51 protein-coding genes, 2 tRNA genes and 10 pseudogenes (2 of these 63 running past the window's edge) are annotated in these 57,671 nt (G+C 34.2%); 32 read left to right on the top strand and 31 right to left on the bottom strand.

What is annotated here, in order from left to right; genetic code table 11:
• The 3 genes in view from AAGD89_RS06720 to AAGD89_RS06710 are tightly spaced (at most 59 nt apart) and all read left to right on the top strand, a layout consistent with a single transcriptional unit that may run on beyond the window.
• Nucleotides 1-308, top strand: partial view of a hypothetical protein gene (locus AAGD89_RS06720; protein ID WP_341808251.1) — the 3' portion only. It extends 40 nt beyond the left edge of the window; the window shows 308 of its 348 coding nt (coding positions 41-348); the start codon falls outside the window, past its left edge; its stop codon occupies nucleotides 306-308.
• Nucleotides 287-616: a hypothetical protein gene (locus AAGD89_RS06715; protein ID WP_341808250.1), complete on the top strand. Its 330-nt coding sequence runs from the start codon at nucleotides 287-289 to the stop codon at nucleotides 614-616. The genes AAGD89_RS06720 and AAGD89_RS06715 overlap by 22 nt, the downstream gene beginning before the upstream one ends.
• 59 nt (nucleotides 617-675) lie before the next feature.
• Nucleotides 676-1,479: an enoyl-ACP reductase gene (locus AAGD89_RS06710; protein WP_341808249.1), complete on the top strand. Its 804-nt coding sequence runs from the start codon at nucleotides 676-678 to the stop codon at nucleotides 1,477-1,479.
• A gap of 611 nt (nucleotides 1,480-2,090) precedes the next feature.
• Here AAGD89_RS06710 and ltrA read toward each other — a convergent pair.
• Nucleotides 2,091-3,782: a group II intron reverse transcriptase/maturase gene (gene ltrA, locus AAGD89_RS06705; RefSeq protein WP_341808248.1), complete on the bottom strand. Its 1,692-nt coding sequence runs from the start codon at nucleotides 3,780-3,782 to the stop codon at nucleotides 2,091-2,093.
• A 1,094-nt stretch (nucleotides 3,783-4,876) separates the two neighbouring features.
• Here ltrA and AAGD89_RS06700 point away from each other — a divergent pair.
• From AAGD89_RS06700 to AAGD89_RS06690, 3 genes are all read left to right on the top strand, one after another.
• Nucleotides 4,877-5,821 (top strand): IS110 family transposase, encoded by a 945-nt coding sequence (locus AAGD89_RS06700; protein ID WP_341808247.1) that lies wholly within the window; start codon nucleotides 4,877-4,879, stop codon nucleotides 5,819-5,821.
• A gap of 370 nt (nucleotides 5,822-6,191) precedes the next feature.
• A complete protein-coding gene (locus AAGD89_RS06695) occupies nucleotides 6,192-8,165 on the top strand; it encodes an ankyrin repeat domain-containing protein (protein WP_341808246.1) in 1,974 nt (657 codons plus the stop codon).
• Between the two features lie 141 nt (nucleotides 8,166-8,306).
• Entirely contained in the window at nucleotides 8,307-8,729 is a 423-nt protein-coding gene (locus AAGD89_RS06690) for a helix-turn-helix transcriptional regulator (RefSeq protein ID WP_341808245.1), read from the top strand.
• 209 nt (nucleotides 8,730-8,938) lie between these two features.
• Here AAGD89_RS06690 and AAGD89_RS06685 read toward each other — a convergent pair whose 3' ends face one another.
• From AAGD89_RS06685 to AAGD89_RS06645, 9 genes are all read right to left on the bottom strand, one after another.
• Nucleotides 8,939-9,436 carry a hypothetical protein gene (locus AAGD89_RS06685; RefSeq protein ID WP_341808244.1) on the bottom strand — a complete coding sequence of 166 codons (498 nt, stop codon included), beginning with the start codon at nucleotides 9,434-9,436 and terminating at the stop codon, nucleotides 8,939-8,941.
• Between the two features lie 305 nt (nucleotides 9,437-9,741).
• A complete protein-coding gene (locus tag AAGD89_RS06680; RefSeq protein ID WP_341808243.1) occupies nucleotides 9,742-9,912 on the bottom strand; it encodes a hypothetical protein in 171 nt (56 codons plus the stop codon).
• Nucleotides 9,913-10,251: 339 nt separating this feature from the next.
• Nucleotides 10,252-10,326 (bottom strand) — tRNA-Gln (locus tag AAGD89_RS06675).
• Nucleotides 10,327-10,330: 4 nt separating this feature from the next.
• Nucleotides 10,331-10,660, bottom strand: coding sequence for a divalent-cation tolerance protein CutA (gene cutA, locus AAGD89_RS06670; protein WP_341808242.1), 330 nt, complete (start codon nucleotides 10,658-10,660; stop codon nucleotides 10,331-10,333).
• Nucleotides 10,661-10,911: 251 nt separating this feature from the next.
• The gene (locus AAGD89_RS06665; protein ID WP_341808241.1) at nucleotides 10,912-12,024 is read right to left on the bottom strand and encodes a hypothetical protein; all 1,113 of its coding nucleotides are present in this window, start codon (nucleotides 12,022-12,024) and stop codon (nucleotides 10,912-10,914) included.
• Nucleotides 12,025-12,164: 140 nt separating this feature from the next.
• Nucleotides 12,165-12,671 carry a Smr/MutS family protein gene (locus AAGD89_RS06660; RefSeq protein ID WP_341808240.1) on the bottom strand — a complete coding sequence of 169 codons (507 nt, stop codon included), beginning with the start codon at nucleotides 12,669-12,671 and terminating at the stop codon, nucleotides 12,165-12,167.
• A gap of 98 nt (nucleotides 12,672-12,769) precedes the next feature.
• Nucleotides 12,770-14,521, bottom strand: a complete 1,752-nt coding sequence (dnaG, locus tag AAGD89_RS06655) for a DNA primase (RefSeq protein WP_341808239.1) — start codon at nucleotides 14,519-14,521, stop codon at nucleotides 12,770-12,772.
• A gap of 171 nt (nucleotides 14,522-14,692) precedes the next feature.
• Complete coding sequence (locus AAGD89_RS06650) at nucleotides 14,693-15,718, bottom strand: hypothetical protein (protein ID WP_341808238.1); 1,026 nt, start codon at nucleotides 15,716-15,718, stop codon at nucleotides 14,693-14,695.
• Nucleotides 15,719-15,859: 141 nt separating this feature from the next.
• Nucleotides 15,860-16,891: an extracellular solute-binding protein gene (locus tag AAGD89_RS06645; protein ID WP_341808943.1), complete on the bottom strand. Its 1,032-nt coding sequence runs from the start codon at nucleotides 16,889-16,891 to the stop codon at nucleotides 15,860-15,862.
• Between the two features lie 187 nt (nucleotides 16,892-17,078).
• Here AAGD89_RS06645 and mnmG point away from each other — a divergent pair, with 187 nt between their 5' ends.
• The 4 genes and pseudogenes from mnmG to AAGD89_RS06625 all read left to right on the top strand — a co-directional run.
• Nucleotides 17,079-18,953, top strand: a complete 1,875-nt coding sequence (mnmG, locus tag AAGD89_RS06640) for a tRNA uridine-5-carboxymethylaminomethyl(34) synthesis enzyme MnmG (protein WP_341808237.1) — start codon at nucleotides 17,079-17,081, stop codon at nucleotides 18,951-18,953.
• Between the two features lie 138 nt (nucleotides 18,954-19,091).
• The gene (locus tag AAGD89_RS06635; protein ID WP_341808236.1) at nucleotides 19,092-20,792 is read left to right on the top strand and encodes an aminopeptidase P family protein; all 1,701 of its coding nucleotides are present in this window, start codon (nucleotides 19,092-19,094) and stop codon (nucleotides 20,790-20,792) included.
• 806 nt (nucleotides 20,793-21,598) lie between these two features.
• The gene (locus tag AAGD89_RS06630; protein ID WP_341808235.1) at nucleotides 21,599-22,618 is read left to right on the top strand and encodes an IS110 family transposase; all 1,020 of its coding nucleotides are present in this window, start codon (nucleotides 21,599-21,601) and stop codon (nucleotides 22,616-22,618) included.
• Between the two features lie 505 nt (nucleotides 22,619-23,123).
• A pseudogene (locus AAGD89_RS06625) lies at nucleotides 23,124-23,516 on the top strand (transposase family protein); the annotation flags it as partial.
• On the opposite strand, the gene AAGD89_RS06620 reads toward AAGD89_RS06625, so the two are convergent.
• Genes AAGD89_RS06620 through AAGD89_RS06610 form a run of 3 tightly spaced genes read right to left on the bottom strand, consistent with a single transcriptional unit; the run spans nucleotide 23,466 to nucleotide 25,119 of the window.
• Nucleotides 23,466-24,284, bottom strand: a complete 819-nt coding sequence (locus AAGD89_RS06620) for a hypothetical protein (protein WP_341808234.1) — start codon at nucleotides 24,282-24,284, stop codon at nucleotides 23,466-23,468. The pseudogene AAGD89_RS06625 and the gene AAGD89_RS06620 overlap by 51 nt on opposite strands.
• A gap of 60 nt (nucleotides 24,285-24,344) precedes the next feature.
• A complete protein-coding gene (locus AAGD89_RS06615) occupies nucleotides 24,345-24,734 on the bottom strand; it encodes a phage tail tube protein (RefSeq protein ID WP_341808233.1) in 390 nt (129 codons plus the stop codon).
• A complete protein-coding gene (locus AAGD89_RS06610; RefSeq protein ID WP_341808942.1) occupies nucleotides 24,727-25,119 on the bottom strand; it encodes a DUF3168 domain-containing protein in 393 nt (130 codons plus the stop codon). Before AAGD89_RS06610 ends, AAGD89_RS06615 begins: the two co-directional genes overlap by 8 nt.
• A gap of 117 nt (nucleotides 25,120-25,236) precedes the next feature.
• Between AAGD89_RS06610 and AAGD89_RS06605 the strand changes: the two genes are divergently transcribed.
• Together AAGD89_RS06605 and AAGD89_RS06600 are read left to right on the top strand one after the other, a co-directional pair.
• Nucleotides 25,237-25,479 (top strand): hypothetical protein, encoded by a 243-nt coding sequence (locus tag AAGD89_RS06605; protein WP_341808232.1) that lies wholly within the window; start codon nucleotides 25,237-25,239, stop codon nucleotides 25,477-25,479.
• A gap of 327 nt (nucleotides 25,480-25,806) precedes the next feature.
• The gene (locus AAGD89_RS06600) at nucleotides 25,807-26,070 is read left to right on the top strand and encodes a hypothetical protein (protein WP_341808231.1); all 264 of its coding nucleotides are present in this window, start codon (nucleotides 25,807-25,809) and stop codon (nucleotides 26,068-26,070) included.
• Between the two features lie 107 nt (nucleotides 26,071-26,177).
• Here the strand turns inward: AAGD89_RS06600 and AAGD89_RS06595 are convergent, their stop codons facing one another.
• Together AAGD89_RS06595 and AAGD89_RS06590 are read right to left on the bottom strand one after the other, a co-directional pair.
• On the bottom strand, nucleotides 26,178-26,504 hold the full coding sequence (locus AAGD89_RS06595) for a head-tail connector protein (RefSeq protein WP_341808230.1): 327 nt from the start codon (nucleotides 26,502-26,504) through the stop codon (nucleotides 26,178-26,180).
• A 43-nt stretch (nucleotides 26,505-26,547) separates the two neighbouring features.
• Nucleotides 26,548-27,381, bottom strand: a pseudogene (locus AAGD89_RS06590) (transposase).
• A gap of 113 nt (nucleotides 27,382-27,494) precedes the next feature.
• Between AAGD89_RS06590 and AAGD89_RS07375 the strand changes: the two are divergent.
• The 3 genes from AAGD89_RS07375 to AAGD89_RS06580 all read left to right on the top strand — a co-directional run bounded on the left by AAGD89_RS07375 (nucleotide 27,495) and on the right by AAGD89_RS06580 (nucleotide 30,230).
• Complete coding sequence (locus tag AAGD89_RS07375) at nucleotides 27,495-27,770, top strand: ankyrin repeat domain-containing protein (protein ID WP_410541877.1); 276 nt, start codon at nucleotides 27,495-27,497, stop codon at nucleotides 27,768-27,770.
• Nucleotides 27,748-28,764, top strand: a complete 1,017-nt coding sequence (locus tag AAGD89_RS06585) for an ankyrin repeat domain-containing protein (RefSeq protein WP_341808229.1) — start codon at nucleotides 27,748-27,750, stop codon at nucleotides 28,762-28,764. Before AAGD89_RS07375 ends, AAGD89_RS06585 begins: the two co-directional genes overlap by 23 nt.
• 131 nt (nucleotides 28,765-28,895) lie before the next feature.
• Nucleotides 28,896-30,230, top strand: a complete 1,335-nt coding sequence (locus AAGD89_RS06580; RefSeq protein ID WP_341808228.1) for a hypothetical protein — start codon at nucleotides 28,896-28,898, stop codon at nucleotides 30,228-30,230.
• Between the two features lie 10 nt (nucleotides 30,231-30,240).
• Here AAGD89_RS06580 and AAGD89_RS06575 read toward each other — a convergent pair whose 3' ends face one another.
• The gene (locus AAGD89_RS06575) at nucleotides 30,241-31,125 is read right to left on the bottom strand and encodes a zinc ABC transporter substrate-binding protein (RefSeq protein WP_341808227.1); all 885 of its coding nucleotides are present in this window, start codon (nucleotides 31,123-31,125) and stop codon (nucleotides 30,241-30,243) included.
• Between AAGD89_RS06575 and AAGD89_RS06570 the strand changes: the two genes are divergently transcribed.
• Together AAGD89_RS06570 and ubiB are read left to right on the top strand one after the other, a co-directional pair.
• The gene (locus AAGD89_RS06570; protein WP_341808226.1) at nucleotides 31,117-31,857 is read left to right on the top strand and encodes a metal ABC transporter ATP-binding protein; all 741 of its coding nucleotides are present in this window, start codon (nucleotides 31,117-31,119) and stop codon (nucleotides 31,855-31,857) included. The genes AAGD89_RS06575 and AAGD89_RS06570 overlap by 9 nt on opposite strands.
• Entirely contained in the window at nucleotides 31,854-33,281 is a 1,428-nt protein-coding gene (gene ubiB, locus AAGD89_RS06565) for a 2-polyprenylphenol 6-hydroxylase (protein WP_341808225.1), read from the top strand. Before AAGD89_RS06570 ends, ubiB begins: the two co-directional genes overlap by 4 nt.
• Before the next feature lie 22 nt (nucleotides 33,282-33,303).
• Here the strand turns inward: ubiB and AAGD89_RS06560 are convergent.
• Together AAGD89_RS06560 and glyA are read right to left on the bottom strand one after the other, a co-directional pair.
• A tRNA-Glu gene (locus tag AAGD89_RS06560) sits at nucleotides 33,304-33,375 on the bottom strand.
• A 191-nt stretch (nucleotides 33,376-33,566) separates the two neighbouring features.
• Complete coding sequence (gene glyA / locus AAGD89_RS06555) at nucleotides 33,567-34,850, bottom strand: serine hydroxymethyltransferase (RefSeq protein ID WP_341808941.1); 1,284 nt, start codon at nucleotides 34,848-34,850, stop codon at nucleotides 33,567-33,569.
• Between the two features lie 158 nt (nucleotides 34,851-35,008).
• Here glyA and AAGD89_RS06550 point away from each other — a divergent pair, with 158 nt between their 5' ends.
• Nucleotides 35,009-35,959, top strand: coding sequence for an ankyrin repeat domain-containing protein (locus AAGD89_RS06550; RefSeq protein WP_341808224.1), 951 nt, complete (start codon nucleotides 35,009-35,011; stop codon nucleotides 35,957-35,959).
• Nucleotides 35,935-36,387 (top strand): ankyrin repeat domain-containing protein, encoded by a 453-nt coding sequence (locus tag AAGD89_RS06545; RefSeq protein ID WP_341808223.1) that lies wholly within the window; start codon nucleotides 35,935-35,937, stop codon nucleotides 36,385-36,387. The genes AAGD89_RS06550 and AAGD89_RS06545 overlap by 25 nt, the downstream gene beginning before the upstream one ends.
• Nucleotides 36,388-36,752: 365 nt before the next feature.
• On the opposite strand, the pseudogene AAGD89_RS06540 reads toward AAGD89_RS06545, so the two are convergent.
• The 3 genes and pseudogenes from AAGD89_RS06540 to AAGD89_RS06530 form a co-directional block, all read right to left on the bottom strand.
• Nucleotides 36,753-37,161 (bottom strand): annotated as a pseudogene (locus AAGD89_RS06540) (transposase family protein); the annotation flags it as partial.
• A gap of 76 nt (nucleotides 37,162-37,237) precedes the next feature.
• Nucleotides 37,238-37,462, bottom strand: a pseudogene (locus AAGD89_RS06535) (IS4 family transposase); the annotation flags it as partial.
• Between the two features lie 131 nt (nucleotides 37,463-37,593).
• Nucleotides 37,594-38,022 carry a zinc-ribbon domain-containing protein gene (locus AAGD89_RS06530; protein WP_341808222.1) on the bottom strand — a complete coding sequence of 143 codons (429 nt, stop codon included), beginning with the start codon at nucleotides 38,020-38,022 and terminating at the stop codon, nucleotides 37,594-37,596.
• Nucleotides 38,023-38,085: 63 nt separating this feature from the next.
• Here AAGD89_RS06530 and dapD point away from each other — a divergent pair, with 63 nt between their 5' ends.
• From dapD to AAGD89_RS06510, 4 genes and pseudogenes are all read left to right on the top strand, one after another.
• Complete coding sequence (dapD, locus tag AAGD89_RS06525) at nucleotides 38,086-38,916, top strand: 2,3,4,5-tetrahydropyridine-2,6-dicarboxylate N-succinyltransferase (RefSeq protein ID WP_341808221.1); 831 nt, start codon at nucleotides 38,086-38,088, stop codon at nucleotides 38,914-38,916.
• A 259-nt stretch (nucleotides 38,917-39,175) separates the two neighbouring features.
• Nucleotides 39,176-39,846 (top strand): annotated as a pseudogene (locus AAGD89_RS06520) (transposase family protein); the annotation flags it as partial.
• Nucleotides 39,847-40,068: 222 nt separating this feature from the next.
• Nucleotides 40,069-40,950, top strand: coding sequence for a CPBP family intramembrane glutamic endopeptidase (locus AAGD89_RS06515; protein WP_341808220.1), 882 nt, complete (start codon nucleotides 40,069-40,071; stop codon nucleotides 40,948-40,950).
• A gap of 135 nt (nucleotides 40,951-41,085) precedes the next feature.
• Nucleotides 41,086-42,279 (top strand): pyridoxal phosphate-dependent aminotransferase, encoded by a 1,194-nt coding sequence (locus AAGD89_RS06510; RefSeq protein WP_341808219.1) that lies wholly within the window; start codon nucleotides 41,086-41,088, stop codon nucleotides 42,277-42,279.
• Nucleotides 42,280-42,305: 26 nt separating this feature from the next.
• Here the strand turns inward: AAGD89_RS06510 and AAGD89_RS06505 are convergent, their stop codons facing one another.
• Nucleotides 42,306-42,494 (bottom strand): hypothetical protein, encoded by a 189-nt coding sequence (locus tag AAGD89_RS06505; RefSeq protein WP_341808218.1) that lies wholly within the window; start codon nucleotides 42,492-42,494, stop codon nucleotides 42,306-42,308.
• A 150-nt stretch (nucleotides 42,495-42,644) separates the two neighbouring features.
• On the opposite strand from AAGD89_RS06505, the gene AAGD89_RS06500 reads away from it, so the two are divergent.
• Nucleotides 42,645-43,817 carry an NADH-quinone oxidoreductase subunit D gene (locus tag AAGD89_RS06500; protein ID WP_341808217.1) on the top strand — a complete coding sequence of 391 codons (1,173 nt, stop codon included), beginning with the start codon at nucleotides 42,645-42,647 and terminating at the stop codon, nucleotides 43,815-43,817.
• A 92-nt stretch (nucleotides 43,818-43,909) separates the two neighbouring features.
• Here the strand turns inward: AAGD89_RS06500 and AAGD89_RS06495 are convergent, their stop codons facing one another.
• Nucleotides 43,910-45,763, bottom strand: a complete 1,854-nt coding sequence (locus AAGD89_RS06495; RefSeq protein ID WP_341808216.1) for an ankyrin repeat domain-containing protein — start codon at nucleotides 45,761-45,763, stop codon at nucleotides 43,910-43,912.
• 141 nt (nucleotides 45,764-45,904) lie between these two features.
• On the opposite strand from AAGD89_RS06495, the gene trpS reads away from it, so the two are divergent.
• Nucleotides 45,905-46,912, top strand: coding sequence for a tryptophan--tRNA ligase (trpS, locus tag AAGD89_RS06490; protein WP_341808215.1), 1,008 nt, complete (start codon nucleotides 45,905-45,907; stop codon nucleotides 46,910-46,912).
• A 153-nt stretch (nucleotides 46,913-47,065) separates the two neighbouring features.
• Here the strand turns inward: trpS and AAGD89_RS07370 are convergent.
• The 3 pseudogenes from AAGD89_RS07370 to AAGD89_RS06480 all read right to left on the bottom strand — a co-directional run.
• A pseudogene (locus tag AAGD89_RS07370) lies at nucleotides 47,066-47,183 on the bottom strand (IS630 family transposase); the annotation flags it as partial.
• Nucleotides 47,178-47,306, bottom strand: a pseudogene (locus AAGD89_RS06485) (IS5/IS1182 family transposase); the annotation flags it as partial. The pseudogenes AAGD89_RS07370 and AAGD89_RS06485, both read right to left, overlap by 6 nt.
• A pseudogene (locus AAGD89_RS06480) lies at nucleotides 47,285-47,719 on the bottom strand (IS630 family transposase); the annotation flags it as partial. The pseudogenes AAGD89_RS06485 and AAGD89_RS06480, both read right to left, overlap by 22 nt.
• Nucleotides 47,720-49,044: 1,325 nt before the next feature.
• Here AAGD89_RS06480 and AAGD89_RS06475 point away from each other — a divergent pair.
• Nucleotides 49,045-49,302 (top strand): hypothetical protein, encoded by a 258-nt coding sequence (locus AAGD89_RS06475; protein WP_341808213.1) that lies wholly within the window; start codon nucleotides 49,045-49,047, stop codon nucleotides 49,300-49,302.
• Nucleotides 49,303-49,694: 392 nt separating this feature from the next.
• A pseudogene (locus AAGD89_RS06470) lies at nucleotides 49,695-50,220 on the top strand (transposase family protein); the annotation flags it as partial.
• 69 nt (nucleotides 50,221-50,289) lie between these two features.
• Here the strand turns inward: AAGD89_RS06470 and AAGD89_RS06465 are convergent.
• The 3 genes and pseudogenes from AAGD89_RS06465 to hslV form a co-directional block, all read right to left on the bottom strand.
• Nucleotides 50,290-50,492 (bottom strand): annotated as a pseudogene (locus tag AAGD89_RS06465) (transposase family protein); the annotation flags it as partial.
• A gap of 107 nt (nucleotides 50,493-50,599) precedes the next feature.
• Nucleotides 50,600-52,099, bottom strand: coding sequence for an ATP-dependent protease ATPase subunit HslU (gene hslU / locus AAGD89_RS06460; RefSeq protein ID WP_341808212.1), 1,500 nt, complete (start codon nucleotides 52,097-52,099; stop codon nucleotides 50,600-50,602).
• 7 nt (nucleotides 52,100-52,106) lie between these two features.
• Nucleotides 52,107-52,655: an ATP-dependent protease subunit HslV gene (gene hslV, locus AAGD89_RS06455; RefSeq protein ID WP_341808211.1), complete on the bottom strand. Its 549-nt coding sequence runs from the start codon at nucleotides 52,653-52,655 to the stop codon at nucleotides 52,107-52,109.
• 384 nt (nucleotides 52,656-53,039) lie between these two features.
• Between hslV and AAGD89_RS06450 the strand changes: the two genes are divergently transcribed.
• Nucleotides 53,040-53,444 (top strand): hypothetical protein, encoded by a 405-nt coding sequence (locus AAGD89_RS06450; RefSeq protein WP_341808210.1) that lies wholly within the window; start codon nucleotides 53,040-53,042, stop codon nucleotides 53,442-53,444.
• Nucleotides 53,445-53,487: 43 nt separating this feature from the next.
• Nucleotides 53,488-53,706 carry a hypothetical protein gene (locus tag AAGD89_RS06445; RefSeq protein WP_341808209.1) on the top strand — a complete coding sequence of 73 codons (219 nt, stop codon included), beginning with the start codon at nucleotides 53,488-53,490 and terminating at the stop codon, nucleotides 53,704-53,706.
• Nucleotides 53,707-53,736: 30 nt separating this feature from the next.
• Here AAGD89_RS06445 and AAGD89_RS06440 read toward each other — a convergent pair whose 3' ends face one another.
• Both AAGD89_RS06440 and AAGD89_RS06435 read right to left on the bottom strand, forming a co-directional pair.
• Nucleotides 53,737-54,450: a hypothetical protein gene (locus AAGD89_RS06440; RefSeq protein WP_341808208.1), complete on the bottom strand. Its 714-nt coding sequence runs from the start codon at nucleotides 54,448-54,450 to the stop codon at nucleotides 53,737-53,739.
• A 3-nt stretch (nucleotides 54,451-54,453) separates the two neighbouring features.
• On the bottom strand, nucleotides 54,454-54,915 hold the full coding sequence (locus tag AAGD89_RS06435; protein WP_341808207.1) for a hypothetical protein: 462 nt from the start codon (nucleotides 54,913-54,915) through the stop codon (nucleotides 54,454-54,456).
• Nucleotides 54,916-55,177: 262 nt separating this feature from the next.
• Here AAGD89_RS06435 and AAGD89_RS06430 point away from each other — a divergent pair, with 262 nt between their 5' ends.
• From AAGD89_RS06430 to AAGD89_RS06420, 3 genes are all read left to right on the top strand, one after another.
• Nucleotides 55,178-56,977, top strand: a complete 1,800-nt coding sequence (locus tag AAGD89_RS06430; protein ID WP_341808206.1) for a peptidylprolyl isomerase — start codon at nucleotides 55,178-55,180, stop codon at nucleotides 56,975-56,977.
• A gap of 135 nt (nucleotides 56,978-57,112) precedes the next feature.
• Nucleotides 57,113-57,418: a 30S ribosomal protein S16 gene (gene rpsP / locus AAGD89_RS06425; RefSeq protein WP_341808205.1), complete on the top strand. Its 306-nt coding sequence runs from the start codon at nucleotides 57,113-57,115 to the stop codon at nucleotides 57,416-57,418.
• Between the two features lie 10 nt (nucleotides 57,419-57,428).
• Nucleotides 57,429-57,671 carry the 5' end (the start) of a polyprenyl synthetase family protein gene (locus tag AAGD89_RS06420; RefSeq protein WP_341808204.1) on the top strand. 744 nt of this gene lie beyond the right edge of the window, so the window shows 243 of its 987 coding nt (coding positions 1-243); its start codon is at nucleotides 57,429-57,431; the stop codon falls past the right edge of the window.

Genomic DNA, 57,671 nt, shown 5'->3' with positions numbered 1-57,671 from the left:
TGTTATCGGGGCGTCTGCTTCATGACTTTGCTAACTCTATGAATGGAATAATTTTCGGCTTAGAAGAGTTTGAAACAGGTGATGAGGATGATGCTGATGCCCAAAAGGACGCATTGTCATTACTTAAAGAAAGTTTCGATGATTTAATGTCTAAATATAAAGTAATGAAACAGGCATATTCTTCTTCAGCAGATAATAGTAGCTTTGGACAGACTAAATCAAATATCGAAAATTATTTACTAAAAAAAAAATACAACTCACATGGAATACAAACACCTCATATTCTATGGATCTGGACAATGATCTAATCGAAAAGATAAATAAAATAATTTCTAGTATGGTGCTAACCATATCTAGCGCTGTGGCGGAAGTTGAACAAGTGTCTGTTTTATTGAGACAAATGGAAACTCAAACACTAGTTACTATAAAAATTTCTAATGAACATAAGCAACTCAGTAGGTCGTTAGTAGATAAATTAACGAAAAAAATTGCAATCGACTTAGATACAAAAAATATTAATATTTATATGACCTTCTTATTGTTAGAACATTATAATGCTAAAATGGATTGTATTTGTGAAAATAATTTTCTGAAAATAGCTTTAGCTATAACTTGAAGTCACTTGACTTTATCCGGTTCATATCTCAAATTATATTCAATAACGTAGATAATCCTATGATAACAAATCTATTGCAAGGCAAAAAAGGATTAATAACTGGACTAATAAATAAGAGGTCAATAGCGTACGGCATAGCGAAAACTCTCTCAGAGTATGGAGCAAAATTTGCTATTACTTATCAGAATGAAACAATAAAAGAAAAATTATTACCTATAGCAGATGAGCTTCAAGTTGACGAAAAGCTTCTACTCAAGTGTAATGTTTCAAATGAAGAAACAATAGATGAAGCTTTTAATACAATAAAAAAAGAATGGGGCACTATCGACTTTTTAGTGCATGCAATAGCATTTTCTGACAAGGAAGAATTAAAGGGCAAATATGTTAACACTTCACTAAATAATTTCCTAAATGCAATGCATATATCATGCTATTCTTTTACCGCTTTAGCACAAAGAGCTGAAAAGATTATGCCAAATGGCGGTAGTCTGCTTACTTTATCTTACTATGGTGCTGAAAAAGTTATACCAAACTATAATGTTATGGGTCTCTGTAAAGCTGCACTTGAAGCAAGTGTAAAATATTTAGCATGCGACTTAGGACCACAAAATATCAGAGTAAATGCCATTTCTGCTGGTCCTATCAGAACATTAGCATCCTCCGGCATAAGTGATTTTCACTTCATCTCAGAGTGGAATAGAAACAACTCTCCCTTGAGACGCAATACAACAATTGAAGATGTAGGAAAAGCAGCTCTATATCTACTAAGCGACTTAAGCAGTGGCACTACCGGGGAAATTTTACACGTCGACTCAGGATATAATGTTGTTGGGATGAAGGTTGTTGATCAAGGTGTGCCATAGAGACACAAAGAATGTTCTGAAAAGAGCAAACTAAGTGCAAAAGCTACGCAATAGATGAGGGTGGGCCCCTCGAAGCCGGTTTACAAGGGCAGGCTTCAAACAACCATAAGCTGCTTTGGTAAAGAGCCAAGGTAGTGAGCATTATGGAAAAGGCGTAATTATGCGTCATGTATGGAATAGAAAGATGAACGAAAGTGAACCACTGATGAAGTGTCGAAAACAATTAGGTGGCGTCAAAACCAGGGGGTCTTGATTAACCTGGGATAAGTCTATCAGGAACTTGTTTACTGGGTAGATGGCGTCCGGCATAGAGGTGGCATGAATCTATTTCAGGCTATTGTGTGGAACTACGGGAACCTGTCGTTTCGATGATAAGGGAGAAATCCAAGGAGCTAAACTCCAAGGGTGAGAGTACCGATACGGAAAACAGGGGCGGATCAGCTCGTAGTAGTAAAGAAGTTTCTGTAATGGAAATGGAGCGAAGGGGCTGAGTTATTCAGTTTGTTATCTAAGGAGAGAAAGTCACCCTTCTCCCCTTGACTTCAGAACCGGACTTGATAGTTTGCCCATCATCCGGCTCCTCTGTAATTTGGTGTTTGTCATACATACTTTTAATGTAAGCAATCATGGCAGTGTCCATGCATCATGGCTAAATTCTTAATGTTGTTATTGCTTCTATTTTCGTCCCGGTGATGTACTTCTATAACGTCATCAGATCTAAAATATAATTTACAATAATCACATCTACCTTTTTGCATTTTCAGAAGCTTTATTACTCGTGATGGCTTGTCTGATACCTTACTTAAACGTTTACCCCAATATACCCAATCTCCATCATATGGGGATTTGGATCCAATCACTTTGACATGCCGCTTAATAGCATGGTCTGCGTATTTGATAAGATATATTCCATTGCTTGTCATAAACCTCCAATTGTCGTTTTTATACTTTCTAAAGTACATTTTCCTTATCCAGCATCTTCCCTTATTTGGATGTTTACGTACCGCCCATCTCCAAAGCATTCTAAACATGATACTATCCAATAAACCAAAAGTTTTGCTTGATACTCCTGAAGAGTAATAATTACACCATCCTCTAATAATAGGGCTAAGGGTTTTTATTACTGCTTCTTGAGGTGCTCCACGCATCCTTCTGATCTCATTTTTAATAACCAGTGTATGCTTCTTAATTGAGTTACGGCTTGGTTTAGTTAGCAACGTATATCCTCTCTTATATTGTTTTTTGGGATATTGTCGTATTGTAAATCCAAGAAAGTCGAAACCTGGTTTTTTGTTCTTAAGAGGGTTTAACAAGTGGGAAATTTGCGTTTTTGATGGCTTTAATTCTAATCCGATAGTTTTTAACCATTCTTTAATTAGAATTTCTGCCTTACGGATAACTTCCTCATCTTTATGTAATACCACAAAATCATCGGCGTAAGTTATTACGCTAATAGATCTTTTAATTACTTCTCTGTAAGTCTTACCCTGTCTATTTTTCTTGAATGTACTTTGTATATCTCTTGCAATTGAATCCTTCAAATGTTCTTCTAAACCATATAAAGCAATACAAGCCAGTAAAGGAGAAATTGTTCCTCCTTGGATTGTACCGCTTTCAGTTGGTTTAAATATTTCATTTTCCATAACACCTGCTCTCAACCATCCTTTTATGATTTTCCTTAGATTTGGTGTGGTATTGAGTTTTTTCAGCAACGCATTATGGTTAATATTATCATAGAATCCAGATATATCGGCATCTAAAACAAATGCTGTCTTTCTTCTGAATATTTGAAATATGGCTTCAATTGCATCATGACAAGATCGACCTGGTCTAAAACCATACGTGTTTGGCTCAAATTTAGCTTCCCATTCTGGTTCTAGTGCCTTAGTAACAAGTGTCTGTTTCGCCCGCTCTGAAATAGTGGGTATGCCTAACGGCCTTTTCTCAGCTTTTCCAGGCTTCAAAATCCAAACACGTCTTGATGGTTTGGCTTTTTCCTTTATATCTAAAGAATATGCTAATTGCAGTCTTTCTTTTTCCTTAAGGTTAGCTTTTCCATCAATTCCTGCAGTCTTCTTACCCCTGTTATCCCGAGTTACTCTTCTAACAGATAGCAATTTAGCACTTGTTGATCTGAGTAATAGTCTCTGAAGGTTGTGCACCTTTTTGATATCATTACTTTTAGAAGCTCGGTAAATTCGTTTTTGTAGCTTGAACACATATTTCTCTAGCTTACGCCAAGGAATTGTGTCCCATTCATACCTAACATTTAGTTGGCCCATAACATATTCACTACTATTCACAACTTTACCCTCCAAATACAGTGTCTACGTCTGCGTATCCTAAGCATTACCTTAGGCATTAGCTTCTTAGACAATCCCTCCACACAGAAGCTTGCGGTTGGCTACCTACTTAATTATCCTTATAAAGAATAAGTAAGAGCTTCCATGTGGTTACTCCGTTCCATAAAACCGTTTCGCGTTAGACTTAGGTCCTTACTATTTGCCGGGAAATCGGAAACATCTTGATTAGACTAATTAACTCTAATCATCCATTTTTCCGTACCTTATTGGTCTATACGTATCAACCTTATTTCGCATATAAACATTACGACAATTCAGACATAAGTTTCTCTCGTAACCATATCTAACTCTTCTTGGGAGGGATTTATCACAAGATTAGATATTACTCCCTTTTTACCCATGCTTGCATCCTAAGGGGTTGCCAATTCCTTAAAATGTGGGTAACGATTTCAACCAGATGTTATGGTGGATGGAATTTAACCATCACGATTTCACGACATCGGAACCGCACTAATTTATTGTTTACTTGGCATGCATGCTTTGATTGAATATATACGGAAAAAGCGATCTTTGCGAGTGTTTTGTTTTATGAAAAATGAGCTTATTTTTTAATATTTAAGCGAAAGTATAAAAATACTTAATATATTAGAATTAGTTTATAATATATTTTATTAGCTTCAAAGGAAAGAGAATAAAAATCTAGTTATTTATAGAAAATATGTGACAAAAATTGTCTATTGCTTTTTGATTATATTCAATCGTAGCCTGAGCTTCTTGTTGTAGGCGTTTTATATTTTTATGTGCAGCATGATCCATTTCAGCAGACGCGATTGTGAGTTGTGACTGAATCCTTATGTACTTATCTTCAATAATTGTAAGTTAAAAATATGATATAAAAGAAACAAGAGAGAGGATAACCCTACTAACTATAGGAATAGGGCTATCACGGGCGTGTGCGACCGACCAATAATTGGTATTACAGCCGTTCAGATCAAGGTACACTAGCCCTATCTCTCGATACGTTTGAATAGTTGCATGGGACATATGTATGCACCCGTTTACAATCTTAAATTAATTAAACTATCGAGGTTATTATGATTACATCTTATCAAAATTTTATTGGAATTGATATAGGAAAATTTAAAAATGTTGCTGCAGCTCACAACCAAAAGAACATTATCAAGTTTGATAATAATGCCGCTGGTTGGCAACAATTGTTTCAAGATTTTTCAAATATCTTACCTAATTCTTTAGTAACTCTGGAAAACACTGGAAAATATGAGCTTGGTTTAGCACATTTTCTTGTTGATAAGGATGTTGCTGTACATCGAGCTAATACTCGCAAAGTAAAAAGCTTTGTCATATCTCATGGAACTTTAGCAAAGTCTGATCAATCAGATGCAAGAGCTCTTGCTCAATATGGATGTGAACGCTATAGTACTCTATCTCTATTTGTGCCTATGTCAAAAGAACAAACAGCCTTAGTTGCACTTTGTCAACGCCGTGATGACATTACGCAAATGAGAGCTCAAGAGAAATGTAGGCTTGCAGCACCTGAAAACGACCATATAAAAGAAAGTTGCCAAAAAACAATCGACTTTTTTAACAGTCAGATAAATGAGCTCAACGATACCATGCAAAAAATTATTGATGAAAATCCAGAGTTACAAAAGCGCCAAAAAATCCTTAGAACGGTACCAGGAATAGGTATCAAGTTATCTCAAGATTTTGTATGCTTGATGCCAGAACTTGGCTACTTAAACAAAAAAGAAGTTGCAAGTCTTGCTGGAGTTGCCCCGCATCCAAAAGAAAGTGGTAAAACTATTGGTTACCGAAGGATAACAGGTGGTAGAAGCAATGTTCGTGCAAAGCTTTTTACGGCTGCAATGGCTGCCGCAAGATCCAAATCTGCGCTTGGTGCTTTTTACTCTGATCTTATTGGTAGAGGTAAAAAGAAGATGGTGGCTATAACAGCTCTAATGCGAAAAATCATAGTAATTGCCAATGCGAGGCTTAAAGAAGCAGTTAATGTGAATTAAAAAAATCTGCATAGAAAATAGGTTAACGAATATGTGTGTAAGTACGTCCCCACACATTTTAAGTACTTATGCACATATTCGTTAATCACAAGATCTAAGCAGTAACTGTTGTTTGATATAAAATTTTTCTATGATAAATTAGGGTTTTTATTGTCAAAAATACATTTTTCAATTGAATAAGAATACAAAATTATAAACAAAAGTTGTAATAAGACTAAATTCAAAAAATTTTAAAAAACATAGTTGATTGTAAGTTGTGGTGCTGCAATTAATGCAAAAAACAATGATGGCATGACTGCTCTTGATATTGCAGCAAACCGTAATGTAATAAAACACCTAAATTCTATTAGTAAATGAGATGGAGGATAGTATGAAAAAGGAAATCAAATCAATTGATATAAATGAACATTACTCATTACATTCTGCTGTTCGAAGAGGTATCTTGGATGTAGTAAAATATCATATAGATGAAGAGAATGCTGATTTTACTCTCAAGGATAGTTATGGATTTACTCCTTTACACATAGCTGCTGTAAATGGCTACCTAGATATAGTTGAATACCTGATCGATGACAAAAAAGCTGATTTTACTGTAAAGTCCAATTGTGGCAATACTACTGTACATTGGGCTATTTGTGCTGGTCATTTAAATGTAATAAAATACTTGATAGATGAAAAGAACGCTGACTTCAATGTTAAATACGAAAATGGTCTCAGTTCTTTAATTTATGCTGCTGGCAGAGGTCATTTAGATGTAATAAAATATTTTATAGCAAAGAAACCAGGCTTTAATATAAAAACCTATACCTATAAAGGAAAAACAGTTTTAGATATAGCTATAGAAAATAATAATATCATTATGCATAACCACAAATTACTTGATGCTGCAAAAGAAGGCAATCTTGATATGGTAAAAGAGTGTATTGCTAATGGAGCTGATCCTAATACTAAGGACGATTATGGGTGGACCCCTTTATACGTAGCTGCTAAGCACGGTCACCTAGATACAGTAAAATACCTTATTGATGAGAAAAATGCTGATTTTAATGTCAAGGAGTTTGGTTTTAGGTATACTCCTTTACACTTAGCTGCTTACAATGGTAAATTGGATGTAGCAAAATACCTTGTAGAAAAAGGGGCTGATGACAAAGGTATAGTTTGGTGTAATATGAAGGCACCAGTGCCATCTTTTACTGGTAGAGATAATGAATTAAAAGCTTTACATGATAAATTACAAAGCAAAACTACTGCTATTATTGGCTTAGGTGGAATAGGCAAAAGTGAATTGGCAAGAAAGTATGTTTATGACTATGAACAGGATTACAGTAGTAATATTGTATGGATAAATGCTGAAACGCAAGAAAGCCTCAAGAAATCGTTTCAGAGATTAGCAGAAGCATTAAAAATGCCTCTTAGAGAAAAAAGAGGCGGAAAGGTAAGGGATATAAAATCTATTGTAAATGATATATACAAGTACTTTCGCATTATAAAAGGTCTTTTTATCTTTGATAATGCTGGACAGTATAAGGATATCAAAGAGTTTTTACCATCATCTTTTTCTTCACTCCCTGATGATAAGGAGCCTGATGTTCTTATTACTTCTTGTAACCAGAAATTGGAAAGTATAGAACTATTGCCATTAGACGTATTTACTGATAAAGAAGCTATGGCATTTATCAAAAAGTTCTTAAAAATAGAAAATGATATACAAGATAAGGATATAAAAGAGTTAGCAGGAAAACTGCAGTATTATCCACTAGCTCTGAGGCAAGCAGTACCATATATCAAAGATAGAAATGCAACAGCAAGGCTTATTAAAGGTTACAAAAAGTCTGATTTTAGTGATTCTTTAGAAGAATACGAAAAAACAACAGAGCCTAATGAAGGTGATTGTTACACTAAAACGATATATAGAACTTTGGAAGTGGCAATTGAAACAATAAAATACGAGGGAGAGGGACAAGAAGCATTAGATATTTTAAAGATTATGGCTTACCTCGCTCCTTATAGTGTTCCAGAAAGATTTTTTTTAAATCCAGAATGGGATGTTATTTGTTTACTTACACGGTATTCAGTAGTTAATGCAAGAGCAAGACAAGATGCAGTAAACATTTACAGACCAGTACAACAGGCAATGAGGTTAAAGCTACAAAAACAAGGTAAGGAAAAAGAAATTTTAAGTAAAGCTCTAGATTTGTTAGAAAAGGCTGTAGAAGATGCAACTCTGGATGTTAATTCCCATTTTGAGTGTATTTTGGATTATGCAAGCAAATACCAAGAATTAGATAAAAAGTGTGAGAAAATAAAATCTTTAATGGACAGCTCAAGACAGAATGTTTCCTAGTCTCACTCCGTAGCATCTATTCTTCACACTTTGATATTTAGCAAGAAAATTAATAAAATTTTAAAGTCATTAAAGCAATATCTTTTTATATTACAGTTTTGGTTTATTATAGTTGTGATATCTTAAACGAGGCTAAAAAAAATGACTATTACAGATGTGAAAAATGACTCTTCCTGTACAGGGGAAAGAACCGATACCGGTTGTCCTAAAATTGGAAGAAAAATAAAAGAATTTAGGCTGGTTAGAGGACTGACTCAAGGAGACTTGGGAAATAAAGTTGGTGTATCATTCCAGCAAATACAAAAATATGAATCTGGAAAAAATAGCATTTCAGCTCAAATGTTACAGGCTATAGCAGAAGTACTGTCAGTTGATGTTGTAGCTTTATTTCCTTCACATGAAAATTTACCAACAGCGCTACATGAAGAGAGTAATTTTGAGCATAAGGATGACGAAAGCAGTAGAGAAATATTAGAATTAGTTAGAGAATATAAGGAAATTAAGAGTCAAGAATCACGCAAAGCAGTTCGTTCACTGGTCAGGTCCTTATCCTCATCACAATAAATCTTAGACACTTTCTGTATAAAGCAGCTCTTTTAGTCCAGATGGTGTGTCATTTCATATCAAATGAGTATTTTTAGAAAAGAAATTTAAACCTTATCTTTATATTTTTTATCTTGTTTAAGAATACTTCTTCGTAGTTTACCAAGTTTCTACTCACCAATAATTAATATAATTATAGTAATTTTTAAATAATAAGCTACAATACTTATTTATGTAAGTGCTTGTCTAACATCAGGTTCAACTTCCTCAACCTTATCGTTTTCAACTGAATTTTCAGGTCTACAGCAGTATATAATTGTAGCAACAACCAGACAACAAGCTGCAACTGCTATTCCCATAGCTAGCACGTCAAAATAAATTGAGAAAGCAACTGAAGCAAGTGCAGCCACTATTAATGTTGAAATAGCTATAGTAGGCAATTTGCTTTTTTTTCTACTTTGTAAAGCAGTGTTATTTTTATTTGGATTACTAGTTTGTCCACCATTGCTCTGAGAACCATTTTCTTCAGTTTCTACCCGTTGACCATAATCATCACCAACATGTGTCCTTAAAAATTGCCCTTCTGCTTTTTGTTCATTTTTCTTTCGCCCTACCCGAGATTCTTTTACTCTCTCTTTTTGTGCTTGACTTTTACTATGTATACCCATTTCATCCTCCTCTGGAATCTCTATGCCATTTATAGTATCGCCTTCTTTTCTTTTTGGCAAGCACATTCTCATCAGTTTCTTGTGAATGACGAACTTCCACAGTGTCTACTGCGGCTATCTGTAGTAAAATCTCTGGTTTTTTACTTACCTTCGATCTCTGCTTGTTGGCTATCATCGGTTGCATTATAAAAACTTTGTTATCCGGGAATTGTTGTGTGATCCTCGGTTTAAGAAACTTCTTCATCAACTGTCTGATTATTACTCATAGGAGTTCTTGCAGTAACATCAATTTCTTCTCTAATCATTGTTTTACATTGCTCTATCAAAAATAATTAAAGTAACAACAAATAATATTATGTAGAATATCATCTCCATAACCTTAGAGCTTTATCCAGAATATACCTTGCTATATCTAGATGACCATATTCAGCGGTTAAGACTAGAAGAGTTAGGTTATTATTTTCAATACTACCTTTGCTAATAAATTCCCCAACCTTTTTTACAATATGGAACAATTCGTCATCGCATAAAACCATACTTATATAGATATACTCAATTTAGCATTTTATGGTAACCAAATTCATTTACAAAGCAACATTTTTTTTGAATAAAATATTTTTTAAAAGAAACATTCCTTTTAGCGCTATCTTAAATTCTTTTATTTACTTATTTACTTTTAATTTTCTCAAAAAAGGGCAAAAAAGATACAATACGCTGAGAACATTTTCCGTAAAGTATGCATTATGAAAGCACTATTAATAGATTACGGAAAGAAAATCACCCCATGTGGCTAAAGTATATTGGGGGAAAGTAGGACAATGGCGCGGGTTTTAGGGCTATGCTAGATTTGGTATAGATAAGTTCATGAAACAACGTGGCTGGGGTGGAAGGATTCGAACCTTCGCGTGGCGGTATCAAAAACCGCTGCCTTACCACTTGGCTACACCCCAATTGCTAAATACTACGCACATCAATAACATTATTAGCCCAATTAGTAAAAGACTTATTTGCTTTTTCAATTGGTATAATAAGAACAGCAGGCTGATTATAAGAATGCATTGCTTCGATTTTTTCTATAACTTTATCAACTTGATCACTTCTGCTTTTCATAATTGCTACTATTTCAGAGCTGTTATTAATTTTGTCTTTCCAAAGATACATCGAATGTATCTCAGGAAATATGTTTATACATACAACGAGCTTTTCATTTAACAATTCTTCAGAAATGGCCTTAGCCTCTTCAAAATTCGAAAAAATTATGTAAATCAAAACTAACTTGCTCATTTGCAGTCACATAAATCCGTAGCTATTATAGTTTACCGAGAATTACTCATCAAGAGAAAATAGATAAGATTCCCGTCATTTCAGCCCGTGAGAGCTTGGGCGGAAAGATTTAAAGAAAGAGATATTTTTCCTTGCCCTATTTTTGATAGGAAATCACTGGTGCTCAATTTCATAAAAACACAATCAATATGATATTCCCAAAATATTTCAAGGTGGTGCGATTTAATCACCACCTCGGGGTATGTCACCTTCTAGGCCTGCTCTAGGACTGCTGCTTTTCCACTTTCAGCTTTAGCTTCAGTAAATTTAGGAGAAGGTTCGGTTGGCGAAATATACCCGATAGAAGCGTTCAGAACGTTACATATGGATATTGATGCTGGTATTATAAAAGCCGCTGCTCCTATAAAAAACCAAGGAGAAGATGAAGCACCTAAAATTGCAAATCTGACTGTTAAAAGAGAACAAGTAACAGCAGATGCTATATTGAATACAGTGTAATTGCTATCAACAGCTCCATACCTGATCACCGTTCTCTTTATTTCATTATTACCACTCCATGGTAAAAACGGTCCACTAATCAGATCAGTAGCGCCATAATTAAACGTTTTTTCTATTTCTTTAGGATCTGCACCATATTGTAGCAGTAGCTTTTTAATCTTAATGTAATCTTTTTTAGTGCCACTATCAGAATATCGATCACTCAAAATAACTCTCAATTGCTCTTTGAACTCAATTTCATCTTCTTTTGTGTTTTTGCCATCAGTCGTTGAATAAAAAAAATCATCATAAATTTCGTTAATGAATTCTTCTTTAGTTTTGCGACTACACAATAAAAGCTTAATTTGTTTAGTTGATAGCAATTTGGGATTTGCTTTATGTTTTAAAAGTAATTTTACAATATCAGGACGACCACCTCTACAAGCCTGATATAATGGCGAAGAACCATAAGAAAGCTTTGTGTTAATATAATCACCAAACTCTTCACCTTCACCGCTCTTAAATTTAGAAAGTAATTTTTCTAAAAAATTCACATCTTTATATGAAATAGCACATTTTAAAAGCTCTGATAATTTTTCTTTGGTATCAATTTTATTTAAATCTTTATCATAAAGCTTAGTAACTTGTCTTGAAAGTTGCCACTGAAGAATAACACCCGCACTTTCTATCCTGTTAACTTCTCTTTTCTCTTCTTCAAGGATAAGGCGTCGACCTTCCTCATCCCTCGTGCCCTCTAATTTTTTATTTGTTTCTTTAGGCAATTCTTGCTTTAATTCCCTCTGTACTGCGAGAATTTCATCTCGATTTGGATTGCTATTTTTAGGCAATCCTAATATTTCTAAAGCTTTTTCTATTGGTGTTAGCATAATCTTTCTCCTACGTTAACTTAATAATTAATTATATATTATTTTAATAGAAAGTCTATAAGTTTTAATGTAATCTAAGAAACAGTTGACAGGAGATTTTGAAAGGGACTTAGATAAGCTTAAGGTAGATTTACTACTATTCATACTTTGGTGAATTCTACGAATTCACCTCTGTTTCTTCTCAATAAAACATAAAAAGCTCCTTTGCCGCCATGCTCTTTTTTGGCTTGTTGATGATATAGAACCATATGCTGAATTTTTATGTCACTTAACCACTTATATAAATTATTTCTTATAGTCCCTGCTTTATTTGTCGCGCTACCATATCCAGTAATTACCAATAAACATCTATTGCCTGCTTGATAGTTTTTAACGACAAAATCTATCAGTTTATAATAAGCATCCTCTACATTATAACCGTGTAAATCTAATCTATCACTTATAAAATATTTACCCTTATCAATTTTTGATTTTGTATTATAGTCGAGGCAAGGTGGATAATTAGTATTAAGTAGATTTTCTTGTAAAATAAAAGCTCCTTTGCTAATCACAGGTTTTATATTTATTTTATGATCAATTTTTAAAGTAACCTTCCCACACTCTAGTGGCTTGACATTTTTTTGCCAATCTAATTCATCATCCTGCATAAACGCATCAATTGAAGTATATAATTTTACAGCAATATCCAAATATAGTAAAATTATGTTTCTGACGCTTTCAACACTTATTCTGTACATCTTATGGTCTACTTTTGAATAAATTGCATTTGCATTTCTTGCATATCATTTTCTATTTGCTTTATCTGTTCCATTAATCTTTCCTCTAAGTCAAAATTACCACTCAATCTTGCTTCAACTTTTTCTTTGTGTAGTGAATTTAACTCTTTTAGCAGCACTATATTATTCCACATGACTTCTGCAGACTTTCTATCTTTTAATTGGCTGTTTAATATGCTAGTTTTTTCTATTATATACTTTATAAGGTTAGCGTGTTCAAATTGTTGAAATAAAACCTCTTGATTCAGTTTTATGTCCTTGCTTATTGTGTCAACCATACGTTGTTGTAATTTTTTTTTCTCTTGATTAGTAAATTCGAAGTTGGAAAATTGTTCAAAAGATATAGGATGGTTCAAGATCTCAGGGAATTCAATGGCTATACGTAAAATTATAGCCTGATTTTGCTCTGCCTCAATGAGTTCTGGGGATTTGTTGTGAAGATAATCACCTTTTGCTCTTCTAGCTTGATTACTAAAAGCCTGCGTTTTAAAATCCCTTCTTAATTCATAAGCCTTATTGTAAAAATAATCTCTGTAATACCTTCCAATGTTATTGTTACTTATAGCATCCACATATTCTATGAATTTATTTTCAAGAACTGAATCTCTTTCCGGAGAAGGTTTGTCGTAGTTCTGCAAACTGTTGCTGATTATGTGGTGCCATAAATATTCAGAATGCAATTTTGTTGAATAATCAAGTGCAGTGAGCACATCTTCTTTTTTATAATCCAGCTCATTACATACATCATATGGATCTTTGCTATTTGGCAAAGTCACAAACTTCAACGTGTATCCAGGTTCTAATATTGGTAGAACTAGTACAGCAACTCTGGTAGCAGCATTATATCCAGCACTATCACCGTCCATACAGATGGATATTTCTTTAGCAAATTTCCAGAGGTGTTTTATCTGTTCTGCAGAAATTGCGGTACCAAGCGGCGCAACAGTGTTACTAATTCCTGCTTGATGTAGTGCTATCACGTCCATATACCCTTCAACAACAAAGATATGCTGTTTTTTGCGTATTTCACTCAAGGCAAAATTCAACCCATATAAGTTCTCCTTCTTTTTGAAGAGCTGACTTTCTGGGCTGTTTAAATATTTTGGCTGTTGCTCAGAGCTGAGCGCACGCCCACCAAAACCAATCACTTTCCCTGTAATATTATGTATAGGAAATATCAGCCGATCGTAAAAATAATCGCGAAAATTTTTATTTATTAACCCAATATCAATCAAAGTGTTGTCTTTAATACCAGCAGAGTTCAAATACTCTTTTAAGCCAGAGCTTGGCGCGTAACCTATTTTAAACTTACTGATAATTTCAGGTGAGATTTTGCGCTGCTTTAAATAATTCAAAACGCTTTGTTTTTTTTGTGAAAACCAATTCGTCGCTAAGTGCAGTGTTGAAAATAGTTTATCATTTTCTTTTGTAATATTAAGATCCTTAGGTAGTTCAACGCCTGCAACCGGTGCTAATTTTTCCACTGCTTCTTTAAAACTTAGACCTTCAGTTTGTGAAATAAATTCAAATGCATCACCATAAGCAGAGCAACCAAAACAGTAATATAACCCTTTAGTGTTACTCACTGAAAAAGATGGAGTTTTTTCATGATGAAATGGGCACAGCCCAACAAAACTGTCCCCTCTTTTTGTTAATCTGACTTTTTTGCCTACTATATCAGATAATAACAACTTTGATTTTATAATATCTATATGGTCCATTTATGGGATTAATTATAGAGATATAAAGAGCATACAAAATTTAGCTGATTATGTATAGCTAACACAAAAAGTGTTTCCAACGTCATACCGCGATTCATTCGCGATATCTAATAGATCCCGCTAACAAGCAGCGGGATGACGGAAGCGCAGATATAGCTACCAGTAGATTGACTAAAGCTTCTTTTGGCTATTTATTACAACATCAGCATAACTCACTTGACTAAAAGGGTTAGGGCCAACACATGATTGATTATCGTAAGCTGGAGGAGCGCTTGGATGTTGATCAGTTGAATGATATGGTTGTTGTGCATTAAAAGTACCGTAACCAGAAGGAGGAGAGTAAGGAGGTGGTGGCTCGTAATGAGAAGCATCTGGATGACCTTGAGGACAAGTAGGTGATGATCCATCAGGGGTGGCACTTGGATGACCAGTAGATGGCCTTGTTCGCTTACTTTCTCGGTGTTCATCATCTATAAGTAATTTTGCTAGCTCCATGTAAGGCTTAACTTCAGTTTTAAGCGTATTATTACGTTCGCGATAAAAAAGGTAAGCCGAACCTAAGCATATAAAGGTATTGATTAAAAGTGGAAAGAAAATTTCACTTTGATCTAAAAATACTCCAGCTGCAACAAGGCTTGCCAATCCAAATGCTAATTGAAATATTGCTAGGCCAAGCTGACAATTTGCTAAATAATCAATTGATTTACCAGATTTTTCTGCTTCTTTTTTAAAATACTCGTGATAAATTGCACATACGGCAAGATGTGTAATAACAAAAAGCGCTACAAGAAAAATAGCCCCATTTGCATTTCCTTCTTTAGATTTATCCTTCTTCTCTTGTGGGGGTGCACTATATGCAGCAGCAGGAGGATTATTAATAATTGTTGTTTTATTACCAAAAAGGTTGTATAATAAAAGATAATCCCAGACACTTAACCCTTTATTAATAGTAACATTACCACTAGCGCTACTACTAGTACTTCTAGTAGTATGCGTACTTTTATTTAAAGAATTTTGTTTATTTGTTTTTAATTTAATTTCATTTTTTTGACAGTATTCTTTAATCTTCTGTGCTATTTCTGTTTCGCTCTTTCCAGCAAAACCTCCAATATAAGCATGTAATCCTGCCTTTATTGTATCATAATCAACATTATTACCTTGAAAATTATTCGTGAAATATTTAGACTTACCACTCATCATAACCGTAACCAATTAAAATTAAATAAGTATTTATTATAACAAAAAATATATTATTTTCAACTTGAATCATATTTACTATCTGCTTTGATTATGCAAGATCAAATCTTTTTAATACAAGCCATAAGATATCATATTAAATTATTTCCACTTACACTCATCTGCTATCATAACAGCCTCGAACAGGTGCTTTTCAAGTTCACTTAGAGGCAAATCACTTTGTAAATAACTTCCCCAAGATTTTAATATATCTGAAGTTTCGACGCCTTCAATTACAGGGTATTCTTGGTTTTTCTTAGCATACAGCTCTTGAGCCTGCTTGCTTACCAAGAATTCCAGCAACGCTATGGCATTCTCTCTGTTTTTTGCATTTTTTATTACTGCTGCGCCACTAACGTTTACCATTACACCTTTATCAGTCTGATTAGGGAAAAAAGCTCCTAATTTGTCTATAACATTCTTTTTATTCTCATGTTCTGATGAAAGGATTCTTGCAAAATAATAACTATTTACTATTGCAACGTTCCCTTCACCTGCAGCTACAGCGTAAATTTGGTCAGTATCACCGCCACTTGGCTTTCTTGCCATATTACTCACAATTCCACTAACCCATTCTTTCGTTTTTTCAAAACCATCATTCGCAATCATAAAAGCAATTAATGTTCGATTATATGGACTTGTAGAGGAACGTACTAATATCTTTCCTTTCCACTTTTCATTTGCTAAATCCTCATAAGTACTTAAGTCTTTAGGATTCACTAATGCTTTATTATATACTAGTATTCTGGTTCTTTTTGTGAGGCCAAACCAACAATCTTCACTATCTCTAAATTTTTTGGGTATAGCGCTTTTTAAGACTTCCGAATCTACTTGAGATAAAAGCCCTCTTTTTTTTGCTAAAATTAGGTTTACTGCATCTGCAGTTAAAAATAAATCAGCTTCGCTGCCATTTTCCATGCGCGAGAGTAATTGTGAATAATCATCAATAACATAACGTACTTTGATACCTGTATTTTTTGTGAACTCATCAAATAAAGTACGCACTAGTTCTTCTTTACGCGATGAATAGACATTAACTATTTGTGAATCATTAGCTTCATTGTTTTTATACAAATAAGTAATGACTACTATTATAATCGCTATGAACGATGTGAAAATAAAAGCTTTTTTCATATTGGACAAAATAATTTCTTTTAGTTAAAGCTACTCAAATAGCATGATTTTGGCAAGTATAAAATCCATTTTAAGTACGCTAGATGTACAGTTAGTCTTTGTTAGCTATATCTGGCCTAATTTGTAAAATTTGACATTAATTGTTTATACTGAGAACATTAAATCAGTAATAATTATCTAGATAGGTATGCATAAATATGATGTGGTAGTAGTAGGTGGTGGCCATGCAGGTTGTGAAGCGGCTGCGGCTGCGGCACGTCTTGGTGCTAAAACCCTTCTCATCACTCACAAAATTTCAACTATCGGAGAAATGTCATGCAATCCAGCAATCGGAGGAGTTGCAAAAGGTGTTGTGGTGCGAGAAGTTGATGCTTTGGATGGAATAATGGGAAAAGCAATCGATCAATCAAGCATACACTCGGTGATTTTAAACAAAAGTAAAGGTGCAGCAGTGTGGGGACCACGTGCTCAGGCAGACCGAAAATTATACAAGCAAGCAATACAGGAAATTATTCTAAATTATAGAAATCTTACAGTTAAAGAAGAGTCAGTTGACGATTTTCTCATAGACAATAATCAAAATGGGGAATCCTGCATAAAAGCAATTGTAACAAGTTCAGGAGAGAATATATTTGCAGGTAGAGTTGTTTTAACTACAGGAACTTTTTTGCAAGGTATGATTCACATAGGGGAAGATACAACTCCTGCAGGTAGAATGGGTGACAAGCCTGCGATAGAACTTGCAAATACATTAAAAAAATATGACTTTAAACTGGGTAGGCTCCGTACTGGAACTCCACCAAGGCTTGATCGTAACACTATAAACTGGTCAATCTTGCAAGAACAAGTGGGTGATAATCCACCACTACCATTTTCTTATTTAACAGGAAAAATTAGTCAACCTCAGGTCTCATGCTTCATTACTTACACTAATGAAAACACACATAGAATAATTAGAGAAAACCTTCACAGATCAGCTTCTTCATATTTAGGTGATGTTATTGCACCAAGATACTGTCCATCTATTGAAGTTAAAGTTAACAAGTTTGCAGAAAAAAACAGCCACCAAATATTTTTGGAGCCGGAAGGGCTGGATGATGATACTGTATACCCAAATGGAATTTCAAATTCATTGCCTACTGAAGTGCAGTGTGAAATGATAAGGAGTATTAAAGGACTTGAAAATGCAGAAATATTAAGACCTGGATATGCAGTTGAATATAATTATATCGATCCAAGAGAATTATATCACACTCTTGAAACTAAAAAGATTAAGGGTCTTTATTTTGCAGGCCAAATTAACGGTACCACTGGATATGAAGAGGCAGCAGGGCAGGGGATTATTGCAGGAATTAATGCAGCGCTTTCTGCATCTGGAAAGGGGAAAGACTTTGTTCTCCATCGTACAGATTCTTATATTGGCGTGATGATAGATGATTTAGTCACTAAAGGAGTCGCAGAGCCATATCGATTATTTACGTCGCGTGCAGAATATAGGCTATCAATCAGGTCAGACAATGCTGACAGAAGATTAACACAAAAAGGCTATGATATTTCACTGGTACCCTATGAGAGATACTCTACTTTACAGAGCAAACTTAAGTCTATTAATCAACTTGAAGAAAAATTAAAGAGTCTGACAATTATTCCTGAGCAACTCAGCTCTTATGGAATTAAAATATCTTATGATGGAATAAGAAAAACAGCACTGGACCTGCTCAGCTATCCAAATATTGACTGGAATAAATTAAAACAAATATGGCCGGAGTTGAATGCAATTCAAAGTGAAATATACGAAATAATCGAGATCGAAGCAAAATACAAACCATATCTAGTAAGACAAGAAGCAGATATGAAGTTTTTACAAGAGGAAATTAACACTCAAATTCCAATCAATTTTGATTATTCACAAATCAAAGGCTTATCAAACGAAGTAATAGAAAAACTGCAAACAATAAAGCCAAGTACGATAGGAATTGCAAAGCAAATACAAGGCGTTACTCCAGCTGCAATAGTGAGTATATTAGTATACTTGAAAGCCAAGAAAAAAGTTGCTCATTGAAGAATTTGCTTGACACAAATCATGATAATAACCATAGTTGCAAAGTAACTGTGGCGGTCTAGTGGCTGTTCTTATAGTATACATTCAGAATAATGTTTCCCTAAGATTTCAAATTTTTCTCAAATCGTGAGGCTTTTTATGTCAAAAATAGAAGAATTCCGTTCATTTATTCATGAAATAAATGTTGATGCATTTATTTTGCACACCAAAGACGAATATTTAAATGACTATTCAGAAGAGTTAAGGCAATTATGTGGTTTTACTGGTACAAATGGACTACTTATTGTAACGAAGAACAACATGTGCCCATTTTTTACAGATGGACGTTACATTACACAAGCACACAGTCAGCTTGATCAAGATACTCTGCAAATATATAACATGCAAGAAAAGGATCCTTGTGAATGGGTGAAAGAAAATTTAACATCGACTACTACCTTAAGCTATTATCCGCAATATTTTACCATAAAAGATATAAGAAAATATGAGAACATCTGCAAATTGACACCTTATTTGGTTGAAAAAAGAAGTCATCATCAAAAACAAGGAATAGTTTTACATCATATTCAATATTCGGGTGAAAGTAGCAAGGATAAATGTGTGAGAATAGCTAAAAGTATAGATGCTGAAGGAGTGCTTTTGACTGACCCTCATTCCATTTCATGGCTATTAAATTTGAGAAATGAGAATGCTAAATATACTACGTGTATATTGGCCCGCGCTATATTGTATAAAAATGGTAATATTGATTTATTTATTCAAGATAAAAAACATTCGACTCTAGAAGGAAATCTGGATAGCCATATAAATATTTTTGATATTAGTGAGCTTGAAGGTTCGCTCAATAAACTCAATTCAATAATAATAGATCCAAATACAACTACGATGAGTATTATGAATGCAATAGAAAATAAGCAGCAGGTAATTGAGAAGGAAGATCCATGTTTACTCAGCAAAGCAGTAAAAAACCAAACAGAAATAGCCGGAGCAGTAAACACGCATATTAAAGATGGAATTGCAGTTACAAATTTTCTACATTGGCTTAAAAATAATGTTAATAGTGGAGTTACAGAGCTTGAGGCTGAAGAAAAACTCTTGGAATACAGAAAAAAACAGGATTTATTTAAGCAACCAAGCTTTCCAACAATTTCAGCATTTAATGAAAACGGAGCAATAATTCATTACCATGCAAGCAACGAGACAAATAAGGTGATTCAAGGAGATGGATTATATTTGATTGATTCTGGCGGCCAGTATCTTGACGGCACAACTGATGTAACAAGAACTATAGCAATTGGCAGTCCGACTAATGAACAAATAACACACTATACAATAGTGCTCAAGGCTCACATTGCTATAGCAAGCGCAGTTTTTCCTTCAGGCACTACCGGTGGAGAGTTGGATATATTAGCTCGCACACAATTATGGAAGTTTGGAATGGACTATATGCATGGCACAGGACATGGAGTAGGAAGTTATCTGTCAGTACATGAAGGACCACAAGCCATATCAAAAGGGAATAAAGTAAAATTAGTGCCTGGTATGATATTATCCAATGAACCTGGTTATTACATTCCAGAAAGGTATGGAATAAGAATTGAAAATCTTATGTACGTTGATAAACATGAAAATGGTTTCTTGAGATTTAGGCAATTGACCTGCATTCCATATGATAAAAGGTTAATAGGCATTCAGATGCTGACTAAAGATGAAATCGAATGGATAAATAATTATCATAAATTTTCCTACGAAATCTTAAAAAAGAACGTTAAAGATAAGGAGTGGCTAAAGAAATTATGTGAAGAGCTAAAAGATGAAGTCCTAACTTCATTTATTTAGCTAAGTGAGTGAATTAGCCTTAGATGTATGGTCCCATAATTCTTCCTTTGATGATAATTTCTCATATGTTATACCATCATACTCTGGAACTGTACACCTTACAAACCCCAATTCTGGGGCTTTGTTGCATAGCACCTCATTGGCATATGCAAATCACAGTAAATTCACGCAGCTAACTCAAGCTTAGCCGTACCTATATCGATAAATTTGTTAATATAGCGCTATGCAAGCAATATTAACAAATTATGGAAAATAATAATGGACCACACGATACCAAAAAAAACTTTTCTCACGTCCGTTATGTTAAATAGCCAAAAATGGCCATATTCCATATGTTTTAAGTAATATTTGTTTACATAAAGATATATATCTGTTTGAGAATTAAGAAGAAAATATGGTGAAATTTAATAAAGTTAAGGGTTAAACAGTAAACAAAAGATTTCGTTACAGCATTAATTACTAATGTTTTCTAAGAATAAAGCGATAGAGAACATTTGCATTCCGTAATAAATAAAATAATATGCCTAATTTATAATATCTTAATTATTTTATTGATTTTACATAATATCCTCTCTACATTATAGAGATAAATTCGGTTGTTGAGTGTGAGGATTCATGGAACCATCAAATATGGCAGGTCGTGGGCATAGTGCTCTTCAAGGATCACAAAATTCTATTATTAGAGAACATACTGTAATTGCTATTGAATGATGGAGATACATACTCCATTATTTTAGCACGAAGTAACAAATTCAATGAATTAGTTCTTCAAAAATAATTTAAACTTTTACAGTAGGAGTAGTCTCATGAAATATTATAGCGGATTAGATGTCTCACTCAAAGAAACTTTTATTAGCATCATTGATGAGAAAGGAAAAATTGTTAAAGAAGAAGTTGTTTCAAGTGAAAGCAGCACAATAGCTAAATTTCTGCTTAGTCAAAGCAAAGAATATGAATCCATAGGAATAGAAAGTGGACAATTATCAATATCGATGTGTAAAGAATTAAGGGATTTTGGGTTACCAGTAATTTGTGTAGATGCAAGACATATGGCAGCAGCGTTATCTGCAAGAATCAATAAGAATGATAAAAATGATGCAAGAGGCATAGCACAAATGATGAGAGTTGGGTTATACAGAGAAGTATGGGTAAAATCAGATGAATCTTGCCAAATCAAGATAGCAGTTGGAAGCAGAAGACAATTAATATGTAGCAGAGAGCAAATTGTAGGAACAATGAGAGGATTATTGAAAATACATGGGATAAAAATTGGTCAAAGTTCTAGTTTTGCGAGTTTCTCTTTAAAAGTACAAGAAATGACTAACAACCTAGATGAAATTAGCAAAAACTCAATTGAATCATTAGTACATAGTCTAGAAACAATAGAAGAATCAATAGGAAAGCTTGATAAAATACTTTCAGAGCAAGGCAAAAAAGACGAAGATTGTAAATTATTAACTACTGTACCAGGAGTTGGTATTATAGTAGCAATGACATATAAAGTTGCAATAGATGATCCGTATAGGTTTGAAACATCTTATGCAGTTGGAGCCTATATGGGATTAAGCCCAAGGCAGTACGCTTCTGGGGAGATTAATTGTCATGGAAGTATATCAAAAATGGGGCCAGTGGAATGTAGGAATATGTTGTACGAAGCTGCGCAAACCTTACTGACAAGATGTAAAAAGACATTTAAATTGAAGAGCTGGGGATTAAAGCTTGCAAAAAAGAAGGGTATGAAGAAAGCAATTATTGCTGTAGCAAGAAAACTATCTGTAATTATGCATAGGATGTTGGTTAACAAAACAGAATTTTGTTATCAGTAAATGCAAGAAAAATAGATAATTTCATGTAAAGTAAAGATAGCAATGCCGATGGAAGGGATAAGCAAGAATTCCGGTTGAAGCATAGACTTCGTTGTAAACATATTGCCGTCCACTTCCGCCCTAACAAGTATAATGCGGCTTGGCAAATTAAAGTTTTAGCCATATCAGATCGCGGAGAGAACCATGGAAAGCATGCTACTTTCAACTTATGTAAAATTATCAAGAGTTGTGGAGGAAAATATGAAGCTTTAGATTTAACAAGTTAATGAATATGTGCATAAGTACTTTTAATGTGTGTAGGCGTACTTATGCACATATTTATTAACCACATCTATTTAAAAAAGATTAATTAAAAATGTAGTACTGGTATTTTATTTGCTAATAAAACGATTTTTAGTTGAATAAAATAGTACAATAGTAAGTAAAAATTTTATTAGAGCTGAATTTCGCACTAGAAAATATTTTTAGTGATATAAAAAATTATTATTGACTTTTATGCAATTAGAGAACCGAAATTGTGATTGAGGAAAGTGGGCAGATTTTGTCGATTTCAAAGTCACATCGAGGCCGAATTCACGATTTTCGCATAAGAAAACAGGAAAAATTGTTGCCCAAAGATAGCATAAAATATGCTGATTCTGGGTATCAAGGTTGGCAAAAATTGCAGAAAAACGTTGTGATTCCGTACAAAAAATACCGTAAAAAGCCACTAACGGAGGGGCAAAAGGAGCATAATCGGAAGCTGGCATCGTTCAGGATGCGTGTGGAAAATAAGATTAGAGAGATCAAAATTTTTAAGATTATGTCAAATATTTACCGCTCTAGTTTTACTTCATGTAACACAATCCTACATAGAAAGGCCTTTATCTGCGTTTCTGCCTGCTTCAACTTTCTGTACAAATGTTTCTTTCTCACTAGCATGCTGCTGAAGCGGTTTGAAGATTTCCTTCACAATAGCAGTAACGGCGGTTAAAAATGTTTTTAATAATGCACCAAGTACACCACCTGCTGCCTCTCTGCCATATCTCTCAGCACCCTTTTTGTTACTATCATCTGTCTCTCCGGCCATTCTTCTTGGATTCATCGCGTTACCAATCACCGAAAATAACACTCCTCTGATTGAAGACTTCACTTTCTCCTTTGCTTCATGAACATCCCCATCTTTTGCTGTTTCATGTCTATGGCCCAGGTGTTTAGCGTTTATTAGCCCCTTTTGTTCCTGAGCAAACATGCTGCTTAATATTTCTTCAACCAATCGTTTTCTTCTCTTTTCTCTGATTCTTTTTACGGATGCTGACTTATCACTGGTATTTTTTGTTGTTTCAAGCTCTGTATTGATATCCTCAGACGCTGCCTGGCTGTATAAAGTTTCTATAAGCCTATCTATGCTCCGCTTTATTTGCATAGTCCTCTCGTAACTATCTAATTTATCGATTCCTTCATCAATTTGATTCAAGATATTCTCAAAGTCTTTTAAATAATCTTGGATTTGCTGTATGATATATTGTTTTTCTCCCTCTTCTTCTTTATATTGCTCTTCTTGGGTTCCACTTTCTAAACTTCTCTCTTTTTTATCTTCATCATTATCATTATTTTCTTCGATATTGCTATCGTCTTCTTCAATATTATCATTATCTTTTTCGAAAAAATCTTCATCATTATTCATAATTTTTATACTTATTTAAAATCTTTACCAATCATTATATATGAAAAAATTAAATTAACATTAATGAAAAGCGTTTATAACTTCAGCACTGGCTAAAATTACAGTAAAGCTATTAAAAGCTGCAGGGTCATAATATCTTTCATACAATTCAACTGAACACCGTAATTTAATATTTTCCTTGGCATTAAAATTAATTTCATAATCATTAGTAGAGTTTAGTATAGCAGAATTGTGTAATAACTCATCAGCTAATACGCAGTCTAAAATCCCATTAATTTTTATTGTAATGTACCTGCTTCCAGCGCAATCCAATACTTTTCTCCAGCCAAAAGAAGAAATATCTTTTACCTCTTCTCTGTTATTACGCAAAGTAAATCTGAGGTTTCGTATATTATTTAATATAACAAAATTATTGTCATTGTCTTTAATCTTTAGTTGTAATTTAGTCATTGGTACCTCCTTTTATAAAAACGTTAAAATTAATTGTTGAATGTAAAATTTCGTCGTATTGCTTCATAATACAATTACTTTCTAAAACAGCTTGGTTATCAGAATATGTGATACTTTCAATAGTCGAGTTAATATGTTTTGTAATTGCAAACATACTGTCTATATGATGAGTGTATATATCACATGAAAACTTTGCCTTCACGGCAAAATTGGATACCATATTCAGGGTATTATAATTTACTACGCGTAATCTGAGGTAAGGGATAGTAACCTGTTTAGGTAAGTAATCGTAAATATTAGTAACACACTTCTTTAAATCAGAATTTGCTTTCAGTGCTGCATAAATGCTGCTGTATAATTCGTGTATAGCTTGAATTTTCTTCATAGTCAACCTCATTAAATATATACCTAAAGTAAGTAAAATTTGTATCATTTGGCATTAATTAAAATTACACAATTTTTCTGTAGCATGTCGTTTTTGTAGTTAATATTAAGGGTTAATATGAACGTTGATAATAAATTAAATATAACAAGTGATGAAGTATTTAGTCGTCTAGATAATAATCTATATGAATTAGGCTCTGAATATTTAAATAAATTAGATACATTATCTAGCGAGCATAAAACAGAGTATAACAATTTATTCGCTGAATATAACGATCGTACATATAAGCTTACGTCTGAGTTTATTAAAGACCTAAACCTATCAGAACATTATAGTGTTTTCGATGTTATAGGTTCGTAATAATTTCCTTTATTTATATAAATCTCCCTCTGTCAAGTCGTAAGATTTTGCAGAGGGGTGAGCTATATTATCTATAAAACAACTCGCAGTTCGCGAAATGGGGAATATACTTCCTTGATCCCAGATAAATTGCTACTTACCCCTGAACGATTTCTATAAATATCAGAAACATGCTGCATGATTCCTAGTTTGATTTGCTCAGGAACATTTTCATAGCCAGATCAAATATATATCTAAAGTAAGTAAAATTTGTATCATCTGGCATTCGTTAAAATTACACAATTTTTCTGTAGCATATCGTTTTTGTAGTTAATATTAAGGGTTAATATGAACGTTTATGATAAATTAAGTATAACAAGTATAAAACCAACAGGTGATGAAATATTTAGTCGTCTAGGTAATGGTCTATATGAATTACGCTCTGAATATTTAGATAAGTTAGATACATTATCTAGCGATCATAAAATAGGGTATAATAATTTATTTGCTGAATATAACGACCGTACACATAAGTTTACGTCTGAGTTTATTGAAGGCCTAGATCTATCAGTACATTATCCAGAACATTATCCAGGACATTATAATTTTTAGTGCTGTAGGCTCGTAATAATTTCCTTTATTTATGTAAATCTCCCTCTGTCAAGTCGTAAGATTCTGCAGAGGGTTTAGCTGTATTTCACGATTATCTATAAAACAACTCACAGTTCACAAAATGGGGAATATACTTCCTTGATCCCAGATAAATTGCTACTCACCCCTGAACGATTTCTATAAATATCAGAAACATGCTGCATGATTCCTAGTTTGATCTGCTCAGGAACATTTTCATATCCAGCTTCGTATACAACATCAACTCTTGTTGTATTAAAATAACTACCAAACTCAACGTATCCCCCTACAGCGCTAAAATAATACTTAAGATTTCGCCTTTCTTCTTGATTTTTAGATATCGTTGCAGTAGCTGAGATTATTGCCCTTATGGGACCATAACTTAAATAGACCCCCTGCGAAACAACGTGAAGCAAGTTGCTGATAAAATCTGGTAAGAAATCCCCAGCCCAAAAATTATTAAAAACTATGCCTCAAATTCACAATTCCTGCTATAATATTAAATCTCATGTTGTATTTCTTCTGAAAATTGCGGTAAACATTTGACATTATTTTGAAGATTTTTATCTCGCGAATCTTATTTTCCACACGCATCCTGAACGATGCCAGCTTTCGATTATGCTCCTTTTGCACCTCCGTTAGTGGTTTTTTACGGTATTTTTTGTACGGAATCACAACGTTTTTCTGCAGTTTTTGCCAACCTTGATACCCAGAATCGGCATATTTTATGCTATCTTTGGGCAACAATTTTTCCTGTTTCCTTATGCGAAAATCATGCATTCGACCTCTATGCGACTTCGAAATCGACAGAATTTGCCCATTTCCCCCGATCACAATTTCGGTTTTTATTGTGGTTGCTTTCTTTTTTCCGGAATAACTTTTCTTACGTTTTTTGCTGTCTTTCGGCCGCTGTATCGGTTGCTCCGTGACGTCTGCTAAAATTTTTAAAATCCTTTCTGGCGTCAGCGTTCTATCCTTTTTTATAGTAATTTTTTTGGCCAATAATGGCTACATTTTCTTAAAAAGTCGGCAAATATTTGAGTTGTGCAAATTAAACAAAAACCCTAAAAATGGATGCGTTATGTACGTTCTGTAATAAATTAGAACACATAAAATCCTGTCTTCTAGCTCCTCAACATGCGATTTTCTTCCGTGACATTTCTTTTTCGCCTCCATTTTTTCCCACTCTGGACGCACTTTTGCCACAATTTTTTCAAATTCAGATGTTGTGAGCCCTGTCAATTGTCTAAAAATATATGGTGTTCTTGCTATTTTTACGTAACTTATTGCCATCTTCCCTCTCCTAAAACTTTCATTTTACATGCTTTTTAGTCGTTTTTACCTACTTTCTACCTTTTCGCAGGGGGTCTACTGATTTTTATGATGACACCGCGCTACATACCGTCATAAAAAGCAGTACAAATAAGAAAGATAAACTAGCAGCAGTAAAACTGCTATTAGCAAATGGTGCTAATATTAGCGCTATAGGTGATGAGGGAAAAACACCATTACAAGTTGCTGAAGAAAAAGGTAACACAGAAATTGTAAATATTCTTTGTAAAGAGAGTAAAGAATTGCTTACTGCTGTACAAATAGGAGATTCTGAGCGTGTAAAAAAAGCTATAGAGCTAGGTACTAATATTAATATCCAAGACAAGTATGGCTATCTTTGTTGCTGCTGATGATGGGTACGAGAACATAGTAAAATTACTAATCGAAAAAGGAGCTGATGTTAATGCTAAGAACAAATATGGTGAAGCAATTTTACATTTTGCTGTTGTAGAGGGTAATCTAGAAATTGTAAAACTTTTATTAGAGCATGGTGCTAATATTAACTATCAAGGTAGCTATAATGATACAGTCTTACACGAAGCCATCAAAAATAGGCACAGAGACATAACAGAATACCTCATTAATGTAGAAGATATTAATTTAAACCTACAAAACAAGGAAGGGAAGACAACTCTGCATCTTGCAGTGCTTTATGGATACTCAGAGATAGTAAGGCTGCTTGTTGAAAAAAAATCTAGCTTGGATATTCAGGATAAATTTGGTCAAGCAGCATTGCATATTGCCATTAATAGAGGTCATTCAGAAGTCGCTCAACTTATCATTGAGCATATGTTGATACGAAATGAAACAAAGCCTGATTTTCTGAATGAAAAACTATTAAATCATTGGACCAAATGCACAACTGAAATTGAAGAAATGCAAAATCTTAATGTTGGTGACAGTAAAATTTCATTTTTTGACATTCTGATAGCTGACAAGAAGAAGTTAGCATCTTGCGTGAATGATGATAATATCATAAAGGTGTTGGACACGTATGATTATGAAGGAAATTTCCCTGTATACGCTGATAAAATAAAAAACCAGTATAAAAAAGGAATGAATGAAAAAGTAGCAGCAGATATTATTCTAAACTTGAGTAAGAATGAGGATGGGGATAATGTGCTAGTTGAAGGCACAAGCCGTATGATATGTAACCTCTTGGATTATAAGGTAATAAGAGATCTATGTAAAGCTGGATATCGAAATCTTATAGAAAAGCGGCATACAAATACTGAAACAGCTCCGGAGCAACCTGTGGAAGCTGATGCCACTATAAGAAGCTGCTTTAGCGATGTAGGAGTCGAAAAGTATGCTAACTGCGTCACTCAACAAAACAAGACCTAAAGTTTTGCGCGATATCATCAAATTATACTTTTATAATTTCTTAAACCTATGCGCGATATTAAAATTTATTGCAAATTAACTTATTAGTATATATAATCTTGATGGGTTGGTTAAATGGTGAGGGTTGAATTATGCCAAGATATGATAATAGCATTGAAGAATCTGAGGTAGTAAGAGTTTATACTTACGAGGATACTTTTACACCTAGGATTAGTGTAATTTATAAAACTGCTGAAGGAAAAGAAAAAGACCAGTTTTTTTGCAAGGAAGAAATAGCAGAATTTCTTAATAAAGCTACTGATATTAAAAATAACGTAAAAGAACCAATTATTTCACAATGGATAGTACAAAGGATTATTGAAGATACAAAAGCAAAAGGTAAAAAAGTCATTTACAAAGAAAAAGATGGGTATCAATATAACACAGTAACAAAAGAAAATGCTCAAATAATCTCACAAGAAGAAAAAGATAAAAAATTACTTATCGCCAGAAATAATTCTGATAATACTTCATGTAGTGTTACAAATAACGATTTAGGAAATGCTTTCAGTAACAATAAAGCATTGACAGTTAAGCATGGTAGCTCTATGGTCCTTGCTGAAAAATACGATCAATTATTTGATGATAGCGATGAAAATACCTTAAATGGAATAGTACAAAGATGTATTGTTAGAATGCCATTATTAGAAGAAGTACTTGAAAAAAGCACAGGAAGAAAGGACCCTATGGGGGGGGGAATGTGCCTTGCGATCTCTAACCTTGCGGGATTTCTTCTAAAAAGCAAGGAAGACTTTGATGCATTATATAGCCTTACAGACTGTAATGTAAAGGAGTTAAATGCAAAAAACTTTCGAAAATTCTTAAATGGCGAGTTAGAAAATGGGAAATTACAAGAGGTATTTTCGTTTGTTCAAATGATAGTAGAGTATTCTCCTCTTTTAGAAGCTGAAAATATTAATCTAAAAATGAATTTAGGTGGTTGTCGTGATTGTAAAAAAGAGTTACCTACAAAATCTTTAATTCAGTATGAATGCGGGTTATCTGATATATGCAATGCACAAATTATTATAAGCAGAGTAGTTGTTTTAAACATTTTAAAAGAATTACAAACGGGAAATACTTTAAGCTTCCATACAGGTTATCACGTTATGTCAATAACAAAAACTCCTAATGGATGTATATTTTCCGACCCGAATAAACGTAATTATTTAGGTCCACTATCAGAAGAAAAAGTTTGTGATGTTATGGAGCTTGCTATCAATAAATACTGGTTCAAATCAAGCACCTCATATAAGCATGATTATCCATATATTGAACTGGCAAACTCAACGGAAGTAATGAAAAAGGTTTTAGCGCATTATACAGAATATAAAGAAGGTAATGTCCATTCTACTATCGAAGATTTAAAGCTTCAAGCGTTTCAAAAAGGTTTTACGGAAAAGTATGTAGGTAGTATAGCTATATAAAATGAGAGCGTCATTCTGTAGCAAAACAAGACCTAAAGTTTTGCGCGATATCATCAATGATAGCCAAGTATGCATTTTTTCCAGGTTCTATATCAGATCCAATGGGATCAAGAACCACCATTTTTGCATCATTAGAGAGAACTTTAGGTTTTATATTGTCTTCCCATGAATGAGAAAATATACATTTAATGTTCTCTTTTTTCATTATCTTTTTTAATTTCATTAAGCTTTTCATACCTATATATGAATCCTCTTCCAAAGAAAGAATAGCACTTGGGCAGTTTAAACCAAAATATTTTTCAAAATATTGGTAAGCATCGTGGGTTACTATGTATTTTTGATTTTTAAAATCATTCAGTTCTCTCCTAATTTTTTCTACTCTTTCATCTATTTTTTTTATGGCTTTCATTGCATTTTGACTGTACCTGTAGGAGTTCTCTTTATCTAAATTAGATAATGTTGCATTTATAGAAAGTATTATGCTCTTTGCATTTTCTGGACTCAGCCAAATATGCAAATCTTTTTCATCTTGAATATGAGTAATTTTTCTAGAGAATGAATGTGGCCGAACAGGTAATAGAGTGACCGTATCTGATAATTGCACTAACTCCTTATTATTTTTAGCAAAAGTTTTAATGAATGTTTCTAAATTATCGTCAACATAAAATATAACATCACTTGATTCTAAATTACTGGCATCCGATAGTTTTAATATATAATTATGCGCAGATGTTGCGTAGCCAAGCAATTCCGGTTCTAAAATCCCTTCTGTCACAGAAGCTACAAGCGAGTGGATAGGTTTGATTGTAGCAACAACTTTTAAATTGGATGAAAAAGCAGTATTATAGTATAGTGTAAACAGAACTAATAGAGAGAAAGTGAATAAATGTCTCATGAAAGCATTGAGAAAAAATTAAATTTTGTCAAAAAATTAAATAATGTCAATGATAATATTCTAGAAATAGAAAATCTTGCTCTTGCATATGATAATAAAACAGTCCTTGATAATATCAATATATCAATAAAAAGAGGGAATATAGTTACAATACTTGGTCCAAACGGTGGAGGTAAAACCTCCTTGGTAAAAGCAGTTGCTGGCATAAATAAAAATTATACTGGCAATATTGTGCTCGCTCAGAATACAAAAATTAGCTATATGCCACAAAATTTTAGTATCAGTAATTTGATGCCAATAACAGTTGAATATTTCCTTTTAAACAATTTTTCAAAAAGACTAAAGAAAAATCAATCCATTATCAGAGAAGCAATAGAATTGGTTGGTATTGGTCACATTTTGAAAAATCAAGTGTTAGGAATTTCTGCAGGGCAAACGCAATTATTACTGCTTGCACGTTGTTTAATTACAGAGCCTAACTTGATTATTTTGGATGAGCCAGTCAGTGCGATGGACGTTAACGCGCGGGCTAAATTTTATGATATTATAAATAAAATAGCAAAAAAACGATTAGTATCGATTCTTATGACGTCTCATGATCTGAACTCCGCTCTACCATGCTCGGATTACATAATTTGTATAAATAATACTATCTATTGCCAAGGTAAGCCTAGCGAAATTATGGAGAACAAAAGTCTGAATGAAATATTTAGTAGTTACAGCGTAAAATGATTCAAAATATTTTTCGTCTCATGCATATTACTGCAGTGTTGATGCGTTACAATATATTACCTTATTTACTTCCACCATCAAAGAAATCGATAAATAAAATACAAGGTTACAAACTAAAACGTGCTCTTGAAAAATTAGGCCCAGTATTTATTAAATTCGGGCAGTCTATCTCGTCACGTTCTGATATTTTAAATGAGGATATAACAAATAACTTGTTACTAATATGCGACAGATTGCCATCATTTTCACACAAGATAGCCGTTAAAACTATAGAAAGCGAGTTTAATTGTAAATTAAGTGATATTTTCTCAAGTTTTTCTGAAGCGCCAATTGCAGCAGCATCGATTTCTCAGGTTCATAAAGCAATTACAACTGAAGGAAAAGAAGTAGCTGTAAAAATTTTAAGGCCAAATATTGAGAAAATATTCTCAAGAGACATAAAAATGCTCTTTTGGCTTGCAGAAATTGCGGAAAAGCAATCAAAAAGACTGAAGCCGATTGAATTAGTCAAAACTTTTGCTGAAATTTGTCGATTAGAATTAGATCTGCGCTTTGAAGCTGCTCACTCTTCGGAGCTGAAGGAAAATACGAAAAATGATAGAGGTTTTTATGTGCCAGCGGTGGATTGGAACAGAACTTCAAAAAAGGTTTTAACACTAGAGTGGATGGAAGCGACACCAATATATGAAGTTGAAAAACTAAATAATCATAAGCAAATAGCTACCAATCTTATAGAGTCATTCTGTAACCAAGTATACAGGGATTGTTTTTTTCATGCTGATATGCATCCAGGAAACTTAATGATCGATAATCACAACAATATTATCGCTTTAGATTGTGGGATTATGGGCCGAATAGATCGTGAAACATGTTACTATGTTATAGAGATACTGAGGGGCTTTTTAAATCGTGATTATGACCATGTTGCAAAAATGCACTTTAGAGCTGGCTATGTTTCGCCACAATACAAAAATTTTGTAACAGCCTGTAGAGCGATAGGTGAGCCTATTATCGGTCAACCTATACAGAAAATTTCGTTTGCTGATTTGCTTGCTCAATTATTAAAAATAACTGGCGACTTTGACATGCAAGTTCAAACACAATTGTTATTGCTGCAAAAAACTATGATTCTACTAGAGGGAACATGCAGAAAAATCTACCCAGAAATCAATATGTGGAAAATAGTTGAAACTTGGATGAAAAATCAACACGAAAATAAAATAGGATATAAGGAAAAAATAAAAAGCTCCTACCCTATAAAAACAATCCAAGGATTATTTAGCCTAATAGAAAAATTAAACCTGATAGCTGATCAGAAGCTAGAAAACATGCAAGTAAAAAATAGATCAAATGGAAAAATCTATTTTTTACTGTGGACCATAATCATAATCCTCATTGTTAAATTTTTAGTAACTGTTCTATGAGTGAAGAAAAAAATTTATTGAGTGACTCTTACGGGATTTGAACCCGTGTTACCACCGTGAAAGGGTGGTGTCCTAACCACTAGACGAAAGAGTCTATAAAAACCAGACAAGTTTATATTGATTTTGCGTATAAAGTCAATTTATTTTACAACAAAAGGAATTTCATCAAAGTATGGCCTTTATTACTTTATAGCCCTTCTCTTAACAATCCAAATAGTGTAAGTTAAAGCATAGAACTGAAACTTATAATTCTTAAAATATACTACACTCTGGATCTACATAATGTTATGAATAGATAGGAAATTTATTGCAAATCCTTTCAACTTTAGTTTTGACCTCTTTTTCAACATCTGAATTATTTCCGTTGAGTAGCCCATGAACTACTTCATTCACTAAATCAGCTATTTCCTTGAACTCTTCAGCGCCAAGTCCACGTGTTGTTTCCGCAGCAGTTCCAAAACGCAGCCCTGAAGTAATTGTTGGTTTTTCTGTATCAAATGGTATAGAGTTTTTATTGCAGGTAATGCCAGCTCTTTCAAGGCTATCCACCACATCCCTGCCAGTTAATCCTTTTGGCCTTAAGTCCACCAGCACTATATGAGAGTCAGTGCCACCGGTTACAATGTTTAATCCATGCTTTTGCAATTCTTTAGTCAACACTCTAGCATTCTCTATAACTTTTTTGCTATAAATTTTAAATTCTGGCTCTAATGCTTCTTTAAATGCAACAGCCTTTGCAGCTATCACGTGCATGAGCGGTCCACCTTGTAGCCCTGGAAACACTGCAGATTGAATTTTTTTGTGTATTGTTTCATCATTGGTCATTACTATTCCACCGCGAGGACCACGCAGAGTTTTGTGCGTTGTGGAAGTCATAACATGTGCATATTTAGCGGGAGATGGATATTCACCGGCTGCAATAAGTCCTGAGTAGTGAGCAATATCAGCTAGCAAATAAGCACCAACTTTGTCTGCAATCTCGCGAAAGCGTTTGAAGTCCATTTTTCTTGGATAAGCAGAAGCACCTGCTATGATCAATTTTGGTTTATGTTTGAGCGCCAGCTTTTCTATCTCGTCCATATCCAGCAGATAGGTGTCTTTATCAACTGCATATTGAATTGAATTAAACCACTTACCGGAGACACTTGGTGCTGCACCATGTGTTAGATGCCCACCGCAATTAAGTGATAGCCCAAGTATCGTATCACCAGGACTAAGTAATGAAGCAAACACCGCTTGATTTGCCTGAGAACCAGAGTGAGGTTGGACATTTGCAAATTTAACGCCGAACAACTTGCACAGCCTTTCTATAGCGAGACTTTCAATTTTATCTACGTGTTCACAACCACAGTAATATCTTTTGCCTGGGTAACCTTCCGCGTATTTATTAGTCAGAAAAGAACCTTGTGCCTCCATTACCGCTCTGCTTGCAAAATTTTCTGATGCAATTAACTGCAATTGTGATTTTTGACGCTGTAATTCTTTTTCTATCGACTGATAAACCTCTCCATCGAAAGACTTTAAATAACTTTTAGAGCAGCTAAAACTGAGAGCAGCTTTTTTAAAAATATTAAACACGGGAGAACCTCGCTGATTGAATCTACTTCAATTATATTGAGATCCCTATTTACCGGAAGTAATTTTTAGCAAGTGTCATTGTTAAAATTTATGGTAAATTAATCTATCAACATGTATAATTTCGGTAGGGTTATTAAATGGAGTGAATTATGTTAATAAACGAACAAGCTACAAAGCAGCTTTTTGAAGCTGTTGAAAAAGGCGATATAATTGAATTACAAAAATCAATAGATAAAGGAGCAGATGTTAATGCTTTATACCCTGATGGAGACAGTCTATTACACAAGGCTGCTGCGCGAAGTTTATATTTTGCAAAACCTCTGCTGGATAGCAAAGAAATCGATGTTAATTGCCAGGGCAGAAATGGAGATACACTCCTGCATAGAGCTTTGAAAAAAGGTAGCACCGATACAGTAAAAGCACTTCTAGAAGTGAAAGGTATAAAACTAGATTTGCAAGATAATGAAGGTAAAACACTTTTACACACTGCTGCTATTAAGGGGATGTGGGGCAGTGAAAAAATAATAAAGCCGCTTATTAATGCAGGAGCTAACGTTAATATTAAAGATAATACAGGCAAAACAGCACTAGACATTGCAAAAGAAAGAGGTGAAACAAAAATTGTAAATATTCTTCGTGGAGGAAGAAATAAAGCATTACTTAAGGATATAATGGAAGGAAATCTTTCAGGTGCAAGAGAAGCTATAGAGTCAGGTGCTAATGGAGACAAATTTGGTGATATACCACTTCATATGGCTGTTAGTAAGGGTAATGTGGAAATTGTTAAACTGCTTCTGGAAGGAGAAGGGATTAGCATCATAAATCGAGCAGACAAATATGGTGATAAACCACTTCATATTGCTGTTCGTGAGGGTAATGTGAAAATTGTTGAACTGCTTCTGAAAGTAGAAGGAATTGACATAAATCGAGCAAACAAACGTTATGGTTTTACATCACTTCATATGGCTGTTCGTAGAGGTAATGTGGAAATTGTTAAACTGCTTCTGGAAAAGGGGATTAACATAAATCGAGCAAACAAACATGGTGATACATCACTTCTGCTAGTAATGGTAATTTGGAAATTACTCAACGGCTTCTGAAAGTAGAAGGAATTGATATAAATCGAGTAGACAAACATGATGATACACCACTTCATATGGCTGCTAGTTGTGATAATTCTGGAGTTATAACACTCCTTCTAGAACGTGGTGCTGATGTTAATGCAAAAAATGGAAAGGGGAGAACACCGCTAATTATTGCTGCTGACAACGGTCGTTTTCAAATTGTTGAAGAGCTTCTTAAGCATAATCCTGATGTTAATCATGCTGAAATGAAACACAGCTATACAGCACTTCATGCTGCTGTTACAGGTTATAGTTTAAAACTCATCAAAATACTTCTAGAATGTGAAAATATTGATGTTAATATTCCAGATAAAAATGGACTGACACCTCTACATCTTGCTGTTCAATGTGATTGTAAAGAGGCCTCACAACTTATCATTCAGCACTTAGTTAAAGGCGGATAAACCTAGCTACCTAGAAGGAGAGTATTCAACGCGTTGGAATAAATACAAAGAGAAGTTGCTTACTGAGCAAAAGCAGAAGGCTGATAAACCATCGGAACCAAACAGCAACCTCAGTACAACAAGTGTTGAAGTTGGCAACAAAGAAAAAAATAGTGTTAATATGTAACACATAGCTAGAATAGGTAAGATTTATCGATTAACAACACCGTCATCCCGCGGCGTGTTCGCGGGATCTACCTGAGATACCGTGAATAAATCACGAGACCTACTGCGAATCAAGGCATGAAAATTTAGAATATGAGATAACCCAAAAGTACGGTAAGTTAAAAACCCGTGCCGCAAATTCACAATTCCGGTTGCTCCTACGTTAATGGCTTTTTACGGTATTTTTTATATGGAGTCACAACGTTTTTCTGCAGTTTTTGCCAACCTTGATAGCCAGAATCGGCATATTTTATGCTATCTTTGGCCAACAATTTTTCCTGTTTTCTTATGCGAAAATCATGCATTCGACCTCGATGTGATCTTGAAACAGACAGAATTTGCCCATTTTCCTCAATCACAATTTCGGTTTTTATTGTGGTCATTTTTTTTCCGGAATAAGATTTTTACGTTTTTTTGTGTCTTTTGGCCGCTGTATCCGTGACGTTTTTTCATTTTTTCCCACTCTGGCCTGACTTTTTCCACGATTTTTTCAAATTCTTCTACTTTTAGCCCTGTTATATCGCGGAAATTTCTTGGATGTTTCTTTAGATTATGGTAATTTAACCCCATTTTGCCTCATTTTTGTTTGTACTATTCTCCTTTTATCACACCTTCGTCCTCTTTTCACTTGTTTTGCAGCAGGTCTCTTCTTTCTTGCTTGAGTAAAAGCACTGGCAGTAACTATATAATCTCTCATTATGTACAAAATAAATTCATTGAGCGTTATTTACAATAATTTAATATTTTTTCTAAAAATTAAAATAAATACGTCAATAAAAGGCAATTTTCTTTTTCGTAGAAAATCCTTTGGTAACACTTTGTGAGCACTTATAAAGTTTAAACTTACTAATTTATTTTTTATAAATGTAATTATTGTTTTTTTTACTCATATTATTCCTTCTTTAAATCTAGGAATCTTGCTTAATTTGATAATATTAGTCCACTCTTTTTTCTTAACTTAATGGCAGTGATCATACCTTGGGGCCATAAATCTAAATATTTTTAACTAGACCTTGAGTTGGACAGAAAAAGGTAATCTTGATAAAATTTGTATGCAGCAAGCTTTTTGACGTTCGGATTATCTGTACTCTCTTTTTTATATCCCAATCTATAGCTGACTGAATCTTTGTATGTATTAATAGCTTTGTATACTTTATTCATCTCTCTGGGAAAAATGTCATTGGCGATTACAACACATAGCCCTGTAACTGCTGCAAAAGCTAGAGTAGTAAAAACTAGACTCTGTAAGAAATTTCTGTTGCTGATTTTTTTTCCTTGTATGTTGCTTGTATATGATTTACTTGCTATTTCTTTTGGGTATTCATGCCATGTATGGTTGCAGTTCGTACATTTTACTTTTCTTCCTGATTCACCTATTTGCTCAGGAGCTACCAAGTAAGTTTTAGTACAATTATGACATTGTATTTTCATAGCAGTTATGTATAAAGTAATAACAATATACAGAGCAGTAAGCTTAATATCAATATATAATAGATGAAACTAAAAAAAATACAAAGCGATATAGAAGACATCTGGAAAAATAGAGATAAATTTAGTGACTGCAATTCAAAAAAAGCAGCGAGAATAATAATCAGAGAAGTAATAGAACTTTTAGATAGTGGCAGAATTAGAGTAGCGGAAAAAGTATCAAGTGGAGAGTGGGTAGTACACACATGGATAAAACAGGCGATATTACTGCATTTTTTAACTGAAGAAAACAAAATAATAAACCACATTAATGAGAGAGGTTGGTGGTTTGATAAGGTTAATGATAAATTCAATGAATGGAATGAAGCAAAGTTTCGCCGGTCAAAAATCAGAGCAGTTCCCGGATGTTTTGTACGCCAATCTGCTTACATAGGTGAAAACGTTGTTCTAATGCCAAGCTTCATCAACGTTGGTGCATATATTGGATCAGAAACAATGATAGACACCTGGTCAACAGTTGGTAGCTGCGCACAAATAGGGAAAAATTGCCATATTTCCGGCGGAGTGGGAATAGGAGGAGTGCTTGAGCCTATTCAAGCTTCACCAGTTATTATAGAAGATAATTGCTTTATTGGAGCACGTAGCGAGGTAGCTGAGGGCGCTATCGTGAGAGAAGGATCAGTTCTCGGTATGGGCGTATTTATTGGGGCATCAACAAAAATCATTGATAGAGAAACTGGCAAAATATTTTATGGCGAGGTTCCACCTTATTCTGTTGTAGTACCAGGGTCTACTCAATCCAAAAATAATGTTTCAACGTATTGTGCAGTTATAGTAAAAAAAGTGGACGCAAAAACACAGTCAAAAATTTCTATAAATGAAATATTGAGAGACTAAAATCTTATACTATAGTGCTTTCCAAAGCAAATGATAACAGTATTAATGACCATTTAGGCATACGAGGAAGGGCAGTGTAAGCGGTATCTTTGGTTGAAAAAGAAGGCTGCGGGTGAAAGCTTAAAATCAGCAAAAATGAGTGGTTTTATACGAAAAATAGACCCGAAAATGCTGGCAGAGTATGACCCCCTGCGAAAAGGTAGAAAGTAGGTAAAAACGACTAAAAAGCATGTAAAATGAAAGTTTTAGAAGAGGGAAGATGGCAATAAGTTACGTAAAAATAGCAAAAACACCATATGTTTTTAGACAATTGACAGGGCTCACAACATCTGAATTTGAAAAAATTGTGGCAAAAGTGCGTCCAGAGTGAGAAAAAATGGAGGCTAAAAAGAAATGCCATGGCAGAAAATCGCATGTTGAGGCGCTAGAAGACAGGATTTTATGTGTTCTAATTTATTACAGAACGTACATAACGCATCCATTTTTAGGGTTTTTGTTTAATTTGCATAACTCAAATATTTGCCGACTTTTGAAGAAAATGGAGCCGCTGCTAGCAAAAAAAATCACAATTACAAAAGACAGAACGCTGACTCCAGAGAGGATTTAAAAATTTTAGCAGACGTTACGGAGCAACCGATACAGCGGCCAAAAGACACAAAAAAACGTAAAAAATCTTATTCCAGAAAGAAAAAAATGACCACAATAAAAACCGAAATTGTGATTGAGGAAAGTGGACAAATTTTGTCGATTTCAAAGTCACATCGAGGTCGAATGCATGATTTTCGCATAAGAAAACAGGAAAAATTGTTGCCCAAAGATAGCATAAAATATGCCGATTCTGGGTATCAAGGTTGGCAAAAACTGCAGAAAAACGTTGTGATTCCATACAAAAAATACCGTAAAAAGCCACTAACGGAGGGGCAACCGGAATTGTGAATTTGCGGCACGGGTTTTAATAATTTTTGGGCTGGGGATTTCTTACCAGATTTTATAAGCAACTTGCTTCACGTTGTTTCGCAGGGGGTCTAAGGAATAAATTTACTGGATTCCAGTGTCACGCTACTTGCATGACAAACTACTATATATAAACTCAACTATGAGTAGCAATTCAAAAAGAAAAATTACTCCATTTGTCCTTGAAGACGCATTCTATTGACAACGTTCAAAGAAATATCAATAATGCAAAAAAGAAATTTAGGGGTGCATATGAATTCAACCACTATTAATTGTATATTATTTGTTGTAATCACCTATTTATTAACATGTATTGTAGCTTGGAGCGTGCCTACTCAATATGTATCACCACCAGTAATGTTTGTTCCAGCTATAGTTGCAATTGGTTTAACAATTTATAACAAAGAAAAGGTAAGGAATCTTTTTAAACTAAGTTCTCTAAGAACCTGTTTTTTAGGTTTCATAATTCCTATAGTAACTTTGTATGTGGTATATTTCGGTATTTATCTACTTATAGAATACTTGTTAGATCTTCCACGAGAAGTAGAGTGGACATTAGAGAAAGTAAAAGATGTTAACATAGCAATGCTTTTATTTGGCCTATCAATGAGTTTTGTAGTGTACATTGTTTTTTGTCTTGGCGAAGAGATAGGGTGGCGTAGTTATTTGCTAAAAAATCTTAAAAGCCAAATACCGAATTTTTATGTAAGAGCACTTGTTGTTGGCTTCATTTGGGCAATATGGCACATGCCAATCTGGTACGTTATGGGTCCAATGCTCTGGGAAGATGGATTTACTTTTACCTTATCTTGTGCTTATATTCCTATGGTTTGCGTGTTTTCTATAGTATTCACATGGTTGTTTGAAAAGGATAATTCTGTCTGGCCAGTAACTATTTTTCATGCAACATTAGATTATATTGTTCAGGTTATTCCGTCAGTGTTTACTACATTTTCTCTTCCTGCATCAAATTATATTTCAGCGCTGAGTATGATATTGATGGCAATCTCTTATTTAATCATTGGAGTTGGCATTATTTGGTTTGATAAAACTCGTGGGCGTCGTTTGAGTGATTCATAAGTTGTCGTCTAACCACTACTTGTCATTCCAGTAGCGGATGTTAAATCCTGCTTATTCTATTGCTTATACAGCTTACAAAACCCTAGCTTTTTTATTATGCAGAGTTTATGATTTAAATTTATCTTAAACAAGATTATGTCAGATCTAGCAGAAAGAATGTCTTTAATAAAACCATCGCCTACAATTGCTGTGACCGATAAGGCAAATAAATTAAAAAGCGAAGGAAAAAAAATTTGTGTTTTAGCTGCAGGTGAGCCGGATTTCGACACTCCAGATCATATAAAAAAGGCGGCTATTCAAGCAATAAATGAAGGCAAAACTAAATACACTGCTGTTGATGGAACGCGTGAACTGAAAGATGCAATAATTAATAAGTTAAAAAGAGATAATAACCTTGAGTATATAGCAAACCAGATTTGTGTTGGCACTGGTGCTAAACAGGTGTTGTTTAATTTATTTATGGCGACAATTAACTCTGGAGATGAGGTTATTATTCCAGCTCCATACTGGGTTTCGTATATTGATATGGTCAACCTTTTTGGCGGCGTATCAGTTGTTGCTAAGTGCAAACAAAACTTTAAAATTACAACAGAGTTATTAAAAAGTAAGATAACAAAAAAAACTAAATGGTTGATTCTCAACTCGCCAAATAACCCTGCAGGTGCAGTATATACGTATGATGAATTGAAAAGCATATCAGAAATATTGCTTGCACATCCACACGTAAATATTGTTACAGATGACATTTATGAGCATGTAATATATGGTGAAAAGTTTTTTACCATCGCTCAGGTTGAGCCAAAACTCTATAACAGGGTTTTTGTAGTAAATGGAGTATCAAAAGCTTATTCAATGACAGGTTGGAGAATAGGTTATGTTGCAGGTAGAAGTGATATAGTAAAAGCTATTTCCACGCTACAATCTCAAAGCACTTCTAACCCAAATTCAATAGCGCAAGCAGCAGCAGTTGAAGCACTAAATGGTGATCATAGTTTTTTGAAAGAAAGAACGGAGATTTTTAAAAGTCGCAGAGATTTTATGGTGGAAAAACTAAACTCTGCTCCTGGGTTATCAGTCACCACCCCACAGGGCGCGTTTTATTTATTTGTTTCGTGTGAAGAGTTGCTCGGCAAGAGGACAAAAAATGGTAAAGTAATAAATAATGATTTAGATTTTGCTGAATACTTACTGGAAGATCATTTAGTTGCTGTGGTTCCAGGAATTGCGTTTGGTATGGAAAGTTTTATTAGAGTTTCTTATGCAACCTCTCAAGAACAATTAGAAATTGGATGCAGCAGCATTATTAAGGCATGCCAGGAGTTAATGTGAACCTAACATTGCTTTAATATAGATATCTAACCCAAGCAAGTCTTTCGACTGCCTTCAGCATCCATCTCTCCACCTAAAGAACCATCCGGTTGTTCACTTTCCTTTGAAGAAAAGCATTCAACTGCTTTGTCAATCAACAAACATAAAGGGATACCAGCTATGCACCCAATACCAATAATGGCTATTCCACCCAATATAGCTATTTCTTCTGACATAATATAACCCTATATAATTAAATTAATAATGCTAATAGATAACATCTTTAGTTTATATAGTCAATGTTCTTGCTTTGCAATTTTATGATTTTCAATTGACTTTCAGCATACTTAAGTCTATAAATTTCAGTATATTTCAAGTTGCAAGATATGCCTGATTTAAAGACAATGACATTAAATTTTGGACCGCAGCATCCAGCTGCACATGGCGTGTTACGTCTTGTTTTGGAGATGGATGGTGAAGTGATTGAAAGGGCAGATCCTCACATCGGACTCTTGCACCGTGGTACGGAAAAGTTAATAGAATATAAAACGTATCTTCAAGCTTTACCTTATTTTGACCGCCTTGATTATGTCTCACCAATGTCGCAAGAACATGCATATTCATTATGTGTAGAAAAATTATTGCAATGTGAAATTCCAATAAGAGCAAAATATTTGCGTGTTTTGTTTTGTGAGCTTACAAGAATATTAAATCATTTGCTAAATGTTTCTTCTCAGGCACTTGACGTTGGAGCTATGACTCCTCTTTTATGGTTATTTGAAGAAAGAGAGAAAATACTAGAATTTTATGAAAGAGCTTCAGGTGCAAGGTTTCATGCGGCCTATATCAGGCCAGGTGGAATAGCAGCTGATATTCCAGAGAGATTAATTGAAGATATCGCAAAATTTATAGAGCAATTTCCGAAATATATAGATGATGTTGATGAGCTTTTGACAGAAAACAGAATATGGAAGCAACGCACTGTAGGAATCAGTGAAATATCAATAAAACAAGCGCTTGATTGGGGATTTAGTGGACCAATGCTCCGTGCAGCTGGGCTTGCTTGGGATTTGCGTAAAAGTCAACCATATGAGATATATGATCAACTAGATTTTGATATACCAGTTGGTCAAAATGGTGATTGCTATGACCGGTATTTAGTTAGAATGGCAGAAATCAGACAGTCTATTAGTCTGGTGAAGCAATGTATAGAAAAGATGCCTGAAGGTCCAGTAAAAACTGAAGACAGAAAAATTTCTCCACCGCCAAGAAAAGAGATGAAGATGTCGATGGAAGCTCTCATTCATCACTTTAAACTTTACTCAGAAGGATATCATGTACCAAAAGGCGAAGCTTATGTTGCTGTTGAAGCACCAAAAGGTGAGTTTGGAGTATATATAGTTTCAGATGGCACCAATAGGCCTTATAGATGCAGAATAAGAGCTCCTGGCTTTGCACATTTGCAAGCTTTAGATTTTATGGCAAAAGGTCATATGCTTGCCGATGTTGCCGCAATCATTGGATCACTCGATATAGTTTTTGGTGAGGTTGATAGGTAGACACACCTTACTCCCCTAGAACAATATTACAGGGAAGAGTAAACTATCTCTATTTTCAAGCTCTCACAGAGTTGTAGAAGATTGGCTAATGATTACTGTAACACTAACTCTGGTTGCTTATGTGCTTCCACATTAGGATTAGCAAAACATTTACTTATACCATAATCTATTCCAACACCAAACGCTGCACCAATTAATATGCCTACCACAGCAGCTACAATAAATACTACTTCAGGAGCTCCTGTAATGTGTGCTACAATCAGACCTATAGCTAAACCAGCTATTGTACAAACGCCTATGCAGCAGTATTTACTGTTACTTTTGGGTTTTTGAGGATAAGCTTGCGAGTCTTTCTCCAATTTCTTTGCGCTTTCTGAAGAAATAACTGAATCACGTATTGGTGCTTTAAGCTTGGTGTCTACTTTTTCATCAGCTTCTTCATATAAATAGCGAATATCATTTAAAGCTTCTTCTGAATTTTGTTCCCTGATATGGGCTTCTTGTGTTTTGATGAACTTGCCAAAACTATATCTAAGCTCTTCATGTCTATCGTTTTCTAACAATCTTAAAACTTCTACGTATGCAAGTTGATGGAGTGTTGGAACAATGACATTTAGTTTGGAAATATCGAAATCAAACAATGTATTAATAAGCTCTATATCACAAATATCTTTAAATTTTTTATCAGACTCACAAATGAATTCATCCAACTCATAAACTGACATACCTTGCAATTTACGACCATACACTTCTGATAAAATATCAATAATAATCTTATTATTGTGAAGAAATACATGTTCTTGAATGTATTGATCTAACCTGTAAAAATCTAATACACTATTACCCTCAAATGGATAAGCGTCTTCATCTTCTAATAACTTTTCTAATCCTCTATATTCTATAAATTTTTCAATAAATTCTCGTAAATTATAACTATAACCGAAATTAAGATCGATCTTCAACCTACCACGTTCAACTTCACTTTGTACATCTAGTAAAATACGATCTATATAATTACGTATCCTTTCACCTTTTTTAAAATCATCTCTCAAATTTTCATTTACTTCTATTTGTTGTTTTAACTCTTCATCTAAGTTACTAGCATAATATGCAATCATATAAATGGTTGTAGGTAATGCATTACTATGAGTAGACGTAATTGTAGACATAATTTCATATGAGCCATCTTTCAGCTTTATATTAGGATCAGCACCATTTTCAGGAAGCACTTTTGCCATCACTCCAGGGTGTTGCTTCTGAATTCCATATGCACGTGACTCTATAGCAGTACAATATAATGGAGTTATACCGTAAGTTTCACTGCGTATACTACAATTAACACCTCGATTAGCAAGTATTCTCACTACATTTTCCTGCTTAGCTAAAACAGCATAATGTAAAGCAGTACCTAAGCTGGATTGTATATTAGGATCAGCCCCATTTTCAAGAAACATAATTACTGCTCTTGAAGCATTGCTTTGACTAGCATCACGTAAAGGAGCCATATGATCGTAATTTTGTGTGTCAATATCCGTATTAATAGCAGCACCTTTTTCTATTACTACCTTTATTACTGACTCAATTCTTTCCTCTTCTTCATCAAGCAACGGGAAAATTGCCTGATACAAAGCTGTCTTACCTTTCTTATTTGTAGTATTAATGATGCTCTTGTTTTTTTTAATAAGTACCTCTATAATATCCAGGCTGTCCTTCCTCCCATCCTTCTTGCATTTCTCATGATTATGTGGATATTCAGATGCATTATATGAAATCTTGCTGTGCCTATAAGCAGCTATATGTAATGGAGTATCACCATTTTTATCTTGTATAATGACATCAGCACCAGCATCTATCAACTTTTGAACATCTTCTACGCTACCATTCTTTACAGCCTCAAAAAGCTGCACGCTACTATCTTGTTGCGCTAATCCATTTTCTTCAGTCACGTAATCTTTATAACCTCATAATAATATAATTTTACTAAAAATCTTAACAATTGTCAAATTTCATAAGCACACAGTTTTCTTTACTTAACATTTCACATACCGTATTTATATCTACATAAAATTAGCAGTATTAAGATGACAATGATATGCAAAAAATCTATTGTTTTTTCGGGTGTTCAGCCAAGCGGCATATTACATCTGGGTAATTACCTTGGTGCGATTAAGCAGTGGGTAGACTTACAGGATAAATATAAGTCCCTTTTTTGTATTGTTGATTTGCATGCAATCACAGCCAATAAACTTCCAGCAAGTGAATTGAAAAGCAATATCTTCAAAACAGCAGCGGCCTATATCGCCTGTGGAATAGACCCAGAAAAATCCATTATTTTTAACCAATCCACAGTTAGCGGTCATGCAGAACTCAGTTGGCTGCTTAGTTGTTACACACCTATTGGCTGGCTTAACCGGATGACTCAGTTTAAAGATAAAGCTGGAAGCGATAAACAAAAAGCTTCTCTAGGATTATATGGCTATCCAGTGCTTATGGCTGCAGACATATTGTTATACAAAACCAAATGTGTTCCTGTTGGTGACGATCAAAAACAGCACCTGGAGCTTGCACGTGATATTGCATCAGCTTTTAATAATCACTATCAACAAGATTATTTTACTGTGCCAAAAGCTTTAATTTTAGGCCACACATCAAGGATAATGAGTTTAAGAGATGGTACAAGCAAGATGAGTAAATCTGACCCTTCTGACCATTCACGCATTAATCTTGATGACCCCAGTGATTTAATTTTTAGCAAGATAAAAAAAGCAAAAACAGATTCAATTTCAAGTTTTGATTTTGCTACTTCGGAAGATCGTCCAGAAATAAGTAATTTGATAAACATTTACTCAGCACTCAGCACTATGAGCGTAGAAAAAGTGTGTGTAGAAATGAACAAACATAACATGGAACACTTCAAAAAAGAATTAGCTGATTCAATTGTCAGTGTTATATCACCCATACGCGAGAAAATTAATGATCTGCTAAAAGATCAGCTATATTTAAATACAATACTAAAAGAAGGCACAGAGAAAGCATCAGAAATTGCAAATCACAATATAAAAGAAATTAAGGATATCATTGGATTTGTCCAGTGAATTATTACTGTAGCCCCCCTGCGAAACAACGTGAAGCAAGTTGCTGATAAAATCTGGTAAGAAATCCCCAGCTCAAAAATTATTAAAAACTATGCCGCAAATTCACAATTCCGGCAATAATATTATACCCCTTCTCCCAATAATCAAAATGATTCATGAGAAGGTAGAATCAACAGCCAGGCGGAAAGATTTAAAGAACGGGATATTTTTCCTTGCTCTATTTTAATAGGAAACCACTGGTGCTCAATTTATTAAAATCAGGAGAATACGTCCGAGATTCCCGCAAGTATTCCAGTGCAATAAGCAGCATATTCTCCCCGCTCAGTTTATTTTTTCTACCGCCTTTAGCCTTCTTTTCCTTATTTGCCTTCCATAAAATCTCTCTCCTTTTTTGCAATATCCATACTCATAATCCTCCGTGTTGTCTATTCCAGATTCATCAATATATACGAGATTATCAGGAGCTTATGTTGCTATAACTTTCAAGAATTCTGCTCGTTTTTCTTCGCTTCTTTCTTTGTATCCATAGGTCTTTTTTTCGTGTAAATCTAATATTTTTGAGGGCAGGGTGGATCGTTTGGTGGCTGATATTGCCCCAAAGTTCAGCCATCTCTGATTGAGTTTTACCTCCATGTTTTTTCGCAAATTCAGTGAACGCATTCCTGTCGGTAATTTTATGATTATAGCCTACACTTCCCGGCTTTTTCGATGCAAAACTCCCGTTTCTTTGCACCTTACTTGTCATTCGTACAAAGTTGTTTCTCCTATCTTAAATCTTTTTGCCACAACTGCCCTGCTTGCTCCTATTGCAGAAAATAATTTCCTATTGTTCTCTCTTTCATCATCGCTATCAGACCTAAAATGACGTTTACGCTTAGGAAGCCTCTGAGCTTGTCCTGTTCCTTCTATCAGTCCGGCAACTTCTTCTTTTTTTAGATAATCTGTTGGATGTTATGTTTTTAGCATAGAGATACCCTGTTACTTTCATTACTCAAACACACTATGCTAAGCTTGCTATATGGTATACCAGGAAGAGCAGCAACGCAAGTTATTTATGCACATTTTAGTATTTTATTTTCAGGCTACTTTTTTATGTTTTTGAGCTCGGACCCAGTGCTAATAAAAAAATTTATATTTACTAATTTACTTCAAATTTTAAAATTTTGATGTTCTCTTTCTCAGGCAGGTAGGTACTTTTATGTAAACAAATTTTACTTAAAACTTAAGAGATATAGCCACTTTCAGCCATTTTACATAACGCTCGTGAGAAGAGTTCGTTTAAGGCAAGCAAGGTACTGACAAACTATTTTGCCAGCACTTTCTAAATGTCCCTTCAACAAGGTATATCTAAGTGGCCTAATTGTACAGCCCAATGTACTTTTGTTTTTATCAGGAGACTTAAAATCAAATTCTCTATGTAACAAGCTCTTTGACCCTACTGAGATTATTATACCTTATAGCATCAAATAACTCTTCATTCTCATCTGACCGTTTTAATCGTCCTAAAACAGCATTTTACTGGTTTAATGTTTGCATAGCAACCCGCCTACCACTATATCAATTTACATATGTCCATACCTAAAACATTTTCTAATGCAACAACAATTTAAAAAGCAGCAACAACAAATATTATATTTACTTTTTACAACAACTGTATTACAATAAACAACAATTTTTTGTCAGTTCTCAAATTAAGTATGGTCCTTTTTAACTTTTTATACTATAAGGAATATAGCTGGTTTTCACCCGATTTCCATAATGCTCGTGAGAACGAGTTTTATTTGAAAGGTCACCTCAGCCATTAAAATTGTGAAATGATATCGCTCTTTTATAAATTAAGGCTATTCAATTACATATTAAGTAGCCTAAAGGATATAGCTGTGAAATTATTCCTCCTTACGGGATATTTTTATATGTCTAGCATTATACTGATGTTTTTCAGCAATGGCTTTCAGTATGTTACGGAATTTGGTTCTTTCAAAAGTGCATTTTACTATTTATATCAATATCTCAAGTGGTATTGGGAAAACAAAGATGATTTAGACTATGGGGTCTCTATCAGAATATTAGTAGCCTTCTTTATCCCCTATCTTCTTTATAAATTATTTCTTAGCATAAACTGGAGGCCTTTTGTGAGGCATATAATAACACAAGTACTTAGACTCATGAGGAGAAAAAAGAGTAATGAATTAAATAAAGCTAGTAGCAATGGCTACAGCAACAGAACTAATTATGTCAATAACACAAGTTATGGATACGATCACAATAGTGATCAGGATGCAAAAAAGAAGGTGGATATGATAAAGCAGCTATTAATGAAAGATATAGAGCAAACTATAGATAAAAGGTTGCATAATATCTTTTTCGGTAAAAAAAATAAGTCTCATTGAGACTACACGAAATCCTTTGACCTTACCCAGAAAAAGTAAAGAAGAAGTTAGGATATACAGTTCCAGAGTGTGATGGCATGATATATGAGAAGTGACCATTAAAGGAGGAGTTGTGGTTACATGGGTGCGCCAGAACGACAGAGACGCGGTGCGTCGAGCAATACAAAATAGTCAAGAGAGCATAGCAAAGCTTGCTGAGCACTATACCAAAGACCATTATAAAATGGAAGAAGCGTTCATTCACTAAAGGTAGACCCCCTGCGAAAAGGTAGAAAGTAGGTGAAAACGACTAAAAAGCGTATAAAATGAAAATTTTAGAAGAGTAAAATGGCAATAAGTTACGCAAAAGTTTCAAAGACCCAGTATAATTCCAGGCAATTAACGGGTCTGACAACGTTACAAAAGACAGAACGCTGACTCCAGAGAGGATTTAAAAATTTTAGCAGACGTCACAGAGCAACCCATACAGCGGCCAAAAGACGCAAAAAAACGTAAAAATCTTATTCCGGAAAAAAGAAAACAACCACGATGAAAACTGAAATTGTGATCGAGGAAAATGGGCAGATTTTGTCGGTTTCAAAGTCACATCGAGGCCGAATTCACGATTTTCGCATAAGAAAACAGGAAAAATTGTTGGCCAAAGATAGCATAAAATATGCTGATTCTGGGTATCAAGGTTGGCAAAAACTGCAGAAAAACGTTGTGATTCCATACAAAAAACACCGTAAAAAGCCACTAACGGAGGAGCAAAAGGAGCATAATCGGAAGCTGGCATCGTTCAGGATGCGAGTGGAAAATAAGATTCGCGAGATAAAAATCTTCAAAATAATGTCAAATGTTTACCGCAATTTTCAGAAGAAATACAACTTGAGATTTAATATTATTGCCGGAATTGTGAATTTGCGGCATAGTTTTTAATAATTTTTGGGCTGGGGATTTCTTACCAGATTTTATAAGCAACTTGCTTCACGTTGTTTCGCAGGGGGTCTATTGTACTAGTCGTTGTAATTCCCAATTGTAAATGCCAGCTATCAGATTGAACCTCAAACCGAAGCGTTTTCGCCTATTTCTATATCTGTCTGCAATAATTTCAAATCTTTTCAGCAAACCAATCACATTTTCAACTGCCACCTTTTACTCGCAAGCTCCTGATTTTTTCTCTTTTTTTCTTTAGTTAATTGATGAATTTTGTGGATTTAAACCGAGCCTTTCCTTTAGCTCAGTACTCTCTATAAGAATTGATTATTGTCACATAATTAAATGCTACTGTAATATCCAAAAATGCCAAATAAGCACGCTACAGTATAAACTTAGACAAATCCAACTGCTTTGAAATTGATTCGAGTTTATCTTTGACATATTTGCTGTCTATAATGAATTTTTTGCTACTTTTTTCAGAGGCAATGAAACTTATTTCATCCAAAAGCTTTTCCATAACAGTATGAAGCCTTCTTGCACCTATGTTTTCCACTTCTCTGTTAACAGTAAAAGCTATTTCAGCTATAGTTTGTACACCATCATCGGTGAATTCAAGTGTCACATTTTCTGTCTTCATTAAAGCTATATACTGCTTTAACAAACTAGATTCTGGTTCCTTCAATATTCTTATTAAATCCTCTTGAGTAAGGGCTTTAAGTTCCACTCTGATTGGCAACCTGCCTTGCAATTCCGGTAAAAGATCAGATGGCTTAGATAAATGAAAAGCCCCAGATGCAATAAACAATATATAGTCTGTTTTTACAGGTCCGTATTTAGTTGAAACAGTCGTTCCTTCAAGTAGTGGCAACAAATCACGTTGCACTCCTTCCCTATTTACTTCACCTTTTACTTCTGTTCGTGCTGCAATTTTATCTATTTCATCCAAAAATACTATGCCATCATTGCTAACAAGGTTAATGGCTTCTTTGATTATCTTGTCTTCATCCATCAACCTTTCACTTTCTTCGTTAATTAATATCTCACGTGCTTCTTTTACCTTAACTGTAATAGTTTTTGTTTTTTTGCTGCCATTGAACATTTTACCCATTATTTCTGTTACGTTCATAACGCCAACCTGCCCACCTGGCATACCAGGTATATCAAAAGTCGGCAGCATACCCTTGCTTTCTCTCACATTAATAGAGACTTCTCCGTCTTCAAATTCCTTGTTCCTTAACCTTTCTCTAAAGATCTTTTTGCTTTCATCAGTGGCATCTTCACCAACCATAGAGTTAACTATTATCTTCTCAGCCAAATTCAAAGCCTTTTTAGTTAATGCTTTACGGGCTTTCTCTTTGACTAAAACTATTGCTGCATCAACCAAATCTCGTATTATTGAGTCAACATCACGTCCAACATATCCTATCTCAGTAAATTTCGTTGCCTCAATTTTTATAAATGGCGCACCTGCAAGTTTTGCTAAGCGGCGAGCTATTTCAGTCTTACCAACCCCAGTATGACCTATCATCAGTATATTCTTAGGTATGATTTCATCACGTAATGGAAGTGGAACTTTATTGCGACGCCAGCGATTTCTAAGTGCAATAGCAACGGCACGCTTTGCATCATCCTGTCCTATTATGAATCTGTCCAGCTCCTTAACTATTTTTTGTGGCGGCAGATCATCTAACAAAACTTGTGTATTATAACCCTCTTGAGCACTATCTTCATCTGAATCAAAACCACTGTCAGCGTCTTCGTTGCAATCACTTTGTTCATTATAGGCGTCACTATCATCAGATTGCTTTTCCAAAAGGCCCATAGGTTTATAATAACCACTGGAAAAATTAGTACATAAAATTTTTTGTTCAGAAGACATATTACTCCTATATCTTTTCAATAATTACATTATGATTCGTATAAACACATATATCAGCTGCTATCTTCATAGCCTTTTTAGCTATTTCCTCTATTGATATTCCTTCAACATCAATTAAAGCTTTTGCTGCCGATAGTGCAAAATTTCCACCAGAGCCAATAGCTGCAATTCCATCTTCAGGTTCAAGCACATCACCCGTTCCTGTAATTACCAACGAAATTGATTTATCTGCTACAATCATCATAGCCTCCAATTTCCTTAGATATTTATCCATTCTCCAATCTTTTGCAAGCTCAACACACGCCCGCATTAATTGCCCTGGGTGTTGCCCAAGCTTAGATTCTAATCTTTCAAAAAGAGTAAACGCATCAGCTGTTGTTCCTGCAAAACCAGTGATTACAGAATCGCCAGAAAGGCGTCTGACTTTTTTTGCACAAGATTTTATAACAGTGTGGCCCAATGAAACTTGCCCATCCCCTATCACTACCGCATTTTCACCCTTTCTAATTGATAGTATAGTAGTTCCATACATTGTGCTATTGTCGCGGTGAATCATTTTTCTATCACTTTAAATAAGAATTTCATTATACTTTAAGACTTTAATCAGATTTGCCGAATATGTTTGGCTATAGCTTATAATATAGTACTTTCCTTATAACATTTAAAGTGTAGATGCAAAATATAATTCATACAAAATTGGAAAAAAGTGTAAACAATTGGTTTGAAGCAAAGTTTAATGGTCTAAGGGGGATGTGCAGGTAAGGTCAGATACAACTTTATTTAGTAAATTTTTTATTAAAAAGTATTGACATACTAATTTTAGATGATATCTTCGTATTATTAATTATTTAATAATATAAATTATGCCTTCAATAATCGCAGAAACAAGAGAAAACAGAAAAAAACACAAAACACTTGCCTGTATATACTTAACACTTCCATGAAAATGCTAATCTTGCCTATGATTTTTGCATTTTCTATGCCAGCAGGTGAAGGTTTTATTGTATTGCTACTAGACAATGGTAGAATTACAGAATGGGCAAAATTGATTCCAGAATGGATGCAGTTTATTGAAATAAAGGAAGTAGAAGTACTGAGTCAAATGACTCCTGAAATTAAATTTCTATTCTATGCTTCTTTATTTTTTGCAATAGCAATTACTGTACTTACTGTTTGCATGCTCTATCAAATGCAAAAAAATTCTGAAAAGAGAGGTCAAAATAAATGTCAATTAAAGATTCTAGGTTCGTTAAACCAAGAGAAGAAACAAACAATTACACATTTAGATAGTAATGGTGCAGGTAAAAAGAAGCAAATTTGTGTAGGACTAGAGCAAGAGTTATAGTAATGGTTGTATAATCAAAAAAGGGGATAAAACAGCTAGACTTGTGTATAATACGTCTGGAAGAAAAAGAGACCATGAGTATGAAGTTGTCGAATGTGAGGATATAGAAAACTTTGAAAAAGATTTTTGTGGAAAAGAAAATAGCGAGAAGGTTACAATATATGGTTTTAAACCTCACTCTACTGTACTCAGCACATTAAGTGGTGTAATATTTAAAACTCACCCAAGAGAGGAAAAAATTGAAAGCCCTCCATTACCTTAGATCAAGAGCTTCTAGGTTCTAAGTGCTTCCCTAAGGAGATCTTGTTTGATTATGGCAGTTAACAATTCCGAGAGCTCGTTGGTCGTCTACTCTTGGCTCTTCCAATTTACCATTTTGCTTATCAGGATATTTGTCTAACTCTGCTGATATGTCATCAAGCTCTTCGGACATTTTTTGTAACTGATCATTGTGCAATCTCATATGGCACGATGTTACGGCACCTATAGTATCATAATATGGTCTCTTGAGCTCTAAGTGCTGACTTAAATAAAAAGGCACTACTGAATCTATTATGCAAGCCCCCATCAATGCAGCAGAAATCTTACTATAGCCATAATACGCAGCAACAGCAGCAGAAACTGCTAGGGCTGGTAAAGCAAATTTTATAGGCCTTAATATTGAAGGCTCTAACCTATCTGTTTTTGCATATCCATAAAATAGTTGCGTTACAGTTTTGCACAACTGCTCTTTCGTCAGACCAAAAACTGCGCCAAAATTAGGATCATAGAGCGCAAAATCATTGTCCCCATTTTTCCTCATTAATACAACGTGTGAACCTAGTTGTTGCTCAGAAGTAAAAGATAGTCTTACATACTCATTATTATCTATTCTTGCTAACCTTAAATCTTCTTCAGTCAATATTCTTTGATCTTTTAGTACAGTATTTATTTCTATTAATGAGGGTAACCGACTATAATCTCTCAAACGCTCATTTACCTTGAGCAACAAGGTTATTTCTTCCATTGTCTATGCACGTTTGTTTAAACTATCATTACGTATCCTTTCACGCTTGTCACCTAAAGTGCTGCGTTTTCTCGTATGATATGCATCAACATCACCATTTCCCACACGATCAATCAAATCATTTGCTAATAACTCTAATGATCTTTTAGAGTCTTTATCGATCTCTTGGTCAAAATAGTAATTATTAATAAATACTTCAGAAAAAGCTTCCTTATTAGCTAATAAATTACGTACAGCAACATATTCGCATAGATGTCTATATAGACCATCTTCTCTTTGCCAAATGGGTTTAAGAATTTCTCTATATTTTTGTGATATTCTTTCATCAGCCTGCATGAAAGCTATTAAATCACCTTGTGCATTGAAAACCACATTATTCCCTATGTCTTCAGGAAATAATGATCTATCCTTACCCTTTATTTTAAATGCTATATAAAAAAAATTATTTCTATTGCTTCCTATCATTATTCATACCACTAACTAAATCATAGGTTGATTGTATCATTAATATTCAATTAAGTCAAGAGTTCTGTTAGTTAGTAGAATATGGATACAAACATACGATCTTTAAATTAGGAATATATAATAGCTAACACAGATAAGTTTTTTCTAATGAGAGGAGATTGTTTGATTATGGCAGTTAAACAACTTCGAAAGAGAATCGATAGGTTTACAAGAATTAAATTATCACTATTCTATAGTTAACCGCTAGTTAACTTTTGCGCTTATGAACGTTAAAAATTTTTTCACTAAAGCAGTCGTTGTTCTTTTGGCTTGCTTATTAATCTTTATGGGAGTTGGCAACCTTCTCTCAGATGATGATAAAGGAGAAGAAGTAGCTAGAGTAGGAAAAGAAGTTATAACATTGGATGAATATAAATCGTTGTACCAAAATTATAGCAAGCAAATTTCTGGTTCTGAGGTTGGTAATGAACAAGTAAAAAAGCTGAAGTACGATTTGCTTAACGCACTTATAGAGCAAAAACTGTTGCTTAACTTAACTAGTGAGCTGGAGCTCGCAGTTGGAGAGGAGTCCATAAAAGATCATATAAAAAACACTAAGCATTTTCAAAATGATCAGGGTGAATTTGACAAAGATAAATTTCACGAAGCGTTAAATGGTCTACACATGACAGAAAAGGAGTATATAGCAAAGCTAGAAAAAATCCTGCCTGCAATGATGCTCATGACTTCTTTGTTTAAAGATAATTACCCGATAACTTTTGGTGAAGAAATCGATAGAGAGATATACAAAAGTCGCAACCAGACTAGAGTGGTTGATATTATTAAAGTAACTAAAGATGCAATTACAGATACCACTGAACCAGATGATCAAGTTCTGCTTGATTTGTATGAAAAAAATAAATCTCGTTTTTACTTCCCTGAATATCGAACTGCACAATATATCTCTCTAAGTCCAAAATATTTTGAAGATCAAATTGAAATCTCAGGTGAAGAAGTAGATAGTGTAATAGAACAACAAGAACTTAAAGATCAAAGGGACATATTTAATTTAATATTTTCCACAAAAGAGGAAGCTGAAACAGCAAAAAGAGCATTTGAAGAAAGCAAAATAAGCTTTGAGCAAATGGTAAAAGAGTTTGGTAAAGCAAGACTTGAGGAGACTAAAATAAATAATATAACTAAGGATTTCTTGCCAGAAAGCATGAGAAAAGAGGTGTTTGCTCTTAAAGCTGGTGAAGTGAGTGGAGTTTTAGCAAGCAGCTTTGGTTGGCATATAATAAAAGTAGAAGACGTGCACCAAATCTCTAATGAAAACTTGATTGATTTAAAAAAAGATATTAAATCAGCTTTAACTAACCAAAAATCTTTTGAAAAGGTCAATGATTTTATAAATCAAGTGAATTATAAGATATACAACAGTGCAACGATTGAAGAAATATCAAGCGAATACAATTTGCCGATACAAACTATTGGTCCAATAGATGCTAGTAGCAAAAGCCAAACTGGCGATAACATAGAAAGCTCTAGTGATTTAGTTTCCTTCATTTTTTCTCGAGAAAAAGACCAGAAAGATTATTTTAAGGGTGTTGGAGATGCTATTGTTAGTGTAAAAATCATTGATATTATTCCATCCAAATTACAAAGCTTTGAGGAAAGCAAATCATCAGTAACAAAGCTTTGGCGTAATAAGTTTATAGAAGAAAAAATGTTTGAAATTGGGCAAAAAATTGCGACTCAGCTAAGAGAAAAAACTGATTTGGAAGAAGTTCAAGGTGTAGAATTTCTTGAAGGACAGCAAATACGCCGCAATGAACAGAGTTATCCATTTTCTTTTACAGAAGAGATCTTTAATATGAAAACAATTGGCTCAGTAACGAACCCTACTCAGTACAATAATGACGTTATAATAGGCACTCTAAAAGAGGTGCATTCAGCAGATGGTAAATTAAATATGCTTGAAACTGGGAAACGCGTCATGATTTCACTGAAAGAGCAATTAATCAGCTATCTGGAATCAAAATATAAGGTTGAAGTCAATCACGCTATGCTTGATGATATATAAGAAAAACATATGATCTTGGCTTTTTCTTTCACGAATAATATAAGTAGCGGTTATCAAATAAAAAGGCTTCACAATTGATTTGACTTAAACTACTTATTATATAAAATTATAGCTTATATATGAATAAAGGTTAACATGGCAGTTAAAATAAGATTAGCAAGATTTGGAGCAAAAAAACGCCCTTTTTATAGAATAGTTGTGGCTGATGCACGTGCACCAAGAGATGGACGTTTTATTGAGAGAATAGGGCAATATGACCCGATGCTACCAAAAGACAATAAAAATCGTGTTGTAATAAAGGCTGATAGATTAAAACATTGGCTGAGTGTTGGTGCACAAGCGACTGAAAGAGTGCTATGGTTTATCAAAAAGGGCCTAGTTACTTTAGAGGCAGAAGAGAAGAAAGTAGAAGAAAAAACAATAAAAGGACAAGAGGCATAAATCTCTTTAAATGCTACACACTGATTTAACAAATAATGATAAATTAGATAATATTTTATCTTCTGATTTATTGGCTATGAAGGAATTTATCTTCAGAAATGTTGATAATGGGAACACTAAGCTTGCTACTGATATTATATCTCACCTTATTATGTCGGGTGGAAAAAAAACAAGGCCTAAGCTTGTCTTCATTATATGTAAAATGCTGGGCTATTCTGGTGAAAATAGGATCAATGTTGCTGCAGCAGTAGAG

Source organism: Wolbachia endosymbiont (group E) of Neria commutata (assembly GCF_964026735.1).
In the GTDB taxonomy this organism is placed as follows: Bacteria; Pseudomonadota; Alphaproteobacteria; order Rickettsiales; family Anaplasmataceae; genus Wolbachia.
This window is presented reverse-complemented; position numbering and strand designations above follow the sequence as displayed.

Excerpts from the sequence above, each read along its gene's own strand:
- AAGD89_RS06715 (WP_341808250.1), top strand. The coding sequence starts at position 287 with ATGGATCTGGACAATGATCTAATCGAAAAGATAAATAAAATAATTTCT.
- AAGD89_RS06710 (WP_341808249.1), top strand. The coding sequence starts at position 676 with ATGATAACAAATCTATTGCAAGGCAAAAAAGGATTAATAACTGGACTA.
- AAGD89_RS06700 (WP_341808247.1), top strand. The coding sequence starts at position 4,877 with ATGATTACATCTTATCAAAATTTTATTGGAATTGATATAGGAAAATTT.
- AAGD89_RS06695 (WP_341808246.1), top strand. The coding sequence starts at position 6,192 with ATGAAAAAGGAAATCAAATCAATTGATATAAATGAACATTACTCATTA.
- AAGD89_RS06690 (WP_341808245.1), top strand. The coding sequence starts at position 8,307 with ATGACTATTACAGATGTGAAAAATGACTCTTCCTGTACAGGGGAAAGA.
- AAGD89_RS06680 (WP_341808243.1), bottom strand. The coding sequence starts at position 9,912 with ATGGTTTTATGCGATGACGAATTGTTCCATATTGTAAAAAAGGTTGGG.
- cutA (WP_341808242.1), bottom strand. The coding sequence starts at position 10,660 with ATGAGCAAGTTAGTTTTGATTTACATAATTTTTTCGAATTTTGAAGAG.
- AAGD89_RS06665 (WP_341808241.1), bottom strand. The coding sequence starts at position 12,024 with ATGCTAACACCAATAGAAAAAGCTTTAGAAATATTAGGATTGCCTAAA.
- AAGD89_RS06660 (WP_341808240.1), bottom strand. The coding sequence starts at position 12,671 with ATGCAGGATGATGAATTAGATTGGCAAAAAAATGTCAAGCCACTAGAG.
- dnaG (WP_341808239.1), bottom strand. The coding sequence starts at position 14,521 with ATGGACCATATAGATATTATAAAATCAAAGTTGTTATTATCTGATATA.
- AAGD89_RS06650 (WP_341808238.1), bottom strand. The coding sequence starts at position 15,718 with ATGAGTGGTAAGTCTAAATATTTCACGAATAATTTTCAAGGTAATAAT.
- AAGD89_RS06645 (WP_341808943.1), bottom strand. The coding sequence starts at position 16,891 with ATGAAAAAAGCTTTTATTTTCACATCGTTCATAGCGATTATAATAGTA.
- mnmG (WP_341808237.1), top strand. The coding sequence starts at position 17,079 with ATGCATAAATATGATGTGGTAGTAGTAGGTGGTGGCCATGCAGGTTGT.
- AAGD89_RS06635 (WP_341808236.1), top strand. The coding sequence starts at position 19,092 with ATGTCAAAAATAGAAGAATTCCGTTCATTTATTCATGAAATAAATGTT.
- AAGD89_RS06630 (WP_341808235.1), top strand. The coding sequence starts at position 21,599 with ATGAAATATTATAGCGGATTAGATGTCTCACTCAAAGAAACTTTTATT.
- AAGD89_RS06620 (WP_341808234.1), bottom strand. The coding sequence starts at position 24,284 with ATGAATAATGATGAAGATTTTTTCGAAAAAGATAATGATAATATTGAA.
- AAGD89_RS06615 (WP_341808233.1), bottom strand. The coding sequence starts at position 24,734 with ATGACTAAATTACAACTAAAGATTAAAGACAATGACAATAATTTTGTT.
- AAGD89_RS06610 (WP_341808942.1), bottom strand. The coding sequence starts at position 25,119 with ATGAAGAAAATTCAAGCTATACACGAATTATACAGCAGCATTTATGCA.
- AAGD89_RS06605 (WP_341808232.1), top strand. The coding sequence starts at position 25,237 with ATGAACGTTGATAATAAATTAAATATAACAAGTGATGAAGTATTTAGT.
- AAGD89_RS06600 (WP_341808231.1), top strand. The coding sequence starts at position 25,807 with ATGAACGTTTATGATAAATTAAGTATAACAAGTATAAAACCAACAGGT.
- AAGD89_RS06585 (WP_341808229.1), top strand. The coding sequence starts at position 27,748 with ATGGCTATCTTTGTTGCTGCTGATGATGGGTACGAGAACATAGTAAAA.
- AAGD89_RS06580 (WP_341808228.1), top strand. The coding sequence starts at position 28,896 with ATGCCAAGATATGATAATAGCATTGAAGAATCTGAGGTAGTAAGAGTT.
- AAGD89_RS06570 (WP_341808226.1), top strand. The coding sequence starts at position 31,117 with ATGTCTCATGAAAGCATTGAGAAAAAATTAAATTTTGTCAAAAAATTA.
- AAGD89_RS06575 (WP_341808227.1), bottom strand. The coding sequence starts at position 31,125 with ATGAGACATTTATTCACTTTCTCTCTATTAGTTCTGTTTACACTATAC.
- ubiB (WP_341808225.1), top strand. The coding sequence starts at position 31,854 with ATGATTCAAAATATTTTTCGTCTCATGCATATTACTGCAGTGTTGATG.
- AAGD89_RS06550 (WP_341808224.1), top strand. The coding sequence starts at position 35,009 with ATGTTAATAAACGAACAAGCTACAAAGCAGCTTTTTGAAGCTGTTGAA.
- AAGD89_RS06530 (WP_341808222.1), bottom strand. The coding sequence starts at position 38,022 with ATGAAAATACAATGTCATAATTGTACTAAAACTTACTTGGTAGCTCCT.
- dapD (WP_341808221.1), top strand. The coding sequence starts at position 38,086 with ATGAAACTAAAAAAAATACAAAGCGATATAGAAGACATCTGGAAAAAT.
- AAGD89_RS06510 (WP_341808219.1), top strand. The coding sequence starts at position 41,086 with ATGTCAGATCTAGCAGAAAGAATGTCTTTAATAAAACCATCGCCTACA.
- AAGD89_RS06505 (WP_341808218.1), bottom strand. The coding sequence starts at position 42,494 with ATGTCAGAAGAAATAGCTATATTGGGTGGAATAGCCATTATTGGTATT.
- AAGD89_RS06500 (WP_341808217.1), top strand. The coding sequence starts at position 42,645 with ATGCCTGATTTAAAGACAATGACATTAAATTTTGGACCGCAGCATCCA.
- trpS (WP_341808215.1), top strand. The coding sequence starts at position 45,905 with ATGATATGCAAAAAATCTATTGTTTTTTCGGGTGTTCAGCCAAGCGGC.
- hslU (WP_341808212.1), bottom strand. The coding sequence starts at position 52,099 with ATGTCTTCTGAACAAAAAATTTTATGTACTAATTTTTCCAGTGGTTAT.
- hslV (WP_341808211.1), bottom strand. The coding sequence starts at position 52,655 with ATGATTCACCGCGACAATAGCACAATGTATGGAACTACTATACTATCA.
- AAGD89_RS06450 (WP_341808210.1), top strand. The coding sequence starts at position 53,040 with ATGAAAATGCTAATCTTGCCTATGATTTTTGCATTTTCTATGCCAGCA.
- AAGD89_RS06440 (WP_341808208.1), bottom strand. The coding sequence starts at position 54,450 with ATGGAAGAAATAACCTTGTTGCTCAAGGTAAATGAGCGTTTGAGAGAT.
- AAGD89_RS06435 (WP_341808207.1), bottom strand. The coding sequence starts at position 54,915 with ATGATAGGAAGCAATAGAAATAATTTTTTTTATATAGCATTTAAAATA.
- AAGD89_RS06430 (WP_341808206.1), top strand. The coding sequence starts at position 55,178 with ATGAACGTTAAAAATTTTTTCACTAAAGCAGTCGTTGTTCTTTTGGCT.
- rpsP (WP_341808205.1), top strand. The coding sequence starts at position 57,113 with ATGGCAGTTAAAATAAGATTAGCAAGATTTGGAGCAAAAAAACGCCCT.